Below are 57,671 nucleotides of genomic sequence, written 5' to 3'. Positions count from 1 at the left end.
CTGTTAGGTAAAATCAACCGGGCGAAGGAGCGCGGCTTTACGCTGACGCTGGCGGACGAGAGCCTGGTGCCGGAAAACCCCAATGCGAAACAGGTCACCGTCCTGGTCACCGTGTTGGGGAATCTTATTGAGAACGCGCTGGATGCGATGAGCAATCAGGTGGAAGGCGAAGTGAGCCTGCTGCTGCATTATCAGGATGGCTGGCTGATTGGAGAAGTCAGTGATGATGGCCCGGGCATTGAACCGGATCACATCGAGGCGATTTTCCGTAAAGGATTCTCCACCAAAGGCGATAACCGGGGTGTGGGGCTGTTTCTGGCCAGCCAACAACTCACCGAACTTGGCGGCACGATTACCGTTGAGTCTGAACCCGGCGTGTTTACTCAATTTTTTGTCCATCTCCCCTGGGATAGTGAAAGGAAGACCGCGTGATAAATGTATTAATTGTTGATGATGATGCCATGGTAGCCGAGCTGAACCGCATGTATGTGGCGCAGATACCCGGTTTTCAGTGCTGCGGCACGGCATCCACGCTACAGCAGGCCGGGGAGATAATTAACGATCCGCTGCGCGGCATCGATCTGGTGTTGCTGGATGTGTATATGCAACAGGATAGCGGTCTCGATCTGCTGCCAATTATTCGCGCTTCCGGCCGCGCTATCGACGTGATCATGATCACCTCTGCCGCCGATGCCAACACCATTCAGACCTCGCTGCACTATGGCGTGGTGGATTATCTGATCAAGCCTTTCCAGTTCCCGCGTTTTGAAGAGGCGCTGACCTCATGGCGGGAGAAGCGCAAACAGATGGATTCACAACCCTATTATGAGCAATCGGATGTTGACCGTTTGCTGCACGGCGGTGCGCCGGAAGTGGCCGATACCCGTAAATTGCCAAAAGGGCTTACCGCACAGACGCTGCGCACCATTTGTCAGTGGATCGACGCCCATCCTGGCATTGAGTTCTCCACCGATGAACTGGCCGCCGCGGTGAATATCTCACGCGTCTCCTGCCGTAAATACCTTATCTGGCTGGCGCAAATTAATATTCTCTATACCACCATTCACTATGGCGCAACGGGACGCCCGGTTTACCGTTACCAGCTGATTGCCGAGCAGTACAGTCTGCTTAAACAGTACAGTCAATAAGACGGTAGCTGTCGTCGCACTGCGTAAAGCGGAACTGGCGTTGTGAAGAGAGGATAATGTCGCGGTTTTTGGTAACAAAGATCGCTTCAATATCCTCATGCTGACGCAGTGCGGCACACCCTTTCTCTACCCCAAGGCCAAAAATCAGCGTTGTCCAGATATCGCCATCTAACGAATCGGCGGAAATAATGGTGACACTGTCGAGTTCGTTATCCAGCGGATAACCGCTGCGCGGATCGAGAATATGGTGCCAGCGTTTACCGTCCTGCTCGAAATAGCGTTCATAGGTGCCGGATGTCACCACCGATTTGTTCGCCACCTCAATCGACCCCACCAGCGCATCTGCGTCGGCAAAGGGTTTTTTCACCCCGATGGTCCACTGCCCTTGCGGATTGCCCAGCGTTTGCACATTACCGCCGAGGTTAATCAACCCGTCGCTGACGCCCTGCTGATGCAGGTAATCCCGTACCCGATCGGCAATAAACCCTTTGGCGATGGCGCCCAGGTCTATCTCCATGCCAGGCTGTGTCAGAAACACGGAATGCGCCGCATCATCCAGCACAACATCCTGCGGCCGGGTAATGCGCAAGCGCGCGGCAATGTCCTGCGCGCCTGGAACGCTGTCACCTTTAAATCCAATGCGCCACAGTTTGACCAGCGGTCCAATCGCAAGATTAAACGCGCTATCACGCACCATGCTGGCGGCTTTGGCGCATTTAATCAGTTCATAGACCGGGCGGCTGACGACAACCGGTTGTTGCCCCGCGGCATGGTTAATCTCCATGACCTGTGACTGCGCACGGTTAACGGTGAAAAGATCTTCGTATTTTTTGATGAGCGAAAACACGCGTGATGCGAGGGCTTCGTCATGGGAAAAGAGTTTCAGCAGGACAGGCGACCCCATCAGAACGGTGGAGTAGCTCCAGACGCGGTTATCAGACATCGCATGCTCCCTGAGAACGGCCTGATGGCGTTTTGCTTGTCAGGCCTGCAAAAATGCAGGCCTGAAGTGTAGCACGATTGTTAACTACGTTTTGCGCGGAGTGCCGCCTGATGACCTGCCAGGGTGCCGAAGATAATGATATCGGCTACGGCATTACCACCGATGCGGTTGCCACCATGAATACCGCCAACCACTTCACCCGCCGCGTATGCTCCCGGGATAACCTGTTGCGCCGCGTTCAGCACTTCGGTCTCGGTGTTAATGGTCACACCGCCCATCGTGTGGTGAACCCCCGGCGCGATTTGGATCGCGTGGAACGGGCCTTCATTGATCGGCGCGCGCAGTGCGGTAGTGCGCCCAAAGTCGTCATCATGCTGTTTTTCAACAAAACCGTTGTAACGCTCCAGCGTCGCGAGAAACGCATGGTGGTCCATACCCAGTTTATCCGCCAGTTCGCGCGGCGAGCTGGCACTGGTGACAAACCCACGACCGATATACTCATCCGCCGCTTTGTTTTTCGCTCTGACATGTTCGTCAAACACAATGTAGGCATAATGTTCCGGTAACGCGATGATGGCCGCCGAGACTTTGTCACGTGTCGACATCTCATTGAAGAAGCGGTTACCCTGCTGGCTGACCAGGATAGCACCGCCGCCACGAATGGATTCCGAAATCAGATAAGAGGTGTTTTGCTCAACCGTTGGGTGGATCTGAATTTCACCCATATCCACGGTGCCCGCGCCAATGCGTTCCAGCAGCGCAATACCACCGCCGGTCGCGCCTTTATGGTTGGTGGTCACAAAACCTTCCAGGTCCGGGCGGTATTTCACCACCATTGCACTGTTGGCGCTGAAACCACCCGTGGCGACAACCACGCTTTTCGCCTGAACGGTCAGGGATTCCTGCTCTTCGGTCAGCAGACGCACGCCACAGACTTCGCCCTGCTCGAACAGAATGTCATCGACGGAGGTGTCCAGCATCACATCGATGCCGCGTTTGTTCACATTACGCACCAGACCGCTGATCAGATAGCCGCCAACAGCCGATCCGTCGCGTGGGCGGTGAGTACGGTCAATGCTCATGCCGCCAGTCGTGGTGATGTCGTTCAGCATAATGCCGCGACGCGCCAGCCATTCGATGGCTTCCGGTGCATTCTCGACAAAGCGATGCAGCAGTTCCGGATTGTTTTTGTTGCCGCCACCTTTCAGGCTCTCCTGGTAGAACAGCTCTTTGCTGTCCTGAATGCCTTTCACACGCTGGAAGCGGGTTTCTGCAGCATTCATCCCGGCGGAAGCCTTAATAGTGTTACCGCCGATGGTCGGCATTTTCTCCACGATCAGCACACTGGCACCTTCATCATGTGCCTGGATTGCCGCCGCCAGACCGGCACCGCCGCTACCAACCACCACCACATCATAGCGTTTCGGGCCAGCAGGCTCGCCACCCTCTTCCGCCACGCGTGCTTTACTGGATTTGAGCATCGCTTTCGAAACGGCCTTTTTCACCGCTTCGCTCTGGCTGGTCGCACCGGAGATGGCATCCACGTGCGGTGTATTCGCATCCAGAATACGGCTGCGGATCTCTTCAAAGCTGCTGGTGAACTCGACGGTTTGCACCGGGCTGGATGCCAGTTCAATGTCAACAATACGATCGGTTTCAAGGCTGACGTTGATCACCAGTTCATTAACGTCATCCTGCACCGTTTCGACAAACAGACCTGGTTTAAATTTCGCTTCGCCCATGCTCATGTCACGGATCATCGCTTCCACCAGTGAGAAACGCCACAGGGGTTCCGGGATCTGCAATGCTTCACGCTGGGTGCTGTCAATGAACAGTTCCAGATTTTCGCCGCTGGCAATACGCGCGGTCCAGTCCGGATAAGCGATGCACGCACGGCCTACGGCAATCAAATCGTAACCGTGTTCCATCCCCTGTACGGCATCGGCAATGTTCACAACGCCGCCCACGCCCATCACCGGAACCTGCGCTAACGCCTCTGAGCGCATCGCGCAATATTTATCGATCAGCGGTGTCGGGTCGCTGGTGTCGTTAATCGACGGACGCAGCGCCGCACCAACGGAGAAGTGAAGGTAGTCCACCCCCCGCGCCGCCAGTTTTTCCAGCAGGAACATGGTGTCATCAAAACGGATACCGGGGACTTCCAACTCTTCCGGCGAGAAACGGTAACCGATAATGAACGCATCGTCGGCATACTGGCGCGCCATCTTGTGGGTGATATCCAGTACCGCCAGTGGGAACTTCGCGCGGTTATCGCGGCTGCCACCCCACTCGTCATCGCGCTGGTTGGAGTTTGGCGAGAAGAATTGTTGGATCAGATAGGTGTTGGCACCGTGAATTTCGACCCCATCAAAGCCTGCCTGGATGGCACGACGTACGGCTTCACCAAACTTCCCTACCATCGCTTCTACTTCCGCGGTGGTCATGGCAACCGGCGTTGCAGCGCCATCTCGCGGCGCAGCGATAGCGCTTGGGCCAATCGGCGTGCGGCCACCAATCAGCTTCGGCTCCACCATCCGGCCGCCGTGGTAAATCTGCAACAGTGCTTTTGAACCTTCGCCTTTAATTGCGGCGGCGATTTTTGCCAGTCCGGCAATTTTCTCGTCGTTATCAATACCGATAGCCCCCGGAAAAGCCAGACCGAGATCATCGACAAAGCAACATTCGACTATAATAGTACCAATGCTACCGGCACGGGCCCGATAGTACTCCACCAGCTCACTGCTGACGGTACCGTCGAAATAGCCAGTGCAGGTGGTCATTGGTGCCATTAACAAACGGTTTTTCAGTTCTGCACCATTTGGCAGTGTGAAAGGGCTGAGAATGCGTTCGCTACTGGTCATATAAAAACTCCAAAGTCTCAAAATTAAAAATCTTAATAGGGTGACGGATTTTATTTTCGTTATGTTTTTCAATCCTTATGTCGTGTATTTAATATACCGTGAATTTTACTTACCAAATTAATTACGTTAGTTAATAAACTATTTAATACCCTGAATAACAGCGCTACCACTACTGTATTATCATTTTTAAATAACACGTTTACACGGCATTAATTACCGGTAACAACATGATTACCATCGATATAAATGAAACGATTTTTTACTATCATACAAAAGCATATATTTCATATAGTTAAAAGAAAAAATAGCGAAAATGAGATTTATTATCAGCACCATTTTTTAACATTTATCGAAATTTTCGCCAAATAACCCCATAACTCTACAGGGGTATTCAACTTATTAAAAAATCAGCTCGCCTTTTCATTTTTTTGATCTCAATCAAGAGTATTATTGGGCGTAAGAGCAATATAGAAATACACACAATTTTTTATTTATCGCTGTAGGAATTGCGTTAAGTAAACGAACCCGGAATAAGAAAAAAGGCGTTTAATAACTAAAGAAACTTTTGTAACTAAATAAATCGCCAGTCTGTTCCGCAACGCCAACGAATTTTTAACTACTCGTAGATGCTCATTATGAAAGAGAAAACAACCACCGCACCATCTGCTAACGCAGCCAGTGCAAAGGACGGAAATAAAAACCGCCTGCTAATGATGGCGCTGCCGATAGTCGTCGCAGTGCTCCTGCTGTTTGTTCCAGTGCCGGAAGGCCTTCCGCCGTATGCATGGCACTACTTCGCTATCTTCGTCGGCGTGATCGTCGGTTTGATTTTTGAACCGCTGCCGGGTGCGGTCATCGGTATGACCGGCGTGGTGGTTATCGCGCTGTGTAGCCAGTGGCTGCTGTTCAGCCCTGAACAACTGGCTGACCCGAAATTCAAAATGGCCTCTCAGTCCTTTAAATGGGCGGTCAGCGGTTTCGGTAACTCCACCGTATGGCTGATCTTCGGTGCCTTTATGTTCGCCGCCGGTTACGATAAAACCCAGTTTGGTCGTCGCCTGGCGCTGATCCTGGTGAAATATCTGGGTCGCCGCAGCCTGACGCTCGGCTACGCCATTACATTCGCCGACCTGCTGCTGGCACCATTTACGCCGTCCAACACCGCACGTAGCGGCGGGACCATCTACCCGATTATCGCTAACCTGCCGCCGCTGTATGGCTCAAAACCGAACGATCCGAGCTCACGCCGCATCGGTTCTTATCTGATGTGGGTTGCCATCACTGCAGCATGTATCACCAGTTCTATGTTCCTGTCTGCGCTTGCACCGAACCTGCTGGCGCTGGCGCTGGTGAAAAGCACCGTCGGGATTAGCATCTCCTGGGGTAACTGGTTTATCGCCTTCCTGCCGTTGGGCGTACTGCTGATTCTGACCATGCCGCTGCTGGCTTACTGGTTCTACCCACCTGAAGTGAAAGTGAATGATGAAGTGCCGCTGTGGGCGAGCCGCGAGCTGGAAAAACTGGGCAAACTGTCCCGTAATGAAATCCTGCTGCTGGTGTTTGTTTGCTGCGCACTGCTGATGTGGATCTTTGCCGCTGACTTTATCGAGCCTGCACTGGCGGCTTTGCTGGTGGTGGTATTGATGCTGTGGACAGGTGTACTGACCTGGAATGACATTACCAGCAACAAACCAGCCTGGAACACGTTTGTCTGGTTTGCCACCCTGGTAGCACTGGCTGACGGCCTCTCTTCCACGGGCTTTATCGCCTGGCTGGGTAAAGAAGGCGGCGTGCTGATGGCCGGTATCTCTCCGGGTATGGCGACTATCGCCCTGCTGCTGGCGTTCTACCTGCTGCACTATCTGTTTGCCAGCACCACCGCACACACCACGGCGCTGCTGCCGGCCATGCTGACCATTGCCGCGACAATCCCGGGTATCAATATGGAAGTTGTGGTACTGGTGCTCTGTACCTCACTCGGTGTGATGGGCATCATCACCCCGTATGGCACCGGCCCGAGCCCGATCTATTACGGTAGCGGTTATCTGCCGACCAAAGATTACTGGCGTCTTGGCACCATCTTTGGCGCCATCTTCCTCGCCGCCCTGCTGTTGATTGGTTATCCGTGGATTTCCATGATGTTCTGATTCATAACCGTCGGGCTTTCCCGGCGGTTTTATTTTATGGAGTAAAGAGCTATGTCGAACAAACCCTTTGTGTATCAGGATCCGTTCCCGCTGGCGAAAGACAATACGGAATATTATCTGCTGAGCCGTGAATATGTTTCGATTGCCGACTTTGACGGCCAGCAAGTACTGAAAGTCGAGCCAGAAGCGCTGACGTTGCTGGCGCAACAGGCCTTTCACGACGCATCATTTTTGCTGCGCCCGTCGCACCAGAAACAAGTCGCCGCGATTCTGAACGATCCGGAAGCCAGCGAAAACGATAAATACGTTGCCCTGCAGTTCCTGCGTAACTCGGAAATCGCTGCGAAAGGCGTACTGCCGACCTGCCAGGATACCGGCACGGCGATCATTATGGGTAAGAAAGGTCAACGCGTATGGACCGGTGGCGGTGATGAAGCCGCTCTGGCGCGCGGCGTGTATAACACCTATACCGAAGATAACCTGCGTTACTCGCAGAACGCCCCGCTGGATATGTATAAAGAAGTGAATACCGGCACCAACCTGCCTGCACAGATCGATCTGTATAGCGTCGATGGCGACGAGTATAAGTTCCTGTGCGTGGCCAAAGGCGGCGGTTCCGCGAACAAAACCTACCTGTACCAGGAAACCAAGGCGCTGATCACGCCAGCGAAACTGAAAAACTATCTGGTCGAAAAAATGCGGACCTTGGGGACAGCGGCCTGCCCTCCTTACCATATCGCATTCGTTATCGGGGGTACGTCGGCGGAATCCACCCTGAAAACCGTGAAGCTGGCTTCTACACGCTATTACGATGGTCTGCCGACCGAAGGTAATGAGCACGGCCAGGCGTTCCGTGATGTGCAACTGGAGCAGGAGCTGATGCAGGAAGCACAGAACCTGGGCCTGGGCGCGCAGTTTGGTGGTAAATACTTCGCACATGATATCCGCGTGATCCGCCTGCCGCGTCACGGTGCATCCTGCCCAATCGGTATGGGCGTATCCTGCTCGGCCGACCGTAATATCAAAGCGAAGATCAACCGTGAAGGGATCTGGATTGAGAAGATGGAGCACAATCCGGGGCAGTATATTCCGGAAGCGCTGCGTCAGCAGGGTGAAGGCAATGTGGCGAAAATCAATCTGAATCAGCCGATGAAAGAGATCCTCGCGCAGCTTTCCGCCTTCCCGGTTTCTACGCGCGTATCGCTGAACGGCACCATTATCGTGGCGCGCGATATTGCTCACGCGAAGCTGAAAGAGCTGATTGACAATGGCCAACCGCTGCCGCAATACGTGAAAGATCATCCGATCTATTACGCAGGCCCGGCGAAAACACCGGAAGGTTATGCGTCGGGTTCGCTCGGCCCAACCACCGCTGGCCGTATGGATTCCTATGTGGATCTGCTGCAATCACATGGCGCGAGCATGATCATGCTGGCAAAAGGCAACCGTAGCCAACAAGTGACCGATGCCTGTGCTAAACACGGTGGGTTCTATCTGGGGAGTATTGGTGGTCCGGCAGCGGTTCTGGCGCAGCAGAGCATTAAGAGCCTGGAGTGCGTTGCCTATCCGGAACTGGGAATGGAAGCAATCTGGAAGATTGAAGTGGAGAATTTCCCGGCGTTTATTCTGGTGGATGATAAAGGAAATGACTTCTTCCAGCAGATCCAGAACAAACAGTGTGCTGGCTGCAGCCAGAAGTAAGTTAAGCGTAACCGGCGGAGAAATCCGCCGGTTTTTTTATGCGTGCAATAAACCGCATTCCGTCAATAACCGCCTGTGCTTTGTACCGGCTAGTGGTGTGGCAAACCGCACCAGCACCGTTGCGTTTATTGCCAGCCATCAAGTCGTTTTTTCCGCGTCGGAAAACGGGACGAAATCCTGAAAAGGCTCTGTGATCGCATACCCAGCCTCAAACGCAGGCGATGTCACGCTGCAAGGGATTAGTCATCATCAAAGTTAATATTGATACTGTCGACTTTACCACCCGCCAGCGAGAAAGCGATGTGTTTGTTTTTAAAGGAATAGCTGATCCATTCACTTCCATCGCTGTTATCTATTTCACCGGGACCATAGTGACTGATAATGGCTTCTTTTGTGCTGCCAGGCCCCACCCCACGTGCGGTATGCAAGGCAGGACTGTGCAAGGTTATCTGCCCGACGATATAACTGTCGACGCTTTTCCCCTGATCATCCCACCACAGGTTGGCACTGTAGATATCAAAGCCATCAAAGTTATGACGGTAAAATTTATAACTGGCATCACCAAAAGGAACTTCCCCTACAAAGCCGTCATAGGTCGTTTCACCCAAAGAGGCGCTGAGCGCGTCATTCCATGCCTGGCCCAGCGCGACGGGATGTTGATTCAGCTGTACGGTAAAGTCGCTGTCACTCAGCGGCGCTTGCGCCCACACACTGGCGGGCGCTGCCAGTAACAGCGAGACAGAAAAGAGGAAACCTTTAGTCATAACCTGCCACCGTTCAAAGTCTGTTGCTGATATACGTGATTATTTAAGCCAGTTTACAGGTTGATTCACCAGAATTTTCTTTATGTACGAGATTACCTGCGCAAAGAATAACCGCATTTACCTTGCTGCATGGTGTACGCACCGGTTCTCTCATCGCCAGCCGGACAGCCAGAGATGTATTCATCCTGTTGAGAGGCGACCCGTTTTTACCGAGGTGGCACCCGGCAAACGTCATTCTCTGTCGCGACGATTTGCAGCAGACATTTCACTGGAAAAATCACGGATAGCAATGTTTTTTAAACATGAGGGTTCCGATTGGGCAAAGCCCAGGCCAATACCGTTGCCGTTTTTATCAATGGGCGCTACCCAGGAAAAGGTCTCGTTGACTGACTCACCGCGTGGCACCCACATCAGTTTTAATCCCGGGAACTGGCGTTTTGCCTCGCTTACCTCAATACACGTATTTACCACATCAAAAGTTACAATGGCGATCTGCTGAGGGTGACCATAAGCCATGCGAATTTCTATGTCGTTAATGCCAGGTCCCCCCGCCAGCGTGAAGGAGCGGGCGGTTAAACGGTCGGCAAAATCAGGATTGATCCGCGTGACGGGCGTTTTAATGATGCCATTCAGCGAATCCGGTGCCGCCCCGATAATCCCCTTCAACTGTTCAGCAAAGCGCCATAACGGTTGAGAATCGGGGTGCGGCGGCTGCGCGAAGCATTTGCTGGCGGCCACCGCCAGCAGTACCGCCGTGAATGTGATTGACAGGTTCATCGTATTCACTGAAACCGCCTACGGTGCCAGCATCAGCACCTTAAACTGGCTCGGCACAATGCGCATGCCGATGGCATTGGTGGAGTTTTGCAGGCTGACACTGGTCAGCCGCGTGGCGGGCGTTCCTTTCAGCAGCACAGTAAATGCCCCGGTTAGATGGCGGGACGGCCCCATCACCGTGCCGGAGGCCACGCCAGTAGCTACGCCGGGGTTATCGCCATTGGTCAATGGCGTGACGGTGGCCATATTATGCGCTGGCATGCCCATAAACAGGATATTCAGCGCGTTGGGAATAGCCGTTGGTCCGAGCGCAATGTCCGGATAGGGGATCGGTGTCGGCGCAGGCATTGGCGTCAGGCAGACATCAGGAAAAGCGAGATCCACGCCCATTAGCTGGCAATTTGCAAACATAATCGTTCCTTACCCCATATGAATCTGTTCGGAATCCACTTTGGTGATCGCTTTAGAGGTGATCACCGTATTGTGCGCATGCATACGCATATAGTCTTCGGCCTTCATGTCCAGTTGCCCGGCGCGTACCTGCTCGGTCTGGCGCGTAGTGCGAAAAAGGTTGTGACTGATCTGCGTGACAGTCTGCCAGACAGATTCTGCGCGTTTGCCTACTACCCGCGACAGAGTCACCCATGCCGATACTTTTTCGCCGCTGTACGTCATTTCGCTGATATGGCAATCACCGGTACTGGCGGTGACATTAAGCGCTTCGCTACAGAGGCGTAATGCGCCACTGCTGGAGATATGCAGATCCCCCGGCACATTCAGTTCGGCACATTGCGGGTTGGCGCGTTCCAATACGGCCAACAACCACATCTGGTTGTCCACACCCGCAATTAATACCGTATCGCCCGCCTGCGGTGCGATCACACAACTAACCGCCCGGCGGCAATGCCAGCCGCGCCCTTCGCTCTCGACCATCAGACTGCCATCGTCAAAACAGTGGGTGACCTGCGCAGAACATTGCCCGGCAGGCATCGCCGCTATTGCCAGTTGGTGGTTGATGTTGTTCATGCTTTATCTCCGTAGATTCTACTCTGACGTTCGGCGCTCCAGGCCTCCGCCGCCAGTAACTCTTCGTCATATTCAAGGATGCCTTTGCGATCGGCAAAACTCGCGCCGTCCTGACGGGCACGATGAAAACGGGTACGGGAAAACGTTGCGCCCCGGTAATCCGCCTCACGCACATCCGCACCGGAAAAATCGCTGTAGGTAAAATCACACAGGGTAAAATCCGCCTGCTGTGCATCCACCTTTTGCAGGATGCTTTGAAAAAAACGGCTCTGCTTGAAATTTGCCTGTCGAAGCACCGCGCCAACAAAAATGGCCTGGTCAAACAGACTGGACTGCGCATGAGCGCCGCTCAGATCGGCATCCATAAATAGCGCTTGCGTCGCGTTAACATTACGTAGCTGCGCCGCTTTGAGCGATGCGCCTTTAAAGTTGCACTGAGTCAGTTGGGCACCGGAAAAGTCCGCGCCATCCAGTTGCGTATCGGTAAACTGGCAACCGGTAAACTTCTGCTGCGTGTAGTTTTTGCCTCGCTGATCGCAGTTGAAAAACACGGACCGTTCAAACTGACTGCCGCTGAGATCGGTCTGCCGTAAATCGATACCGTAAAACGTGGTCATCAAATGATGGCAGTTGTTCAGCATTGCCTCGCCAGACGGGCTTTCAAACAGTGTTGACCGCTCAAACGTCGCTCCGGTAAACAGGCTGTTCGCCAGCGGGCTGCGCATAAACTGGGTGGTGTCAAATGTGCAGTGAGAAAAATTGCCGCCATCCAGCCCGCATTCGTTGAACACGCAGCGGACGAATGCAGAGTTATTTACATCAATGTTCTGCATTTCACACTGATTGAATACCGTCTCTTGTAGTTGCGCCTCACAGAGTACCGCCCGGTTAAACAGACACTCGGTAAAGACGGATTCCGTCAGATTGGCTCCCGCAAGGTTAGCCCCCTGCAAAGAGACCTCCTGAAAGATCCCACCCGATAAATCACATCCCCGCAGATCGCAGCCATCGAGATTAAGCTCTGCAATGGCTTCTCCGCCCTTCACTTTTTGTTGCAGCTCGGCCGCCGTTAATGCGCTCATATTACCTCCCCGTCACGCTTCGGCAGCGTTTTCACCCGCTTACTATATGCACCCTGAAATTGTGTCTGCTGATCGGTGATGGATTGCGAGAGATCGGCACGGAACAGATTGGCATAGCTGAGATCGGCCCCTTCGAGACGACTTTTTTGCAGCATCGCGCCCATCAGATTGGCATCGTTAAAGCGCACACGACGGAAATCCGTTCGCATAAACATGCTGCCGGTCAGGGTTGAGCCGCTGAAATCCGCCGCTTCACACTGCGCTTCACTCAGGTCGCTGTTATCCAGCCTCGCCCTGGAGAATGTGGCGTTGTGCAGCACCGCCTGGCGCAGGTTACTCTGCTTGAGATAGGCACCGTTAAAGTTGGCACCGGCAAGTGTCCCGCCGGACGCTACAGCGCAGGTTATTAGCGTTGCCGCAGCGAAGGATGCGGACTCCAGCTGGCTCTCAACCCACGAACAGCCATCAAGATGGGCGTTAGCGAAAACCGCGCGGTGCAGTTCACATTTAATAAAACTGGTTTTGTTCATCTGCGCATCACTGAAGTCCGGTTGCGGCAATGTCAGTTCCATAAACACGCAGTTATTGAGTTGCGCGTGCCGGAACAAGCATTGACTGAATCCCACTTCACGCAGCAACAGATCGCTTATCCTGGCATGGCTGAAATCGCAGGCGTCAAACAGTGCGCCGGTCATCTCCGTTTCAGCAAATTGCGCACCCTGGAATTGGGTTTCACGACATTGCGCCAGTGCAAGACTGGCTTTATCGAAGCAGCACTCGCGCAGTGATGCCCCCTGCAAGTCGGTACGCGCCAGCATCGCCTGGGTGAAATCTGCGCCATCTAGCTGGCAACCGCGAAGGGTTGCACACTCCAGCAGAGCATTGCGGAAATTCGCCCCGCGCAGATCCATGCCGGAAAAATCTGCCCCGGTAAGATCCAGACCGCTAAAATCGCCACCCTGCGCCATGGTGCGCTCAGCACGCTGACGGATAATTAACGCAATATCGCCGGTCAGTTTGATGGCGGGTGGCTGTTGCGCAACCGACATCAGATAGAGTTTGTGCAGCGCTTCACGGCTTTGCAGCAGTTTTTTCTCACTGAGCTGGTCGCCATTTTTTGCCAGCAACTCCTGCATGCGTAGCATCGATTCCGGCCCGCGAGGGCGATTATCCAGTGCGGCCTCCTCCGGATAGCGCGCCTCCATTTCTGCTTTACGCGCTTCGGCCTGCTGCTGCATCTCCTGCGCTTTGCGCTCCATCTCTTCAATAAACTCAGGGAGATCCTCGAGTTTAGGCAACGCAGGTTCTTCAAAGGCGCTGAGTAAATCGCTGACATCACTGCCCTGCGCTTCCAGCCTGGCGCGGTGCTGCTCACGCAGCTGCAATGCCCGGTTGTTCTGGTTGTCACGCATCGGACTGTGACTTTCCTGCACATCGCTATCGATCCACGGCCCAATGACGTCTTCCGGTAGCAGGTCTTTTTCGCGAAAGGCAAACAGTGCGCCTTTCTCTTTGTCCAGACGCTGATTGAGGACTTTGCGGTAGTGGTTTACCGAACGGGATGCGCCGGTTTTTTCCAACGCAGGCATCAGGTGCAGCACATCGGCGGCATCATCTTCATTGATACGCTGATTGCCCTGCCACATCAGTACCAGCTGTTCCAGATGCGGAAAGAACCACACTGTCGTGGCACGCAGGGCTATCTCTTCAAACAGGGTTTCATCACCGCGCTGGCGCTGGATAAAACAGCGAGCCTGCCACGGCGGCAGTGTCCCTTCTTGCAGATGTTTTTGCGGGTGCATATTCCAGATTCGCCACCTCGCCTGCGGCGGCAGCGTGTCCCTCTCTTCCCACCACTGGTCCGGGCTGGCGGCATTAAACACCCGCCAGTCGATATCCGGTGCGAACCCGGGGAAATCATGTTGTAGCCAGTGCGCGTCATAGTTTTTGCCCATACGGCGGAAACGGCGTGGCCACTGGAGATCCAACGGGCCAAAACTCACCGGTTCCGGTTTTGCACGGGGTGACACAATACGGTGTTGCAGCGCTTCGATATTCGGCAATCGGCGAAATGGCGTACCGTTGTGGTTTTCCACTACCGCACCAATGCCGTGAGGGTTTTCATCAAAACCCTCGCCGCCGTAAGCGCGGCTCCAGTCCAGGCGCATCTGTTCAAACGGCTGCGGCGCTGTCGGGCGTGAACCCGCCCAGTAACGATCGCCAGTGACCGCCAACGTCTTGCTGAGATCCTCCACTTCAATGCGCACCGCGCAGGCAGTTTTATCCTGCTGGTGATGAGTGTATGCGTAACCGGTGGCGAGAAACTCTGCACGGGCTTTCGGCATCGCCATATCCAGCACGCCGCCACTGGTTTGCAGCTCGCTAGCGGCCAGTTGCCAGAGTTCCACTTCAGGCCTCAGTTGCGGCGTGGCACTCATATCGGCGAGCGCCATAACCGAAACCCCCAGATGGTTTTGCCCCTGCAGACGAAACGGGCGATTTAATACGCTCAGTCGCAGTGGTTTAATAATCTTCATGTAACGTCCTTAGGAAGATTAACGATTTTATGCTGTTGCAGTTTACGAAGTGTAATGCGCATTTATATGACACCATGGCATTATCACGAGAAATGAATATGGGTCACGGCAAGTCGGTGGATTAGATAACTGCCGACACAAACCTCAATGGGAAAAATAAACAAGGTCTTTCAGGTAAGGCATATATTCAATGATTATCCCTGTTACTTCTCATTAAAGCGTACTTCTACAACCGCAATTCGTTTGGCATGCAATCCCTGATATTTCACCAGCACTCTGCTTCCTCGTTTCAAAAGTCCAATATCGGCGCTTCTGATAATAAAGGCTGCAGATTTTTGTTGCTTCTGCCGGGCAATTTCAAGGGTAAACGTGAGAATAAAATAGTAATCGGATTGATGCATTATGTCAGTTTGTTGCCATGTCTCCAGTTGCGCTTCCCGTAACGGCCCGTGCCAGCTGCTTTGTGAGATACACTCCGCGATCAGTAATGCCTCCCCTTTTGGCGCAACGTTACGCATGCGGTAGACCAAAAGAGAGATAGCAAGGAGTGTCACAGCCAATAACACCAGAAACCCGGAAATATTAACCATCATGCCCTCTCATCAGTGCCTGTACACACGGGCACGTTACCGACCACCGGGGATCTGCGGTCTGTCGACATTGCTTGTTCGCTTACTGATTATCGTGAGGTGATTTTTCAGCCTCACCCGGCGCTGTGGACGCATTCACGGCAACAACCGCCATCTTTTTTGGGGAGTGTGTACTGTATTTCACCACAATGGGCAGTCCTGTAGTAAGCGTTGCCGCCTCGGAATCGGAAAGAACCGCAGCGGCGCGATAGCGCTTTTTCTGGCGTGCCAACGCGGCGGTAAAGGTCAAAATATAATAGTGATCGTTGCCTTTGATAGCGGAAGTCTTTTTCCAGTCCAGTAATTGGCCTGACACAGCTTTACTGGCAATTTTCGGCCTGGCTAACGCCAGCCAGTTTTTTTGCATCTGGTAGTCGTCACCCTGCGTTTTTACACTTCGCAGGAGAAAATAAAGCAGCACATACGCCAGTAACAGGCACAGAGCAGCGAGGACATACGCAACGATTTCCATAGTTTCCCATCTCAACGTACTGCCAGGAGATCTGTCGGTTTCATGGCATCATGATATCGTATTGACGCTCCGATTCGTCACGCCTGTTCGTTAAACATCAGTACAAATTGTTTATCATCTACGTACATGATTTTTATTGTCATTCCTGGCTGTAACTGTGGTGCATAGAGAGGATTAATCGATTCTTTTCTCTTAAGAACCCGACCTTCAGCATTCAGGACATATTCCACGTTCATATAGCCTGAACCATCGCTGGCGGCAGCGCGTATGCTTTTAATGATCGCCATGATCGGTCGTCCATCGCGGATAATTTTTTCGTGCCGTTTAACGGAAATACTGCAAAAAAAGTAGATAGCGATTAAAGCAACAACTAACGCGATAAATCCCATCATAATTGGCTATCCCTTACATCATTAAAGAGTCTACTGGCATTTTAAAAAGGTAAAAATTGTCATTGCTATTAATGCCGTTTCATTAACTCAAACGTACTGGGTACATCGAGCATATTTTTATGCGGATCAGCAGGCAGATAGCGTAATGGGATTTGTTCACCGGCTTGATATTTCTGTATGGAGAGTGCATCAATCACCGTATCTGCTTTACAGGCAATTTTGCTTCCATCTTCGGTTTCAAAAACCAACTCCAGCGTGGCATTGATATAGCCTGAGTTGCCACCAGAGCGACTAAAGACACGTTTGATGGTCGCCAGCGTCAAAATTCCGTGCTCACGGATCTCTTTTTTTACTTTCTCTTTTTTCGCATCGTTGCGCAGCATCACCACAATAAGGGTGATAAACCCTAAAAGAAAAAACGTGGCAAAGAAGATGCTGATACTCAGCATTACTGTTTCCATTTCAGCCATTCCTGAACGGTAAAATTAAAATCTTTCGCGCATGCAGAAGAGGTTCAGCAATCCGCAACCGCCATGTTTGTCACCGCAATACGTTTTTTGCTGCCTTTCTTAACCTTGATCCTGAGACCTTTTTTAAGCAAATGCATTTGCCAGACCAGAGACGAAGCAATGCTTCGGATTTATACATTCTATTGCGGATCATAAATGACATCGATCACCGCTAACTTGTCCGGTGGGTTACCGGTGTATTTAAACGTCATTGGCAGGCCTTTTTTGAGTTTACTGATGTCAGCGACTTTAACAACCGCAGCAGCGTTATACGTTTTCTTCTTACCTTCAATCTCTGCTTCAAACGTAAAAATAAAATAGTAATCAAAGTTATTCATCGTTGACGTTTGCTTCCAGCTAATCAACGTACCGATTGCCATCTCACCTTTTTTTTGTGGGTGTGATATGGCCGCCCAATTTTTGAGCAAGGTGAAAGTCTCTCCCTTATCCTTAATACCTCTAACACTGGTCATGAAAAAGAAAATAAAAAGAAAAAAACCTAACAGCATCATTGAAATGGCGAGTATTTTCATGGAAATCACTTATTCTAAATAAAAAGGTGGAGTAATCCGACAAATGTGGTTTGCAAACTATCTTCTATCCTGGATAGTGACCTTGTATAACTCATAGGCTTATGTGTGATACTAGTTAACGTCGTAGAGATAGACAACGGAGACCACGTTACACCAGTACCGGTTGCAGAAATACTTAATGCAGTTGCTGCCATTGAGAACCCGGTTACTGAGTTGGAATCGCCAGTGAACGACGAAGATGAACCTGTAAAAGAGACCTGCCACCCCTTCGATGTGATATTTGTCTCAGGCGTTTCAATAACAACTTTTGTATCACTTTTGATATGTAATTCCCCTTTACTCGTGATAGCTACTGAACCCTGATTTACTCTCTGATTCCAATCGCCGCTAAGAATATTAGTGCTTGCGCCACCATCAATAGTGTCTACTCGTCCACCGGATGCGATCGTCGTCATCTGACCACTGTCATATTTTTCTGTCAGCAGCTCAGTCACATGGTGCAATTCCGTCCCTTCAATATCGGTGACACGACCACCTTTAACGCTGACAGCATCCCCACCGCTGGTAATATTCAGTGTTCGTCCATTCTTAATGGTTTCAGTCTGGCTATTGTTAAAAATAGTGGTTTCCGCCTGATCGACCGTTGTGGTGCGTTTGGCTCGATAATAGAACGTACCGTCCCCAGTGACATCATCTCTTTGTTCTTTCAGAATTGTCGTAGTGCGGTTTCCATCCACGTTGACCGTTTTGTCATTCTCAACCGAGACTTTCATATCTTTCTCGGAATGCAATTCAACGGCTTCATTACCCAATCTGTCTTCAAAGAATAAATAGCTAGCGTTGTCTTTGCTGCCATCCTTGCTGCGGGTCATAAACCCCATACGTGTGGCATCATCCGGTAGTGACCACGGCGGCATGCTGGCTTCGTTATACACACGTCCGGTTACCATCGGACGATCCGGATCGCCGTTGATAAAATCGATGACCACTTCATCGCCAACACGCGGGATCTGCACCCCGCCAAATCCCTGTCCTGCCCAGGCGCTCGAAACGCGTACCCAGCAGGAACTGGTATCGTCACCTTTCGCCATCCTGTCCCAATGGAATTTCACCTTGATGCGGCCATAGCGATCGGTCCAGATGCTCTCTCCTTCCGGCCCCACCACCTTCGCCGTTTGCGGGCCGTAAGTTTTCGGCCAGGGTGTAACGACCGCGGGACGGTACACCACCGAAGCAGGTATCACTGTAAAATCGATACGGTGCTCCGTTTCGCTGTCACTGCCGCTGGCGTAGCGGTTTTCCTCAAAGAAGTAATTTGCTTCGGTAGTCAGGTACTCGCCGTTGTCGCTGAAGAACGGCGCGTTATACAGCGCAAAAGTGCTACCCGGCGCCACGCCAATGGCGGTCGCTGTTCCCTGAATCTGCTGGTGTTCCACCTGCCAGCGCTCCTGACGAATGCGCGCGTAATACTCGCCGTGGCCGTGTTCGACAAAGCGCCCCGGCCAGTCGTACACATCGATGCTGCCCGGCTGTGGTGAAGCAGGGTTCTGCCGTGCCTGGAATAACCATGCATTGGGCTTGCGGAAATCGTAGTCATCAAGGCTATAGATCCCCGGCGTTACGCTATCTTCGAGCGCCCACTGACTGATCCCCTCCTCACTGGTGCTGCCACCCGATGGCGTCTGATGGTACGGAATGGTTTCATAACCGCTAAACGGTTTGAGTTCCGTTGCCGCATCCGTGAGTACCAACACATGACGATCTTCTTCGTGACGGAAGTGGTACGTAATCCCCTCCAGTTCCATCAGACGGCTAATAAAATCAAGACTTGATTCCTGATACTGGACACAGTAATCCCACACACGGTAACTGCCCGTCAGCTTGTCTTCCAGGTTCACCTGATATTCACCCAGCAGCGTTTTCACAATCTGCGGTACAGTCTGCCCCTGGAAGATACGCAGGTTGCGGTCGCGCTTCATCGGCCACAAATCCGGTTCTACCGTAAGTTGATACACCGCATAACGGGTGCCTGAAAGTTCAACGGCGCTGACCGCAACTCGTGTGATTTTACCGTTGATATAACGTGTGCCATTGCTGCTCTGCGTCGGGATTGCCACCGTGACGGACTGACCAAGTAATTTGCTGCGATCAACGCGTGCATCGGTGCCTAACACCGTCAGCGACAGCGCGAACGATTCCGACAGCGCCTCGCGACCGGTCAGTTTCCAGAATAGTAAGCCGTCTACCGGCAATTTTACGGTTATTCTGTTCTGCATAGTATTTATTCCATTTCGCCTGGTTCAGCATCAATATATTAAGTCACCCGTAACTCACTTTATTTCGCCCGGTGAAATTTGATGCTTTGAATAATTTCCTGATACTGTTTCTGGTGATATTCACTGAACTCCCCCGGACAGGTGCCCACATAGCTCACCATTTTTTTGCCCACAGAGGGATCCTCCAGCAGAATTAACGTCTGACGTTGATATATAACATGGTTGTCATTTTTGAACTGGTAGTAAAGCTCGACAGCCGGATAACCATCCACTTCCAACATTTGTGACGACTCAAGGTGAAAGTCGGTTAAGGTCATTTCCAGCTCACGTGTTTTTCGGGCGGCGATCGTGTGAACTTTATCATCGGCTTGTGCACTGGCGCGAGACACGACAAACGTAAATTCACTGCCACCATTACCGCTGTGTGTTAATAAATTCATAGTTCTGTCTTTTAATATTTCGGGCTATGCAATCGTTATTTTTTGAAATAAGCAGTCATTGCATTATGGCGCAATGGACAAATGAGAGGCATGGGGGAGAGTATTCTCCCCCATGCATGACCGGGCAGGATAGTGCCCGACAGGCAATGACTATTTCGGTTGCGGATTAATCAACCAGGTGCCGGCTTTGGCAATATTGAAGGACTGGCTACGGGTTTGACCGTTGCCCTGCAATACCAGTTCGTAATGACCTGGTTGCAGTTTCAGCGAGGCAAAGCCATTGGTTGCAGGCGTTACGGACTGAGATTCGCCGTTGAGTGTCAGTTTTTCGCCTTCGTTCATGCGCACAAAGATTTGCGCCACCGCACCTTGGGTCGCCACAGGCGTAGCGCTCTGCGTGGAGGGCTGAGATTGTGCAGGCGTCGCTGAAGTCTGTGAACTGGCACTGTTTTCCGGTGCCGTCTGGTGCGCAGGTTGTGTCACGGAAGCGTCGTTCTGCGTGCTGGCTGTTTGCGCTGCGGCACTGTCATTGGACGATCCACCGCTAAACAGCATGCCGCCCGCCACCAGCCCCACCACAACGCCAGCAGCAACCAGGCCAGGCACTTTATAACGTCGCCAGTCGAGAACCGCCGGTTTCTCTTCCGTCTCTTCAACCGGTACCAGCATGGTGCCCGGTTGTTTCACGCTCAGCACATCATCAAGACCGGCAACCGGCATCTCAATCAGGGCGGCAAACTCATCCACCGTTTGCGGACGGTCTTCCATTTTCAACGCCAGCGCGCGATCAACTGCCTGCAATAACGAGGGTGAATACCCCGGCAGATTGCGCTGGGTCAGCGGCATATAGGTGTCCTGAATACTGCGCACCACGCTAACCGGCGGCGGTGAACCAATAATCAGCGTGTGCAGTACCGCGCCTAACGCATAAATATCGGTCCACGGCCCCTGCTCACTTTCATTATCATCGGTGTACTGTTCGATGGGCGCATAACCCGGACGCAGCATAGTTTCGGTTTCATCAGAGATGGAGCCAATGCTGCGGCGTGCAGAGCCAAAGTCCAGCAGCACCGGTAAGCCATTCTCCTGAATCTGGATATTGTCCAGCGAGATATCACGGTGCAGGTAGCCTTCGTCATGAATCGTTTTGATCGCCCCCAGCAGCATCGGCAGCATGCGGCGGATCCAGGCTTCGTTCAGCAGAGCGGGATTTTTCTCACGCAGACGTGAGAGGGTGGTTCCACTGTAAAACACCGTCCCCATGTAGGCGGTATCGTTTTGCACCCAAAAACGCAGTACATGCAGAAGATTCGGGTGATTAAAACGCGCCAGCAAACGCGCTTCCTGAATAAAGCTGTTTAACCCGGCGGTAAACGCTTTGCTGAAGCGTTCACTGCGTAACACCAGCGTCATGTCATCGTTACGTACGGCCAGCGAAGAAGGCATAAATTCTTTAATCGCGATGGTTCGCTCAAGCTGGTGATCCCAGGCGCGATAGACGATGCCAAAACCACCGCCGCCGATCACTTCTTTAATTTCGAACTCATTGAAGCGATATCCCGGCGGCAGCGCATTCGGTACACTCCGGTTGTTATCGTGATCCGTCATATTGGAAAACTCTCTTGATAATGGCTTTACGCCGCAAACTGACAGTGAAACTCACCCTGCTCGAACGTTACACGTAAGCGCTTATATTGCTCGTCGCGGGCGCTGGCGTCGAGTAATAGCTGGCTCATTAACGGCAGCAGTGTATTGGTAAGGATGGCGTCCACCATTCGGCCGCCGGATTCAACTTCGGTACAGCGCTGAACAATCTGTTCCACCACGCTGTCGTCAACTTCCGACACAATACCGTGGTTCTCTTGCAGGCGCCGTTGAATACGCTTCAGTTGCAGCCGGACAATCATCGCCAGCATCTCATCGCTGAGCGGGAAGTACGGCACCACCAGTAAACGACCAAGCAGTGCAGGCGGGAACACCTGTAGCAACGGCGGGCGCAACGCATCGCGCAGCGCATCCGGTTCCGGCATCAAATCCGGATCGGCGCACATCGCAGTAATCAGTTCCGTCCCCACGTTGGAAGTCAGAATAATAATGGTATTGCGGAAGTCGATATGACGCCCTTCACCGTCTTCCATCCAGCCTTTATCGAAGACCTGGAAGAAAATTTCATGTACGTCAGGATGCGCTTTTTCGATTTCATCCAGCAATACCACGCTGTAGGGGCGACGACGCACGGCTTCCGTTAAGACGCCGCCCTCACCATAGCCCACATATCCCGGAGGCGCACCTTTCAGTGTCGACACCGTGTGCGCTTCCTGGAACTCACTCATATTGATGGTGATAACGTTTTGCTCACCACCGTAGAGCGATTCCGCCAGCGCCAGCGCGGTTTCGGTTTTACCCACACCAGACGGGCCGCACAGCATAAACACACCGACCGGCTTGTTCGGATCGTCAAGGCGAGCGCGCGAGGTACGCACCCGTTTGGCAATCAGTTCCAGACCATGACGCTGACCTATCACACGTTCGTTCAGGGTGTCCGCCAGTTTCAGCACCGCGTCAATTTCGTTTTTCACCATTCGGCCCAGAGGAATGCCGGTCCAGTCGGAGACGACAGCCGCCACCACGTTGGCATCCACCGACGTAAACAGCAACGGCGCATCGCCCTGCAAGGCTCGTAATGTACTCTGCTGTTGCGCCAACGTTTCACGCAACCCGGCCAGTTCCTCTTCCTGCGCAGTATGTAGTTGCGCACGCAGGTCGATGATCGCATCCACCAGCGCCTGTTCCTGTTCCCAGCGCCGGGTCAATTCATCACGCTGTTCGCTAAGTTTGTCGAGATCGGATTGCAGACCCACTACGCGACCACTGTCACCCGCCGCCATTTTGGCTTCACGGGTGGCGATGTCAATTTCCACCTCCAGCGCAGCCATACGGTGCAGGCAATCTTCCAGTTGCGGCGGCGGTGAACTTTGGCTCACCGCGACACGCGCACAGGCCGTATCCAGCAGCGCCACGGCTTTGTCCGGTAACTGACGTGCCGGAATATAACGGTGCGACAATTTCACCGCGGCGACGACGGCCTCATCCAGCAGCAATACGCGATGGTGTTTCTCCAGCGCCGACACGGTGCTGCGCAACATCAGCACGGCTTTCTCTTCATCAGGCTCGGCGACCTGTACCGTCTGGAAACGGCGAGTCAGCGCCGGATCTTTCTCAATGTATTTTTTGTATTCCGCCCAGGTGGTTGCACCGATGGTACGCAACTGACCACGCGCCAGCGCCGGTTTCAGCAGGTTTGCGGCATCGCCCGTCCCTTGTTGGCCACCTGCACCAATCAGTGTATGGATCTCATCGATAAACAGAATAATTGGCGTCGGGCTGGACTGAACTTCGTTGATCAGCGATTGCAGGCGGGCTTCAAATTCACCTTTCATGCCAGCACCGGCCTGTAACATGCCGATATCCAGCAACCAGAGCTGCACATTGGTCAGTGGTTCCGGCACATCCCCTGCGGCAATCCGCAACGCAAGGCCTTCCACCACGGCAGTTTTACCCACCCCGGCTTCACCGGTCAGCAGCGGGTTATTCTGGCGGCGACGCATCAGAATATCCACCATCTGGCGGATCTCTTCGTCACGCCCGACCACCGGGTCAATTTTTCCGTCACGCGCCCGCGCGGTCAGATCCTGACCATACTGTGCCAGCGTACCCTGCTGCTGCGGTACCGCCGCGCTGCTGTCATCCAGCGCCGCAACCGACTGCTGCGTCTCTTTGCTGGCGGCAAAGATGCTGTCGAAATTATCCAGTAAAGCGTCGGCGCTGATGCGTTCAAACTGCGGGGAGATGCCTTTCAATACCGTCGCCAGGCTCCAGGTTTTCAGGATACCTGCCAGCAGATGCCCGCCGCGAATGCGGTTAACACCGAACTTCAGAGAACCGTAAACCCATGCGCGCTCCACAGCGGTATCAATATGTTCAGACAAATCAGAGACTGAACTGGCGCCGCGTGGCAATTTGTCCAGCGCCGCGACGATATCACGGGTTAATGCTTGCTCATCCAGCGAGAAGTGGCGGATAGCCTGTTGCAGATCGCCGCCGGATTGCTGCATCAATTGATGTAACCAGTGAACCAGCTCTACATAAGGGTTGCCACGCAGTTTGCAAAACGCGGTGGCGCTTTCCAGCGAGGTAAATAACAGCGTATCGAGTTTGCCGAACAAAACGGCGCGGCTGATTTCTGACATGAGTTCATCCGTTAGTTGTACGTCAGATTAAAAACAGGAAGGGTTACCCCTCCGGGCTGAAAACCAAATCTCCACGCGCTTCTGGCTGCGGTTGTGCTCCCAGCCAGGCGCTGTACCCCAGGCGGCCTGAGCCGCCCAGCGCTGCGCCAGCAACATCTTCGCTGCGCAAAATCACTTTCACCGCCCACTGATACTCAATGCCCAGATACTGGCGCACCCAGTCACGTAACGCGGTGACATACTGTTCACCCGGCAAAAACCGACGATAGGTATCGACAGGTAAAGGACCAATTTCGATGCGAAATTTATGGCACACATCGCGTACGGCTTCCCCAAGAAATGCCGACTGTCCCAGACGTGGCGCATGTCGCCCCCCCTGTAAACGCGCGCGCTCGCGTTCGCTGAGCGGCATCCACTGAGGGACGTTTTCAACAATCCTCACCGGCACATTAAAATAGCTACGCAGGATCTTCTCCAGCCCTTCCGGATCGCGTCCATTACGGGTCAAATGCCCGGCCAGCGCAAAACGGGCATGAGAACTGAGGCTGCCTTTTTCCAGTTGTCCTGGTTGCCCCATCCCCACCAGCGAAGCGATATACTGCTCAAACCGTTTATTGTCTTGCCTGTCGAGCGACACCGTGGGCTGCGCATCAGCCCAGGCGCGGTAAAACAGCAGCGCCAGGCGGTGATGAAACACATCGGCAAAGGCGCTCAGGCTGGCATCCTGGTGATGATCAATACGCTCGCTGGCATATTCTGTCAGATGTACTGGCAACGGCCCATTGGGGCCGAACAACCCAAAGCTTAAGATTGAGATGTCGTACAGCGGCGAGTCTTTGCGTTTGCTGACGCCCGCCAGCGTAGATGGCGCAAAGCCCAGCGACGGCTTCTGTCCAATGCGCAGCGATTCAAATCGCGGTAGCGGCGCACGCCCCAACGGATAGCGCTCCCCTCCCCGTGCATCCACACGGCGCAACAAGGTAAAGAGATCGTAACGCCACGGGGTTGCCATCACGTTTTGCCAGAAGGACTCCGGTAGCGCATTTGCGCGGGTGATGACCGGTGGACCAGCAAGCGTATCGCTCATATCAGCGCCCTCTTGCCCATCCGCGGTGGCCAGTAGCCAATTTCACCGCGCTGCTGAGTTTTCAGCGTAAACTCGGTGAAGCTGTTCATTCCCACCAGTCTGGCGAATACGCGCTCCAGCACGCTACCAAACAGATAGGGGCTGAAACCGGAAAATGCCTGCTCATCAACAGTCAGCGTGATACCAGTACCGCGGGCAAAAACAATCGGCCCCGGCTCAGGGACCCGGCGATGCACCGGCTCCAGCACGCAGTGGCGTACACCTTCAATCTGGCGCGCGACGGGCGCTTCCGCCAACCGGGTATACAGTCCTAAGAGCTGGCGCAGCGCGGCCGCCCCTTCACCCTCATCACCGTCCATCAGGCTGAGATAATTCATCTGTAACTGGCTGATCAACCGCCAGGTACTCAACCCTTCCGCCAGTGCCGGACGTGGTGGTGTCGGACCTTTGCGTAACTGTAAGGATTTCACTGGCAGGGAGTCTGGCATGACAAAATTGCCGATTTCCTGTTGCAGCATCAGCGGCAGATCACGGCTGGTACAGAGCACTTCGGCGGTGATATAGCGTAAATCCTCACGCCATGGCGCATGTTGCTCATCGACGAGGGAAGCAAATACCTCGGAACCGATATAACCAGTGCGCGTACCGTAGCGCTGAGCATGCTCAGAAAGCGCGCGTTGTTCCCTGCGCAACGAGAAATAAGCGCCATAATTGCCATTATCCTGACTCCAGCTACTCCAGAACGGACGAAAAGTTTGCTCGTCGCGTTGCCCATCCACGCTGGCATGAATTTTGGTAACCGCGTAAATCTCATAATCCAGTGGGCGAATGTTATCCACCACCAAATGGTATTCGTGCAGGTTGTCGCTCAGTTTCTGCCGTTCCGCAATTTTCGGAAACAGATTCACCACTGGCGTACAGTGCAGCGCGAGATGGTTTTTATCGACCACGCGCTCCAGTTGCCCGTCGGCTTTATCCAGCAGAATAATGATATCGAAGGATTTCGCTTCGCCACTTTGCGCCAGCATCGGGCGCAAACCGTGCAGGCTGATAAACAGAAAACGTGCCGGGAAGGCAAAATATTCCTGCAACAAGCGATAGCCATCAAAATTACGCAAATCGTCCGGCAACAGGGCCTGATTTGCACTAAATCCCTCCTGACGCAGGGCGTCGTCGGCCAGAACGAGCGGCGGCGTTTTTTGCCCATTCGCCTGACATAGCATGCCAACCTGATGGCCCATCAGCAGTTCCAGCAGTTTTAGCGCCTGCATATCCGGACCGCTGAGGAACAGTTCAAGGTGATCAAAATCCAGATGACTAAGATTCACCGGGCCATCACAGCTCAGACGAATGCGCAATGCGCTCTGTGCGCCGCGCTGGCTCAATCCCACCTGCGCCAGCGGCAGATCGGCGGGAACGCCCCCCAGCTCAACCTGAGTGATGGTCAGGGGCAGTAGCGTCACATCATGCGCGGTGGTGTAGCTACAGGTGACGCCATTTTTTTTCATCACCTGGCTGTCCATCATGGTGCCGCGTGGTACCACAAATCCGTGGCTTAAATCCCCTTTTGCGCTGTCCGGTTGCAGCTCGGCAATCGCCATAGAGGGCGTTGGCGCAAGGTAATTGGGTGCGATCATCTCCAACAGACGCTGAGAAAAGCGAGGAAACTCCGCGTCCATCTTAAGCTGCACGCGCGAAGTGAGGAACGCAAAACCTTCCATCAGACGCTCGACGTAAGGATCGGCCACATCCATACCGTGCATGCCAAGGCGCCCCGCTACTTTCGGGTAGCGCCCGGCAAACTCCTGCCCCATCTCACGCAGCCAGGCCAGCTCGCGGTTGTAGTATTCGAGTAATTTGCTTTCCATCGTTACCCCGCGTCTTTCAACTCGAAATGCCCGTTTTCCAGGTCCACATCGGTGCGGAACAGAAACTCCAGCGGATAAGGCACGCACCACAGGCGGCCCTTGATTTCAATTGTCAGGACGTTGTGCAGATCCAGTGACTGGGTATCAGAAACACAGCGCACCTGTAATCCCTGCGGCAAAATACGCGGTTCAAAATGCAAAATCGCGTCGGTGAGCTTGCGCTGGATATCCTGCCATTCGATATCAGACATACGCTTGCCCGCCAACGGCGAAACACCGAAATTCACCACCGAGCGGCGCACTTCATCAAAACCGGAGAGATCCTGCTGGGCTTCATTATTGATGGTATTAAATAACCATTGCAGATCACGCAGCACATGACGGCGCAGTGCAGCATGGGAAACCAGATTGCTGTTAACCGGCTCCTGCACTTTGTCCGGCGCATCGTCGGTCAGGCGATCAAGCAACGAGGGCTGCATCTTATCGCGTGCGCCGACCGTCTCTTTGCCACGACGGGAGCGCCAGCCGCTGCGCAGCAGATCGCTGTCATGATCTTGCGCAGAATTACTCATGCATCGGTTCCGCATTGAAACTGATTGTCGCGAGGTCCAGTAAAGAGAACTCCGCGCTGTCGTTCAGCCATACCTTCTGACCGAATCCGACATACTGCGACAGGTCGCCTGGCAAAGTCTGCCACTCTGTGACGCGGGAGAGTTTGAAGCGATCCTCGGCATCATGACTCAGCGGATAGCGCACGGGAATCTGGCACACCTGCTCGCTACCGTCCTGCAAACGCACCAGTGTATGCCGCCATACCAGATCGGTTACGCTTGCGGGCGGCTGGAACTGCATGGCAGAAATGGCACTGAACGGTAACCAGAAATAACGCCCATTGACGATAGCTTCACATACCGGGCCAAAACGGCAATCGCCATCCATCAACCAGTCAAAAGCGATTGTCTGCCCATCCTGAGTGGTCAGTTGACCAGGATTCGCTTCGGCTACCTCCAGTGCGGCTTCACGTAGTGTGCCAGCCTCAGCGGGTTCCGCCTCCAGCGCCGATATCATCGATGCCAGCCACGGCCACTGACGGTCAGGCGTCACCGGACGAACACGCCCCGCCATCACCTCTGCACGCTGTTGTTCACCGCTGATCGCCTGCTCCAGCAGGGTAACGGTGGGTTGAGCCTGCGGCTTCAGCGCCGCCCAACTTTTTAACTGTGCCAGTGCGCGAGGCCAGTTGCCATCAAGACACAGCAACTGCGCAAACGCGGCGCGTAAGTCCGCATCGCCCGGTTGTGTGCGGATGCGACTTTCCAGTTTAGCCAGACTCTCGTGCAGTGATTCACCCGCAAGTTGGTGTAACAGAGTGTTCATGACCGCTCCTTTAGTTCAGGGTTTTGTAGGTCCCGACCGCAGGGTCGCGTAACTGTGGGTGCAACGAATCAATCAGCAGGATATTCAGGCGAGTGCCTGGTTCAAACCACGGGGTCCAGACTTTACGCACTTCCTCAAGACGCGCGCGCAGACGGGTTTCATCGCTGGCGACATCGCGGGAGATTTCGACTGCAACGGTGCCATTGGCCTTCCAGCCATTCAGACCGTGAACATAGGGCAGAATCATCCAGCTCTGTGCCAGCGTACCTTCACTGACGACCATCCGCTCGTTATTAACGGTGGTGATCAGCAGGCGATCGGCGTCGACGTTCTCACTCAACCCGCTCACCGGGAAGCCATGCACAAAGGTCATGGTGGTTTTCTTTTCCACACCGTCACTAAGCGACGTGACTTCACTGCGGCCATTCAGCCAGCCGCCTTTCTCGCATTTGCCATCTTCTTTTGCCGGAATAAATAGCGCCGGTGCGCTGGCGTCTCCCTGCCAGAAGGTACGCAGATGGCAACCATCCTGCAAGGTGAACTCCTGCCATGGTGCACGGTTCGCCTGCGGAGAAAGATCTTCCGCACGCCCGGTCGGCGGTGTCAGCACCGTCGAGGTAGCCGCAGAAGTGGACGAGCCGGTAGAGGTAACAACAGGAGCCCACTCTTTCGCTTTATCTGCGGTTCCTTCTGCGAGTGTCGCGCCCTGCGGATCGGTCAGTTTCCAGCGAACCTGAGTCAGGGTGCCGCACTGGTTTTCCAGCAACGAACCCACGCGCGGTAAAAAGCTATTCAACACCGAGGTTTTTTTATCACCGTTGGCGACAATACGCAGAGGCAGCTCACGGGCGCACCAGCTTTTGGGCGTGTTATCCGCGATGTTGTCGATCCAGACATCCAGTTTTTGCGAAGGCGATTGCACGATGCGGTAGTTTTCTGCATGGACGCTGGCACACACAGTGAGCAGCGCCAAACCCGGTAGCCAAAGTTTCATAAAAGTCCTTGTAAGCTGTATCAATCACGAAGAGGGAAAAACTGGGCGGCTTCAGAGAGCGAATGCAGCAACGTTGTCTCTTGAGGCGTGCCCATCCACACCGCTACGGCGCTATAGTTGTCCTGCTGGGTTTGCGCCCCGACACTGTTTTTCAGCAGGATTTGATTCATTAACGTCAGCCATTCGTCCGGCGTATTAACCATGTGCAGGGATTGCTGCATCTGTTCTTCCGTCACGCCGTGCCAAAAGCCATCGGTGCACAGTAGAAAGGCGTCGCCATCTTCAATCGGCACCACATCGCTATAGCTGGGTTCCCGCTCGTCTTCGCCAAGACCCAGCGCGAAGTAAAGCAAGTTACCGTTAATCCCTTCAACCTGATGACCCGCATCTTTCATTTGCTGCACCAGACTGTGGTCCGTGGTGACATGGTACAACCAGCCGCGGCGAAACAGGTACAAACGGCTGTCGCCTGCGTGCGCCCAGTAGGCCAGCTTGTAATCCCTGTCGATAAACAAACTGACCAGGGTCGTCCCCATTCGATGATAATCCTGCACCGCTTTCTGCTCTTCGCGGATAGCGCGGTTAGCGTCGTTCACATACCGACGAATGTACTGAGCATTCAGGTGTGCATCACCGTCAAACTGCGCGATGATTGCGTTACGCGCCAGCGCTGCCGCCACGTCACCGCCGGGCAAGCCGGCGATACCGTCACAGACCACAAAGCACGCGGCGCGCTCACCGATGGTTTCGCCGGTCTGATCCTGATTACTGGCACGTTCGCCTTGTCGGGATATTGAGGCGGTGCTGATATTCATTCTTCCGATCCGCTTTGTGAGTCTTTGTATTGGTTGACCTCCATGTCGTAAGCGTGCAGGAACGCTTCACCAAACAGCGTGTGGAAGTCATCGTCAATCTCACCGGCGGTTTGCGCGTATGTCCGCACAAAGTAGTCCCACAGCGCAGCTTTCCGGTTCGATAACACACCGAGCCGCGCTGTCGCGCCGTCACGTTTGGCATCTTCTTCGAGTTGCTCCGGGTTAAACGACTGCAGCATCGCCGCGATAATGGCGCGGATACCGGAGATCATCCCTAGCTGGTGCGCCTGCAGGTCAATCAGCGCATCGCGAACGGATTTTTTCGGTGGCATAAAACCCGGCATGCGCGTACCAAACATCTGCATCAGTACCGTTTTCCCGGATGGCAGCAGTTTGAACGGGTTGTTGGCATCATCCAGCACCATCGTCATGTCCGCTTTCACGCCACGTTTCAGGATGGAGCGTGAAGATAACAGCGCAACGGTGCCCTGCGAAAACATACTCAGCATCTGACCAAACTGGCGCATATTTTCTTTATCGAACTGCGGGATCGGTTGCATATCACTGAGCCCCATCCCTTCGAGCAAGGCATCCAGCAATTCGCCTTTCAGTACATCGCCACTATCACCGCTGCTGCTGGTCGACGGCGTACTTTGCGCGGCATAGCTTTGAACCGGATCAATACGCAAGCGTCCTCTTGGCGTTTGTGCAGCACTACGCTGCACTGCCTGCGGCGTCGGCAACGTGATCCCCGCATAGTCCTGCGGTTCGGTGTTCTCTTCCGTTGCAACAACGGGCTCATCGTCAGCGAAGAGTGGCGTGCCGGTGAGATCGCCAGCGCTCAGATCGGTAATGATCGGTTGCGGGTTTGCCGGGGTCTCACTGATAGCCGGCTCAGTAATGATCGCGCGCGGTGCGGGCGGCTCTGAGGGTGTCGGTTTTATCGGCGCAATATCGTCCACGCTGGCTAACGGTGCCGCGCCACTCAGTAAGCCCAACGGATCGTCACTACGTGCTTGCGGGGCACTGCTGCTGCCCCCACCGAACAGTGCCAACGGATCCAGTTCATCCTGATCGGCGGCTTGCGGTTTTGACGTATGTTCAACCGGAGGGACCAGCGCAGACGGCGTGGCGTCATTGAAAATACTGTCATTTTTAAACAACGGCTCGTCATTGAATAACTGGTCGGAAGCCAGCGATTTTGGTGTGACCAGCGGTTCGTTGTTATTCAGTAATGAGAGCGGATCTTCCGGGTTGCGTTCCGGCTCTTTTGGTGCCGCAAACGGATTAAGATTCTGCGGCTCTTGCGGCTTGGTACGGCTGCTGGAGATGCTGTCGGAGATGGAGAACTCCTGCATCAGGCTGTCCCAGATCTCTGTCGGTACTGATGCTGGCGCATTTTCCGACGAAGTGCCACGCGCAGCCGCCGGTGCACGGGCCGGTGCGGGCTTCGCTGTCTGAACCGGCGGCGGGAACATTTCCGCTTGCATGCTAGCGGCCATACGGCTCACCGGTTGCGTATCCTGGATAAGATCGGTGACTTCAATGCGATAGTCATCAATGCCAAGAATATCGCCATCCTGAAGCTCAACCTGGCGTCCGCGCTCCAACGGAATATCATTCAGCACTACGCGGGTTACGTTACCACGGTTGGTAATACGGCACTCGCCGTTTCCGGCAATATGGACGATCGCTTGCAGACGTGAGATTGAGCGGTCATTGTCCGGCAACACCAGGTTGTTATCAGTGCCGCGGCCAATGGTGCCGCCCGGAGGATAAAAGTCACAGCGGCTTTGCGGCGGCTGATGACCGGGCTTACTGGTAATAATAGTGAATCGCATCGCGTATTCCTGCTGGAGTTATGTGCACTCAAACGGCGCCGTTTTTTGTCAAAGCGGCTGCGTTTGACAACAACAAGTATTTACGGTGGCGGTGTAACCTGGCACGGATGCGCCAGGTCAAAACCTGTCCTTGTTTTATAGGGCTGCTAATAGACCTTGCTCATGATCTCAGAGACGCGCTCACGCATGGCTTTCGTGATGCAGACCGCATCACTCTGGCACTGATTACGTTTTGCCAGCCAGGCCCGCTGCTCTGATTTCATTTTGTCCATTACCGCCTTATCTGCCGGCTGGATCTCTTCCTGTTCCGACTGCCAGGTCTGGTATGCATCAGTAACACTGCGATCCCAGGCAGAGAGTTCATCACTGTCACAAATGGTTTTTTCAACGGTGCTTAGCTTAGCGTTACATAAAAAACTCGGCGCGGTTTTTTCGCCGGGTTTTACCCGTTGCAACATTAAATAACCATTTTCTGACCAGTTTGTGATCAACCTGTCAGCGGCGATCAACGCAACCCAGTTTTTCATCACCACGCCGTCCGGCCCCAGATGCCCCTGCTTACAGCTGACCAGCTGCGGCGTAATTTTTTGATCACCGGGAATATTTAACTCGTAATCCTCCGCCACTGGGGTAACCGGTGCATCATTATGCTCCCCGGACGTTTGTTGAATGACGGCATTCAGCGTCATCTCTGGCTGGGAGTTGTAGGTCGGTTGCTGGCAGTCAATACCGCCATCCACATCACCACGAATGGCATCCTGGCCGAAGTTGAGAACTCGCCCCACCAGTCGTGGGTCGTTATATTTGGTAGCGGGATAGGTCATGGCACGCTGATCGGTATTGACACTAATAATGCGCCATTGTCCGCTAATCCCTTCTCCTGGTGTCGCTGCAACGGCGTTTGCCGCTGCGAAAAGCGCGGCTACAGTGAAAAGCTGTGTGTAGTGCTGTCTAAGTGTGTCTGTGCATCCGGGCATTTTTATTACTTTTCCTCGGCTGTCAATTGTCTTCAGGCGTAACGCAGTACCTTAATTGATCGGCTGTAACGTGTCTAAACGCAGGTAACCCTGTGGTTCACCGATAAGATCGTTTTTACTTTGGTCGACCACAGCAGCGCGGATCCAATTACTGTCAATAGTCTCAATTTTAATCAGCGGTTGCTCCGGAGGAACAGGCTGTAAATCTTTTGCCGTTGCCTCGGGTTGCTGCTTGAAATGTTGGCCCTCGAGGCCCGCTTTCAGTGTATAAGTCACAGCCCACGGATACGCTTCACACCCTGCCGATAACTCAAGATTTTTCGCCACGGAAAGTTGCCCGGCAATCGGAGTGAACGTCACGCCTTTTGCGCTGTAGAGAGAACGATCGCACTCCGGTTGCACCTTCAATCCTTCGATGATTAACTGACCCGCCTGCTCTGCGTGCCCTTCCGAATATTTCAGAAATGAAGGAGGTAAATGCGAAAACGCACGGTTGATGATGGCGTCGTTATCAGCAAAGGTCACATTGATCACTTTATCGATCTTGCCGGAAGTATTGAGTACAAAGTAACGGTACTTTAACTCGGCGGTGCTCTTCGTCCCCTCGTTATTCCACACCGGCAACCAATACGCCTGCAACACGCCATTTTTCAGCGTCTGAGACGCTATGGCAGGCAGGACGCAAAGCACGCACAACATCAGCATAATGATTCGTTTTAACATAACCCTAACCGTTCTGGTTGTTGCAGGTGACATAGCAGGAAGTGATCATCAGCGTAAAGTTTTCAATCCCGTGCTCCGTGAGAAATGTTTTTAACTCAGTCAGTTTCGGCACGCTGCCACCAACAAAATCTGTACCCTTCGAGCCGCCGATTAACAAACATCCCTCGGTGTTATAGGGATAGTTACCGTTGTGGATAAGGATGTAACGAGATTGCGGCACATCGGCGTTGTAAAGAAGTGGCACAGGATTGTGAGCCTGTACGGATGAGATATTCGAGTTATGCCATTTGAGGCGATAAGAGCCTTCAGGTATACGTTTTAGCTGACCCGAAACCGTGGTATCAGGGCCGGGGCGCTCAAGAAAATAACCTTTGATTGTGCTTCCGGATATTTCGTATGTCGAAATGGTAGAATTGTTGGTCTCCCAGAGGCGTTTTACAGAAATAAGATAATTAGCCATACCCAATCCCGAAAAGAGTAGCGATCCCTTGCGGGATCGCCATGAGCGCTTACGCCTCTTTGTTTTCCTTGATGTTCCAGCCTGCGGTGGTTTCTGCACCTTTACCGCCGGAAGAAGACTGCTCCCAGTACTGCTGTTTCACTTTCGCAGCCTGGAATGCGTAGGTAACACCCACGGTGTCGCCATTGTCTGCGCCGGTGTACTGAACAGATGTTACCAGCACATCTTCCAGAGTAATGCGTGCATATTCAACCTGTTGACCGCCTGCTTTGCAAACAGACAGTTCAACTTTGCTCAGGTGTTTACCGCTAGCGCAGTGTTTCAGGATAGCGGTAGTCGATTTATCAATGAGTGCGTTAACATGCAGGTCGTTGAAATTGACTTTACCGGCACCGCCGCCACCGCCAACGCTCATATTTCCAGGTTGTGATGCACCCCAGGAAAAAGATGTGATATCAGTCCAGCCGGTGTGGTTAGAGTCTTTCGATTCACCCGTAACTCCATCGACCTTCAGAAACATATCAATAGCCATAATATTTACTCTTCGTTAATGATAAATATTGCTTTCGAAAAAGCGCTTATATGGCAAACGGGTAAGCATGGGGCCGAATAAAACCGTCCATATTTTACCTCTGCCTCTATTATTCCCGAATAGATGATATATCCATTCAGAAATACTCATTCCCTCGACATGAGAGGAATAATTCATCAATTCTGTGTGTAGCTAAATGTATCCGCACTTTATTAAAGAAAATGGCGCAATTCTGAAATCAGATAATTCTGACGTATCATCTGTTTCGCGATTATTTTCTTTTATTGCATTTACCGTTTTGAGTCATTGCTTCAAGAATAAGCGTGGTGGCGCGTTCATGCTGTAAACGCGCAGCCGGCTGCGCAGTAAAATACGAATAAACCACTTCGTGTATCGAAATCGCTTTTAGTCGGTTATAACCGCACCAAGCTTTTCCTTCCGTGGTATCCAGTACTCCTAACAGATAGAGATCCGCTTTGATGCGTTCACGCTCGTTGGTTCTGGATGTCCACGCAGTGAAAAAGCGTTCTCCACTCATATGAAGATCCTGATGGGTAAGCAGTGCAGGATCTCGTGGGAAAACCGAGCTATCATCTTCCGGCAACGATTCGCTTCTGGGATATTCATAATATTGAGTCTGCGCGCTGGTCATCGCCGATAAAATCAGCAGACTGCTTGCTATCACTGTATGAATTTTCATTCCCTGTCCTCGATCCCTGACAAAATCCTTCAGGCCGTAAACAATCATGGCTTACGGCCTGTTTTACTTACGCTTCCTTGGTTTTCAGCGACGGCAGTTTAGATACCAGACGCAGAGAAACTGTCAGGCCTTCCAGTTGATAATGCGGGCGCAGGAAGAACTTAGCAGCATAGTAGCCCGGGTTATCTTCGATCTCCTGCACCTGCACTTCTGCTGCTGCCAGCGGTTTGCGGGCTTTGGTTTCCTGAGATGAGTTCGCCGGATCACCGTCGACGTAGTTCATCACCCAGTCGTTCAGCCAGCGCTCCATTTCGTCGCGCTCACGGAAAGAACCAATTTTGTCACGCACGATGCACTTCAGGTAGTGCGCAAAACGGCAGCAAGCGAACAGATACGGCAAACGCGAAGCCAACCGCGCGTTAGCCGTCGCATCGGCATCATGATATTCCATCGGTTTCTGCAACGACTGTGCACCGATAAAGGCAGCAAAGTCGGAGTTTTTGCGATGGATCAACGGCATAAAGCCGTTTTTCGCCAGTTCTGCTTCGCGACGGTCGCTGATAGCAATCTCGGTTGGACACTTCATGTCCACGCCACCATCATCGCTCGGGAAGGTATGACACGGCAGGTTTTCCACCGCACCACCTGATTCCACACCGCGGATCGAGGTGCACCAACCGTACTCTTTGAAAGAGCGGTTGATGTTGGTTGCCATCGCATAGGCGGCGTTAGCCCATGAATAGTTATTGTGGTTTGCACCATCGGTTTCTTCTTCAAAGTCGAAGCTGTCCACCGGATTGGTGCGAATACCGTACGGCAGACGCGACAGGAAGCGCGGCATAACCAGACCGAGGTAGCGCGCATCTTCTGATTCACGCAACGAACGCCAGGCAGCGTATTCGGTGTTCTGGAATATTTTGGTCAGATCGCGCGGGTTCGCCAGCTCTTGCCAGGACTCCATTTGCATGACGCTTGGCGCTGTACCGGTAATAAACGGACAGTGTGCCGCCGCGCCGATGCGCGCCATTTCGCCAAGCAGTTCCACATCCTGCGGACTGTGGTCAAAGTAATAGTCGCCTACCAGGCAGCCAAACGGTTCACCACCGAACTGGCCGTACTCTTCTTCATAGATTTTCTTGAACAGCGGGCTCTGATCCCAGCCGACACCTTTAAAGCGCTTCAGGTTGCGCCCCAGTTCCTGCTTGGAGATGCTCATAAAGCGGATTTTCAGCATCTCATCGGTTTCAGTGTTGTTCACCAGGTGGTTCAGCCCACGCCAGGCGCTTTCCAGTTTCTGGAACTCTTCGTGGTGAATGATCTGGTTAATCTGCTGCGACAGTTTTTCATCAATACCGGCAATCAGATTCTGAATGGTACGGTAGGTGTCGTTGGAAAACGTAACGGTGTTTTCCAGTGCCTGCTGGGCCAGGGTTTTCACCGCGCTTTCGACTGCGGAGCGCGCCTGGTCCGTTTTCGGACGGAACTCTTTACTCAACAACGCGCTAAATTCATCCTGGCTAAAAGCCTGCGCGCCCTGCTGTTGTTCTTGCAGTTGAGAAGGATTGCTCATGGTTTACTCCTCTTTACCTTGCGCGGCTTCGTCACTATTGGGTAACTGGCTGAGAGATTTCAGCAGTGTTGGATCCTGCAACACTTTGGCGATCAACTCTTCCGCACCGTTTTTACCGTCCATATAGGTTAGCAGGTTGGAAAGTTGAGTACGGGCTTCCAGCAGTTTGTTCAGGGGTTCGACTTTGCGGGCGACGGCGTCCGGCAGGAAATCGTCCATGCTGTCGAAGGTCAGATCCACATTCAGGCGACCTTCGCCGGTCAGGGTGTTGTCTACATTAAACGCCACACGCGGTTTCAGCGCTTTCATACGCTCATCGAAGTTGTCGACGTCGATTTCGAGGAATTTACGATCCTCGATAGAGGGTAAGTTTTCCACCGGCTTACCGACCAGGTCCGCCATAACGCCCATTACAAACGGAAGCTGGATTTTGCGCTCCGCGCCGTAGACTTCCACGTCGTACTCAATCTGTACGCGCGGCGCACGGTTACGTGCGATAAATTTCTGACCACTGTTACTTATTGCCATGATGTTCTCCATCGAATATGCGCGGTGAAGGTTAGACGGCAGGCGACACGCCTGCGGTCATAACGCGGTACGCGTCAGTCCTGACGCCCAAAGATGTTTTGCAATTGATTCACGCCATCGGGCGCCAGATCGCGAATAATCTCCATAAAATCCAGTTCGATTAACCGCTGCACGCGGTCAATCATTAACGGCGCGGGGTGACTCGGCTCATGCTGGGTGAAATACTGCTTCACTTTTTCCAGCATCAGTTGCGCATCCGCCCGCGTAGTCACTTGCGCACTACGCCAGTCCGCCATCGCGGGCAGTGGAGTGGCAACAGGGCGCGGCTCACTCTGTGTTTGCGCCGGTTGTTCCTGCGTTTCTTGTAATGCGTCGCTATGGGGGGCACGGCTAACGCCAGCAATGATCCCGACGGTTTTCAGTAATTGCTCCATTTCCGGCACCCCGCTTTCGCCAAGTTGTTCCAGAAGCCATGAACGGATCGTTTGCAAACGCCCTTCGATTTGCCCGATAGCTTCAATGCCCGGTTGACCGCCACGCGTTAGCTCATCAATCAGACGCACCCGGCCGCCCGGATAGCCCGCACATTCGGTTTTGCTTCCGTCCAACAACGCCTGCGCATCACGCACGTTCAGCTCATCACCATTACTGCGCAGCAAAGTGGCCTGTCGCAATGTGGCGGTAAGGTCCGATTTGTCACTCAGCGCCGCCAGCGCGTTAATTCGGTAGAACGGGTCAAATTCGCCGCCATCATTCAGCGAGGGCCACAAATGATCCCAGTATAGCGCCAGTGCCTGGCCCAGCAGCATCAGCCCGTCGGCATACCCCTCCAGACCGCGACGCCGGGTCCATGCATGGGTTAGCGCCAACATCACCCGGATATCTTTTGTCCGCTCCAACAGGCTGGTGGCCAGTTTCTCAACGCGGTTCCAGTCTGCCGGTTCAGCCGGAATGATTGTGCTACCAAACTGTTGCTCGGCCTTTCCCTGACTGGCTTGTTCCATTGCCAGAAAGTCGGCGTCGTATTCCAGGTTTTCACCACAAGGCTGCTCCGGACTGACCGGAGTAAGTAAAGATTCAATCGTCATCCGCAACCTGCTTATTCTTCAAACATGGGGGGGTACAGACCGTGGCGTCCAGGCCTTGCACCCCCAGCCGGATCAAACAACAGCGTAAACAACTGGCCGGTAAAATTGCCGCTATGCACATGGGTGTAAAGCGGGTAACCGTCACTGCGGTTGGTCCACCAAAAACTGATCTGGCGCAGCGGATCAAAACACTCAGCGGCTTGTCGCCAACCAATGGACGTTTCGCCATCGCCTTCGTAACCAATCACGTCCAGAATTTCCGAGCGTGATTCCGGCTCCACCAACTGCACTGGGGGGATCGACAACAACGCCTGATCAAGCTGCTCCGGGGAGTAACCATTGCGTACGGCATGCAATAAGGTCCGCCCAAGTTGCTGATACCAGTCACCCGCCTGCGCCAGATGACGCGGCGACCACTCCAGTGGATTAATCGCCATCAGCGCACAAACCGGATACTGCCGCCCGACGCTGTCGCGTCCTGGTAATAAACAGCCCATTTGCACCTGCTGGCCTCCCAGCATCGGCGGCACAACGAAATTCCAGATCGGTGCATTACCGAACTGCCTGTCGCTTGCGCGTTGTTCCTCTTTTTGCCAGGTCATTAGCCCCACCTGAAACCAGTGGGACCACTGACGCTGCAGCGCGTCCGGAAAACGACGCTGTAAAAAATCGCCCGCACTGGGCAGTTTTCCATACCAGCTAATTGCAGAAGTCGTAGTCATTGGCGTTCCTTTGCAGTTCAAGGACATGCGAAGCGAGGAAGCTGGAACGGGTTGCGGATACTGTTCGGCGCAAACTCCAGCGTGACCTGATGCCCGTCAACCGTAAATGTTGCCTGGCGGCTAAGGCTGCTACTGCCAGGGCTGACGCGCGCTTTATCAAAGAAGCGATTCAGTGCCCAGGCCCCATTCGTGACCAGCGTCGCGGTAGTGCCGTTGGTCAGGCCTAATTGCATACGCACCTGATTGGTTCCGCCAGTACCAGGCCAGCTCACGACCTGAACTGCCTGCGGACCGTGGCTGTAACGCAAGATCTGACCGTCGACATCCAGCGTCATAGTAAGGATAGTGTTATCCATTCGCACCGTACGTACCGTGGTACGGAATGACGGGGTCGCGCTACCGTTGGCAAAGAAAGCATCGCGAATAGATTGCGCCTGCTGGAACGGCACCAGCACCCCTTCGCTACCTGGCAGGGTTTTGCCATCAATACCCGGCATAAAGCGCCAACTGGACTGCGTGGTATCGACTTTATTTGTCAGGTTGTCGCGGAAGAACACATCCATGAGCCCGGTACCTGGTGCAAACATGCGCGCCAAATCGTCGGGCGTGACGTCCGTACTGGCGGAACGTACCAACGGATAGCGCCCGGCAATCGCCTGACGGCAGAAACTGCCAACTTCGACGCTAATGCGCTTACGCACATTTTCCAGATCCCGACGTTGGGTATCGCTGCTCGCACCAACCGCCATATTACTGAACATGGTTTGCAGTCCCCCCGGCAAACGTCCAGCGCTGGCTTGTAACCGGCTGATGGCTTCACCGCCAGGCGGTGGCATACCGCTATTGGCGGCATCCTGGACGGCAGTAAGATAGCGATACAACTCATCCACCTGTTTCAGAAAATCATCAAAGACAATGGTTTTGCCGCCTTTTTCCAGCGGCTGCGCCAGTTCGATGATCGGCGCGAAGTGCTCCGTCACCCGCTGTTCTGGCGTTTGACTTGCCGCAGCGTTGGTCACCGCAGTTGCACCGTCGTGATTACTGAACAAAGTTTCGAGCATCTGCGTACCGCGGTTGCCACTCTCTTGTGCTTTGTCCTTACTGTCGTCAGATTCTTCACGCGTAAGTTTGAGCATCTGGCTCAGGTTCATCACCAGACGGCGCAGCGGTGAGTTATTACCAGAGAGCAGGCGCGCAGTATTAATTCGCTGGTTCAGGTCAGCGCTGTTGTTAAGCTGAATATCGCTTAAGAAGCCATCCCACAATGTGATGAAGTCGCGGGCATACAGCTGTCGGACGGCATTATCGGTCTGCTGCTTATCTTCCGGCTGCGTGGTGGAACCCAGTACCCAGGCATCATCCTCATGTAATGCGGTGGTGACCGGGACGATCTGCGCATTAAAAACATTCCAGTAGCCATCCGGCGTATAGAGACCAGGCATCCCCTCACCGACTGGTTTACCGCTTTTACGTGAGAAAACCAGTTCACTTTGCGGGCCACCCAACGTTGCCAGCGATACCGGTTTAAGGTTGTCGTCACGCTCCAGCAGACGTTTCAGACGGCCATAAACGCGCGTTGACAACGGCTGCTGGTTAATCATCGCCTGTTCACGGGCGATCAGCGCGTCGTCTTTGGCATAAGGCGACGATTGAATTTGCGGCTCCAGCAATTGTCGCAGATGCCATTCAAGCTGATTAATCTGTGCGTTGGTAACGTTTTGCGGCAAGTTGCGCTGCAGATTAAGCATCACCCAGGAGAGCAGGAACTTGCCGTCATAATGCTTCGGCTGATACAGCATCTGGTACGCTTTCAACGCTTCATAGCTGTATTCCACATCGCTACCGTTATCGTTGCGTAGCCAGGTGGTAATGCGCATCGCCACTTCCGGCAGCAACATCTGCTGTAAGGCTTTCTGGTAGAGCGTTTGCGAGGCATCAGCGACATCATTACCGCGATACAGCCCCATACGGCGGGTGACGGGTGGGTTATTGATATCAAAGGCTTCACTTTGCGGTAGTTCAGACAGACCATTGAGCAATGGTAACAACGCAAACAGATCGCCCTGCTGACGATTACGCAACGCCTTGATTTGCTGATCCAGCGCCGGGACTTTCGCCTGAACTTCATCAAGATAATCCCGGTTGTTGCCGTAACTGGTAAACCACAGCACGCTGATAATAATCAGCAGCGCCAGCAAGGCTGCATAACCGGACCAGATGACGGCACGACTGCGCAACTCCCACCAGCGATTTTGCCCGGCAATTCCCGCTTCCTGAAAAATCACATTTTGCAGCAGGTGCTTGATAAAGAAACTCTGCCCTTTTCCGCCAGGCACCGGCTCATCTTTGCTGACTGAATCCCAGTTATCGCCGGATTTACCCTGCGGCAGTGACAGCGCGCGGTTCAGTTCACCCATGACCCGGTCAAATGGCAGACCTTCCTGTGTTCCGCTGGCAAAGTAGATACCGCGCGGCGAGAATTCGGTCTCAAAATTGGAACGGGCGAAAATAGCGTTCAGATAATCAGACAGCAATGGACGCAGAGCGGCAAACTCCTGCGGGAACAGAAAACATTCCGCACGCGCCTGTGCATCGCTTTCACGTAACAGCGTATCGGGCAATGCAGCATCAAGACGCTGCTGCAGCAGGGCGAATTCCTGAATAAAACTCCCTTGCAGATCAAAATCCGCCAGCTTTGCTTTCTCCCAAGGGAAAGTGAAGCCCCAGATTTGGTCGCGTTGCGCTTTATCAAAACCAGCAAAATAGGCACGGAAACCTTTTAACAAGTCGGCCTTAGTGACCAGCACATATACCGGGAAGCGAATACCCAGTTGTTCATGTAGCTCGGTCAGACGCTGGCGCAAATTCAGCGCCTGCTCGCGGGAAGCTTCTGCCGACTGCGTCAACAGGTCGGCGATGCTGATGGTGACAATGACACCATTAATTGGCTGGCGACGGCGATATTTTTGCAGCAACCCCAAAAACCTGAGCCATTCACCTGCGTCCTGCGCCTGCTCACTCTCCTGGGTGGTATAACGCCCTGCGGTATCAAGCAACACGGCTTCATTGGTAAACCACCAGTCACAGTTGCGCGTACCACCGATACCACGGAGCGCGGTTTTACCGAAACGATCCGCCAGCGGGAACTGTAAACCGGAGTTAACCAACGCCGTGGTTTTACCTGAACCCGGCGCGCCGATAATGACGTACCACGGCAGTTGATAGAGATATTGCGTGCTGAAGCGTTGAGTCCACAGCCCGCGTTGCCCCGGCTGGTTAAAGTGGGCTTTTTTTAGCACCTGAGCCGCTTCTTCGAAACGCTCATTCAGCACCTGATCTTCGTTAGTCAGGCGTTTGCGCTCGGTGGGATCTTTCGCCTCTTCACTTTTCAGGTTGTCCATCAGCTTGCGGTTGAGCCATGCGTTGTACAAACGCGGCACAATATGGCTGTGCACCCAAATCAGGTACATCACCGCAATGGTAATCATGCGGTTTTGCTCTGACTCCAGCGGTCGGGAATCCACAACGGAGAGCAGCGGGCCAATCATCCAGATGACGGCAGCCAGCCCGGTTACGCCAAGGAAACCCCACAAAATGCGGTTAGTCAGCAATGAAAGCAACATATTCATCCTTAGTTTCCTTGCGGCAGTCCGTTCAGCTCGGCGGCCGTGTTATCCGGCGACACCAGCAAAGTAATTTCCACACGACGGTTGCGAGCGCGGTTTTCTGCACTGTTGTTGGGCGCAACGGGATCCATCTCCCCTCGGCCTTCCGCTTTCACCCGTTCCGGACGCGAAAGATGTTTTTGCAGCAGTGACTGCACCGAGCGCGCACGCTCCAGCGACAATTCATAGTTCGAGGCAAAACGCGCACTGCGGATTGGTACGTTATCGCTGTATCCCACCACCAACACTCTGCCGCTGACGTTATTCATCGCTTGCGCAACCCGGTCAATCACCGGCTCATAGCTATCGCGGGCAACGGTCGAACCTGAAGCGAAGAGGCCATCCCCTTTTAAGGTCACGACACTGCGATCCGCTTCGTCACGAACCGCGACCAACCCTGCCTGAATTTCCGGGCGCAGGAATGCACGCAAGTTCAGCACTGGCGGCACACTCTGCGCTGGCTGCTGGATGGAGGCTTCCGGCAACGCGGTCTGATAGATCTTCGCCAGTACCGGATTGGTGCTGTCACCCAAGCGCCAGTTCAGTACGATGTAGAACAAGCAAGCAAGGAAGCCCGCCAGTCCGGCGCATGCCCATAACGGAATAACAGGACGCCACAGTTTACGCATCACCGGTTGATCTTCCGGATGCGGTGACAGCGCAGGCGGGTAGTTACCGCGGACACCGCGTATCATTTGCCACAGGCGCTGTTTAATGGTTTCCAGTTGCGTGCGGCCATTATCCATCACGCGGTAACGCCCTTCGAAACCGAGTAGCAGGCAGAAGTTAATCAACTCCAGCAGAGCGATATGTTCGCGGGGGTTTTGCGACAATCTCGCCAGCAACTGGAAAAACTTCTCGCCGCCCCATGTTTCGTTATGGAACGTCACCAGCAAGCCGCTGCCTGACCAGACTCCACGGCTGCCCCACGGCGTAAGCGCTGCAGCTTCGTCCAAGGCGGTGCATAAACAGTAGCGCGCACCAACGATCACCTCGTAAGCCAGACCAGATTGCTGGCAGCGCACTTCAAAACGGCGGATCTCATCAATCAAATGTTGACGCAGACCCGCCTGATCATCATGAGAAACCGAATGGCGGATTTGCGGTATCGCATTGAGCAGCGGGTTCGCCGCTGCGACCAGAGGATTATTCCCGCTGGCTCCTGCCAGAGCGGCATCACTGCCGGAGGCTTGTTGTTCCTGCATATTGTATGCTCGCTGTATTATTCAGTCGGGCTACGGATGGCCCAAAACTCCATATCAAGACCCGGGAATTCACCTGCAAGATGCAATGCGAAAGCCCCGGATTTCTCCATTTCGTTCCAGAGTTCGCCGCCTTTTTCCAGCTCGAAATAGTTATAACCGGCATGCCACGGGATTTGCGGCGGCGCAACAGGCATGGTGCGCAGTTTCATACCAGGTAGCTGAAGCTGGACCAAATCACGGATCTTCGTCACCGGTGCCACTTTCATCTGCGCAGGGAAATGGGTTTGTAGAATTTCGCCAGGCACGCTGGCTTTTACCGCCAGAACAAAACCGAACTCCCGCGCCATGGTAGTTGTGGGCAGCGTAGCGATATTCAACCCGTGTGTACGCTCGGTCAAAGGCAGTTGGATCGCATGCTCTTCCATCACCAACGAGAGCCCCTGACGAAGCATCAACTGCAATTTACTAAAGCAGCCTGCAAGGTCATCATGGTCATATACTGGCAACGTCTCATCCGGCGAGCGTGAGGCCGTCCAGGTCGTCAACTCGGTGGCAAACGCCAACCAGCTGCGCCATAACTCTTCCGGGTGGATTGACGGGAGCGTTTTCAGATGCGCAACCAGCCCAACGTGGTGGTTGATCAACGCCAGCAGCGTGAATTCCACCATTTCAGAGGTATTAAAGCGGCCCGGCTGACGCAGACGCTGACCGATCTGCTGACTACGTTGGGTCAGCAGGCTCTGCAAGTCATTAATCATGGCGAAGAGCGGCGCATTATTTACTGCGTTCAGCATCGGCGGAATGTAGCGGGTGTCGAGGCGAATGTGGTTATCATTGCGTTTTTCAAGCACATGCGCCACGCCGATGGCTGTCCATTCGGCGCTGAGATCTTTTTCCAGCATCAGTTTCAGGCGTAAACGTCCGAACTGCACGGCCGCCGGCCCCACCGAAAGGGCGTTATCGTCATCCACTTCGCTTTCCCAGGTGACATAACGCGCCAGCGAGTCTTTTTCCTCGCTGAAAATGACTTCATCACGACCGCCGCGACGAGCTGGTAGCGCAAGCACCACACGTTCATTGCTGATGTTGTCAGGGATGGCAAGCGGTGTGGGCGCCTGGCGGGCATCATGGAAAGAGAAGAATGTACCATCCGGCAGCAAACCGCTGGCGTAGCTCAGTGCAATACAGCCCTGGCGAAGCATTGCATCATCCAGTTCGATATCAAGGTAGCCCCAAAGGTACGGGCGTTGCAGTGTCCCCCACTCACGAATATGGTGTTGCAAGTAGCTTTCCGCACGCTGAAAGTGATGAGGACGCAGAAACATACCTTCGGTCCACACGACCTTTTCTGCTTTATTCATACTGTTTTCCTGTTAAGGCTGGCGCTATCTGGTAATCACGCGGATCCCATTGACGTCGAGGAAGATATTGGCTTCCAGCTCATCCGACGACGATTTCCAGAATTCGTAGAAGCGAGTATCTCCCTGGACAGGAAGAGGTAAGGACATCCGCCATTTTTTGCCGTCAAGCGACTGATATTCCGCCATCACGCCGATGTAGCGAGCTTCCGGCGCGCTTTTCCCGCTCAGCGTTTTTGAAAGCTGACCGGGCATCAGGAAGAATTCATCACTGTTCAGCAGGTTGGCGCCAAGTACGCTATCTGCGTTGTTTTGCAGCGACCAGAAATCGGCGGACATAAAGGTCGCATCCGATTTCAACAGCAACACCCTGACTTTAAGAGGGGCGGACTCATTGATTTGCGGATGAGCCCTGAACTGAAGGTTATAGCTGGTAGGCACGCTGTGTGAAGAAGAACCACAACCGCTGGCCAGGGTGGCCAGCACAAAGAAAAATACCAGGGCAATCTGGCGTACAACAAAGTTATTATTCATAGCTTGGCGCTCGTCACAGCTGGATTAGTCGATGATCCAGGTTCCAGAGTTCGCGTTTTTGCAGGCCTTGCTGCTGCCATCGACAGAGACGCAAGTTTGTTTTTTCGGAATCACACGGCGTTTTTTATCTTTACGCAGCGTTTCGTCGTACAGTTCACTTTTCACGACCGCACGCATCGGGACATAACCGATCAGCTCTTCCTGCCCTTCATCGGCCAGCGCTAACCAGAAGTGTTCAACCTGCCCCAGAACGACATAGGTTTTTCCGGCGGTCAGCTGACGGATAACTTTACCGCCGAAATCTGGCGTACTCATCAGCGACGCGGGATATAACGCGCGATAGTCTTGTTTAACGGGTTCGAACTCTTTTGGCGGGAGAACCGCATAACGGTGAGTCAGGGTCACACCGTTCACTTCGCTGGTGACAATAGTGTCATCGGTAGGAGCGGGTTTAGGAGGTGCTTTACAGGCAGAAACGCTGAAGACAAAAAGAAGAGCCAATACCATTCGCATGTTCATAGAGTTTTTTCCATTGCAAATATATTACTGTGTTAAACAAGAGCGTTTTGGAAAGACTCATTCGGATGGCTCCGAATCACCCTTATCCTTGTCCAGCTAAACGCTCTGATAATGAATAAAAAGGCATAGCTACCGCACGAGTCTTGTCAGAGACAAGGCTGCAATAATATTACTTTTCATTGACTATCGTGACACGATTTTACAGAACAGATAATTCTATTCAATACGAAATCCGATCTGTCGAAATGGTATTATTTAATTTTTCAAGAAAATAGGATTATTCCCAAGAAGGAGTTTAGCTTAAGTTCATCACACTAAAGCAAACTTCCTGGATGAATTCACCATGTATAGAAAGCAACTTATAACATTATGATAATTAATAGATATTTCTAATGAGTTAACGGTAGTGGATAGCGTGAATTTTGAGATAGGATGAATCCTAAAAAACAGCGGAGCGCCAAAAAACTACAATATCTGGTAGTCCATTCCCCTGATTAATAGTATGGATTAGTCACATAACTGGATTATTACAGTTATTTTCTGGATACTTTTTGAAATATATTTACCTAAAGGAAAGCCATTTCCTCCATAGATAGTCCCCTGCGTGACTGTTCCTCATTGAAACATTCTTTATACACAGACAAAGGTTGCAATTACCGCCAAATGGTTAAGTCACGCTACATCCAAATAAAGAAATAATAAACGAATCCATTCAGCCATATTGACCTGACACAGGCTTCAGCCTGTTTTGGAGCAGCAATTAAGATTGACTGTGGACAATATATCCAAACGAATTGCCTATGAATGACCATTATTGCGGCACTTGTTGGGCAAAAAGACGCCGCCTTTCATGTGTGCGGCTTTTTTCTGTTCATAACCAGACGGGTAAATTATCTGGAAGAGCGCAAAATGCCAAACGCGACACGCTATACATCTGATATTCGACTAAGGTTTTCTGCAAGGCTGATGACAGCGGCACCGCTGTACCATTAAGGAGAATAATCGATGACAAGACCTGTATTGCGACATCCGCGCTCCCTGTTGCTGGCGATGCAACTCGCGTTTGGTGCGGCATTGCTTATTGCCATACCTCAGGCGATGGCAGAGCAAACACAAAACCCCCCGCAGCCGCCGGATGTTCTACTTGGACCTCTGTTCAGCGACGTGCAAAGCGCAAAACTGTTTCCGGATCAAAAAACCTTCGCTGATGCCGTACCTAATGGCGATCCGCTGATGATCCTCGCGGATTATCGCATGCAGCGAAATCAAACCAGTTTTGATTTACGCCATTTTGTAGATGTGAACTTTACACTGCCCAAAGACGGTGAAGAGTATGTCCCGCCAGCCGGCCAGACCCTGCGTGAACATATTGACGGATTATGGCCCGTCCTAACGCGTACAACCAACAGCGCAGGTAAATGGGACTCGCTGCTGCCACTGCCGAAGCCCTATGTGGTTCCAGGCGGGCGATTCCGTGAGGTCTATTATTGGGATAGTTACTTCACCATGCTAGGCCTTGCGGAAAGCGGTCATTGGGACAAAATCGAAGATATGGTGACCAACTTCGCCTACGAAATCGATACGTGGGGACATATTCCGAACGGCAACCGAAGTTACTATCTAAGCCGGTCACAACCCCCTTTCTTTGCCCTGATGGTTGAGTTGCTCGCTACCCATGACGGCGATGAAGCATTTAAAACCTACCTGCCTCAGATGGAAAAAGAGTATCGCTACTGGATGGACGGCGTCGATAATCTGCAAGCAGGTCAGGCCAATAAACGCGTAGTAAAACTGAGCGATGGCTCGATACTGAATCGCTATTGGGACGATCGGGACACACCACGTCCTGAGTCATGGCTTGATGATGTTACCACCGCAAAAAATAACCCTAACCGCCCTGCTACTGACATCTACCGTGATTTACGCTCTGCGGCCGCGTCCGGCTGGGATTTCAGCTCTCGCTGGATGGACAATCCCAACCAGCTCGGGACTATCCGCACCACCAGCATCGTGCCCGTCGATCTGAATGCTCTGATGTTTAAAATGGAAAAACTACTGGCCCGCGGCTGGCAACTCTCTGGCGATGCGGCAAAAGCAAGTCAGTATGAAGCGCTGGCAACAGCACGGCAGAAAGCCATTGAAGCCAATCTGTGGAACGATAAAGACGGCTGGTATGCAGACTACGATCTGAAGAGCAAAAAAGTGCGTAATCAGTTAACGGCAGCCACGCTCTACCCGTTGTTTGTCAATGCTGCAGCCAAGGACAGAGCGGATAAAGTCGCCGCAGCTACGCAGGCGCGTTTGTTAAAACCAGGCGGTGTTTCCACCACCACTGTCAGTAGCGGGCAGCAATGGGATGCCCCGAATGGCTGGGCGCCGCTCCAATGGATAGCCACAGCGGGCCTGCAAAACTACGATCATCAGAAACTGGCGATGGACGTGAGTTGGCGTTTTCTCACCAATGTGCAGCACACCTACGATCGCGAGAAGAAACTGGTCGAGAAATATGATGTCAGCAGCACCGGAACCGGCGGTGGTGGTGGCGAATATCCGTTGCAGGACGGTTTTGGCTGGACCAATGGCGTCACACTGAAAATGCTTGATTTAGTGTGCCCTAAAGAAAAACCGTGTGACAACGTACCGCAAACGCAACCCACTCAACAACCGGCGCAGGCCGCGCCTGCTCCCCAAAAAGTGGCGCAATAAATAAGCCCTGATCTCTTCCTGAGCTGCGTACCGATTTCAGGAAGAGATCACATCTCCTCGTCATGAAACAGTGTGGTTAAAACCATACTCAACTGAGCGAGAACGTCATTCGCTGGCCTGCCCATTTGCATATGCATAATGGCACCATCGAACGCCATAACACTGGCTGCAAGCCGCGCCGGATCGGCACAATTCCAGTGAACACCTAATGCCTGCTCAACCGAAAGCTTATGCATGCGGGTCATCTGTACAACATCAGGTAACGCTTCACCCATTTCTGATGTGGCATTCAGAAATGCACACCCGCGAAAATCAGGCGCATCCGCCCATGATTGCAATGTGGCAAGTAGCGCACGGATATTGCCCTTACCTGCCTGCATATGCCTGGCCATCGTCGTGTTAAACCAGTCCATCCAAAGCGTGTGTCGATATTCCAGATAAGTCAGGATCAGGGCATTTTTGCTGGGGAAATGACGATAAAACGTCACTTTCGTTACCTGCGCGCACTCGATGATTTTATCGATGCCAGTGGCCCGTATTCCGTACTGATAAAAGAGTTCGTGCGCGGTTTGCACGATTTTCTCTTTCGCACTGCGTTTTTCCGGTATGTCTGTTTTAACGTTCATCGTGAGTGACTGTTGACAAGTTTATGTTGGAGGTCCAGATTAACACTGGTAGACAGATCTGTCTACATACCATCCAAAAGGAGCTCGCTATGAATAATCGCCCGCCATTGCCCCCATTTACGCGTGAAACTGCCATTCAAAAAGTCCGTCTGGCTGAAGATGGCTGGAACAGCCGCGATGCGGAACGTGTCGCCCTTGCCTATTCGCTGGATACCCAATGGCGCAATCGCGTTGAATTTGCTCAAAACCGCGACGAAGCCAAAGCATTTCTGCAACGTAAATGGAAAAAAGAGCAGGAATACAGGCTGATAAAAGAGCTCTGGGCTTTTGAGGGAAACAGAATTGCTGTTCGTTACGCCTATGAATGGCATGATGATTCCGGCAACTGGTTTCGTTCTTACGGTAATGAGAACTGGGAATTTGCCGCTGATGGCTTAATGCAACGCCGTTACGCCTGTATCAATGACTTGCCAATTAACGAATCTGAACGTCTCTTCCACTGGCCTCTGGGACCTCGCCCTGCCGACCACCCAGGTCTGAGTGAACTGGGTTTGTAGAACATCTCGCCAGTGTCTCAATTTAATCGTTATTACAGTAGCGCTATTTTACGTTAGTCAGTAAACGCAGCTTTCCCTCTGCCAAAGGTGAGTGGAAGGCTGGCGTCTCCTCTTTTCCGTCCGGCAAACAGCCGACAGTCGTTATGAGGCTTCAGGAGGTGATTGCAAAGTTTCCCGTTTTTCTGCCCATTTCAGCATGGAATCGAGCGCAGGGCACAGCGCTTGCCCCCACTCCGTGAGGCGATATTCGACCTTAGGTGGCACTTGCGGATACAGCTTTCGCGATACGATCCCGTCAGCTTCCAGTTGCCGAAGCTGCTGACTCAGCATTTTTTGAGAAATACCAGGGATGAGCCTGCCAAAATCGGAGTAGCGCTGCACCTTTCCGTCGAAGAGATGAAACAAAATGACCAATTTCCACCGCCCCTCCAGAAGCCGAAGTACCTGTTCTACGCCAAGTGCAGCTGTGTCGGGGGTATAAATCTTACTCATTAGGCCGTTACTCACTTTTTCGTGCGTTCTTGATGATTTCACACTATATGGCGAAGATGACCGCATCACAAACCAAAGGGTAAATAACCTTGCCCGGAGAGATCATCTGATGACCATGAATCTGGAATTACAAGGAAAGCGCGTGCTGGTGACAGCGGGCACCAAAGGTGTCGGCAAAGCGGTGGTTGGCCTGCTCCACGAACAAGGGGCGAAGGTGTTAACCACTGCACGAACGCAACCTGATGACACCTTAGCGGATCACTTCGTCACCGCAGACCTGACAACCGTCGAAGGTTGCCGCCAGGTGGCTGAAGCGGTAAAGGCCAGATTGGGCGGCGTTGACATCATTGTTCATGTGCTTGGCGGTTCAACAGCGCCAGGTGGCGGATTCGCAGTGCTGGGGGAAGAAGAGTGGCAGCAGGAACTGAATCTCAATCTCCTGCCAGCCGTCCGGTTGGATCGCGCATTGCTGCCTGGCATGCTCGATCAAGGGGCCGGTGTCATTATTCATATCACATCAATCCAGCGCGTGCTGCCTTTACCCGAATCGACTACAGGATATGCGGCGGCGAAAGCAGCACTGTCGACTTACAGTAAAAGTCTGTCGAAAGAAGTCTCGCCAAAAGGTATTCGCGTGCTGCGTGTGGCGCCCGGATGGATCGAAACAGAAGCATCAGTAGCCCTGGCCGAGCGGCTCGCTCAGCAGGCAGGAACCGATTATGAAGGTGGGAAAAAGATCATCATGAACTCGCTCGGAGGTATACCGATAGGGCGTCCATCAAAACCCATTGAGGTCGCCAATCTCATCCTGTTCCTCTGTTCACCCCGTGCAGCAACGATCACAGGGACGGAGTACATCATTGATGGCGGCACGGTTCCAACCGTGTAAGCAGAAAGGACGCTGCGGCCAGAGCTGCAGCGTTTAAATCATCATGGAAAATTGGCCAGGTGGATACCCATGCGGCGCTAACCACACGAATATCGCTGGCCAGGACTCGTCTTTAGCGAAAGACTACCGCTATGGTTGAATGTTCAGACAAGACATGGCGGGTTGTGAAACGGGCGTTACACTATCTGCGCAACAATCTGAACACCGCCAGCACCACGATGGCACCGACTACGGCAACAATAAAACTGTGTAAGTTAAACCCCGTGATATCTCCGCCATAGCCAAGCCGGGTGGCAAGCCAGCCGCCCACCACAGCGCCAACGATCCCCAGAATACAGGTCAAAATAAACCCACCGCCATCCCGCCCAGGCATAATGAATTTGGCAATAACGCCTGCAATCAGACCAAAGATAATCCACGCGAGAATACCCATATTATTCAACTCCTTTTACTCGTCTCGTTTAAGCGCACTAGCCACAATGGTGATGCGTTGACTACAGTATAGTTGGCGATGGTAAAAGCATTTTCTTCTCACGGACTTAATCTAAATCTGACTTAAAAAAAATTGTCTTGGTTTGTATTAAGTTCTCCGATGAAATGCCGATATAACAACGAAGGTGTGTCAGTCATCAAGGAGCCATTCGGCGTGAGCAATTACAGTGAGCAGTTCCTGAAACAAAATCCGCTGGCCGTGCTGGGGGTATTGCGCGATTTGCAGAAAAACCAGGTGCCTGTCTGCATCACTTGGGGCGGTGGTCAGTTCATCAGTAAAATACTGGACGCGAATCCGGAAGAACTGATCATGGATTTTGGTAGTCAGGATTACGAAAATAATGCGGTACAGCGCGCCGGGAAAGTCACCGTGACAGCCGAAACGCAGGGTGCAAAAGTCGAATTTACGCTGGGTTCGCTTTCGGCAGGAGATTATCAGGCCTTACCGGCCTTTCTTACCCCATTGCCAGAGACATTATGGTTTATCCAGCGCCGGGAATATTTCCGCATCATCGCCCCTTTGCATCCGGCTTACTTCTGTAAGGCGCAACTGCCCGATAAATCAGAGATTCGCTTTCGCCTCTACGATCTTTCCCTGGGCGGGATGGGCGCATTACTGGAAGGCCCGGTACCTGAAATACTGGCACCGGGGATGCGCTTTACAAAGATTGAACTGGATATGGCATCCTGGGGACAGTTCTATTTTGATGCACAACTGATCGCCATCGGCGAGCGTAAAGTGGTGGACGGCAAAAACGAAACAATCAGCACTCCACGTCTCAGTTTTCGCTTTTTAAATGTCAGTCCGGGCGTGGAACGCGAACTCCAGCGCATCATTTTTGCCCTGGAGCGTGAGGCGCGCGAACGCGCCAGCCGGGTGCGATAATTACATCGCGTCCATCGCTTTTTGCACTTTCCAGATATAGCGCGGCGCCTGTGGCGCGGGGTGGTTATCCACCACATGTTTTAAGAAGGCGTCTGCGCTCAAATCATTAATTTCCTCAATTGCTTCGCTTCTGTCGGAAGAGAACGTTCGCAGTAGCGCACCAGCGCCATTCACGTAGGAAACGACCAGTGCATACTGCATCACTTTCTCATCACGGATGCCAGCCAGCGCCCCATGTTCGAGAATACTGAGGTAGGCTGCTCCCATCGAGATATTGCGCTCCGGGTTTTTCAGTTCGCTGGTAGACGGTTGCCCACTCCATCCCATATGGCGATACACTTCACGCCCTGCGGTAGAGGGTTTTAACTGCATCAGGCCAACGGCGTTGGATTTACTCACCAGATCCGGGTTGCCGCCTGACTCGACCGCGATCATGGCGGTGATGAGCCGCGGGCTTACGCCCCATGCCGCGCCGGCTTTTTCGGTTATCGGCATCCACTGCATCGCGCGTTTCACCGGGACTTCCGGGTTCCAGTCCGGCTTACGGTAATCCTGCTTTGAGCTACATCCGGCCAGTAAGACCACTAAAAAAACAAACCATCTCAATTTCACACCAGCAATCCTTATTCGGGGTATTCATCACTGCGGATGACAACGACACAGGTAAGCGGCATGATAACTGTTTCGCTATAGATGTCAGCAAGGAAATGCCATGTCCACCTTCCACCTGATCGCCCCTTCCGGGTATTGCATCAATCAGCAGGCAGCCGCCTCCGCCATTAAACAGCTTGAACAACAGGGACATCATGTCCGTAATCAGCAGGTGATTACTCGCCGTTGCGAGCGCTTTGCCGGAAGCGACGAACAACGACTTGCCGATCTCAATGGGCTGGCGCAATTGTCCGGCGAGAATGTGATTGTTATGCCAGTACGTGGCGGTTATGGTGCCAGCCGCTTGCTGAGCGAGGTTAACTGGCAGGCGATAGCGGGACGACAGCAGCAACAGCCACTGCTGATTTGCGGTCACAGTGACTTCACAGCTTTTCAGTTAGGCCTGCTGGCCACGGGCAATGTGATTACCTTCAGTGGGCCAATGCTGGCGGGTAACTTTGGCGCAGAGCCGCAGGACGCATTCACCGTTGAACACTTTTGGCGGGCATTGCGCAATAAAACCTATACCGTGGAGTGGCAAGGTGAAGGTCCGCATTGTCATACTGAAGGCCAGCTTTGGGGGGGAAACCTGGCCATGCTAACGTCGCTCGTGGGTACGCCCTGGCTGCCCTCAATCGAAGGTGGCATTCTGGTGGTAGAAGATATTAATGAACACCCCTACCGCGTGGAGCGGATGTTATTGCAACTGTTGCAGGCTGGCATTCTGGCGCGACAAAACGCGCTGGTGCTCGGCAGTTTCTCCCATGCACAACCCAACGAGTACGATGCAGGCTACAATCTTACTACGATGGTTGAATATCTGCGTTCGCGGCTGGACATTCCGCTGATCACCGGACTGGCGTTTGGACATGAGCCGCAAACCGTTACATTACCGTTAGGCGCCCACGCTGTTTTGCAACATGCTGAAAAATCTCAACTGACCCTGTCGGGTCATCCCGTGATGTCGGTATAAAAAAAGCGCTTAATGCCCTTATTAAAACGTTGTTTCTGCCGTTATTATAAATGCATTGAATGAATCCAGGCTGCCGGACGCAGCCCGGGTTTCTGATTTGTCATGACGGGATAAGGAGAGGCATAACATTGGACGCTGAGGCGATAATCAGTCTGTTTATTCTGGGTTCAGTTCTTGTAACCTGCAGTATTTTATTAAGTTCCTTCTCATCACGCCTCGGTATCCCGATTCTGGTCATTTTTCTGGCGATTGGTATGTTGGCCGGCGTAGACGGCATTGGTGGCATACCGTTCGATAATTATCCGTTCGCCTATATGGTCAGTAACCTCGCGCTGGCGATCATACTGCTCGATGGCGGTATGCGTACCCGCGCCAGCTCCTTTCGCGTTGCCCTTGGCCCGGCCCTTTCCCTCGCCACTGTTGGGGTACTCGTGACCTCCAGCCTGACCGGCATGATGGCGGCCTGGTTGTTCAAACTTAACATCATGGAAGGGTTGTTAATCGGCGCCATTGTCGGCTCCACCGATGCAGCCGCGGTGTTTTCACTGCTTGGCGGAAAAGGGCTGAATGAACGCGTGGGCTCAACCCTTGAAATTGAATCCGGCAGCAACGATCCAATGGCGGTATTTCTGACCATTACGCTGATTGAGATGATTCAGAAGCATAAAGCCGATCTCGATCTGATGTTCCTGGTGCATATCGTACAGGAGTTTGGCCTTGGTATTCTGCTTGGCGGCGCGGGCGGTTACCTGCTGCAGCAGATGATCAATCGCATTGTCCTGCCGCAAGGGCTCTATCCGTTGCTGGCGCTGAGCGGTGGTATCCTGGTGTTCGCCCTGACCACTGCCTTACACGGCAGCGGGATCCTGGCGGTGTATCTGTGTGGTTTTGTACTTGGGAATCGCCCGATCCGCAACCGGTTCGGCATCTTGCAAAATTTTGACGGGCTGGCCTGGTTGGCGCAAATTGCGATGTTTCTCGTGCTGGGCTTACTGGTTACACCTTCTGATTTGTGGCCGATCGCCCTCTCCGCACTCATTCTCTCAGCATGGATGATTTTTGTTGCGCGCCCCCTGTCGGTGTTCGCCAGTCTGTTGCCGTTTCGCGGTTTTAACCTGCGCGAGCGCGTTTTTATCAGTTGGGTGGGGCTCCGTGGCGCAGTACCGATTATTCTTGCTACTTTCCCAATGATGGCCGGTCTGGATAATGCTCGTCTGTTCTTCAACGTGGCATTTTTCGTGGTGCTGATTTCGCTGCTCTTTCAGGGGACCTCACTCTCCTGGGCGGCAAAAAAAGCCAAAGTGGTGGTGCCACCAGTGGGCTGGCCAGTTTCGCGCGTAGGTCTGGATATTCATCCGGATAATCCGTGGGAGCAGTTTGTTTATCAGTTGAGCGCCGATAAATGGTGTGTGGGCGCAGCACTTCGCGATTTGCATATGCCGGAAGAGACACGCATTGCCGCGCTGTTCCGCGGTAATAGCCTGCTGCATCCGACGGGCAGTACCCGGCTACGTGAAGGCGATGTTCTGTGCGTCATCGGCCGTGAGCGTGACCTGCCCGCGCTGGGCAAACTGTTCAGCCAGTCGCCACCGGTGGCGCTGGATCAACGCTTTTTCGGCGATTTTATTCTTGAAGCGAATGCGAAATTTGCCGACGTGGCGCTGATTTACGGTCTGGAAGACGGGCTTGAGTACCGTGATAAACAGCAGACATTGGGCGATATCGTGCAACAGTTGCTGGGTGCTGCACCAGTAGTTGGCGACCAGGTGGAGTTTGCCGGGATGATCTGGACCGTGGCAGAGAAAGCGGACAACGCCGTGCTGAAAGTCGGTGTTCGGGTCGCGGAAGAAGAGGCGGAATAACCGCCTCAGCTTGTTTTACACCGTCACTACCGGGACGCGCGGCGCTAATGCGCACATCAATTCATACCCGACCGTGCCGGAGGCTGCAGCCACTTCATCAATTTTAATCGCCTTGCCCCACAGCTCGACCGGCGTACCAATGCCAGCCTGCGGGCAAGGGGTTAAATCCACCGTCAGCATATCCATCGAGATCGCGCCCACGGTGGTTGTGCGGATGCCATCCACCAGTATGGGTGTCCCTGTCGGTGCCAGTCGCGGATAACCATCGGCATAGCCACAAGCGACCACGCCAATGCGCTGCTCTGAACCGGCGCGGTAGCGTGCGCCATACCCCACGGTATCGCCAGCCTTTAGCGTTTGTACGGCAATAATTTCACTGCTCAGCGTCATTACCGGACGAATACCACTGGTGGCGACATCCTGCCAGTCGCCCGAGGGTGACGCGCCATAAAGCACAATACCGGGTCGCACCCAGTCGTAATGCGCC

General features: G+C 53.1%; 52 protein-coding genes and 2 pseudogenes (2 of these 54 cut by a window edge). 10 read left to right on the top strand and 44 right to left on the bottom strand.

What is annotated here, in order from left to right; translation table 11 throughout:
• Both O9K67_RS10940 and dcuR read left to right on the top strand, forming a co-directional pair.
• A protein-coding gene (locus O9K67_RS10940; RefSeq protein ID WP_061496452.1) for a sensor histidine kinase crosses the window boundary here: on the top strand, positions 1-432 show its end. It extends 1,185 nt beyond the left edge of the window; 432 of the gene's 1,617 nt are visible here — the last part of the coding sequence; the start codon falls outside the window, past its left edge; the stop codon is at positions 430-432.
• Positions 429-1,148: a two-component system response regulator DcuR gene (gene dcuR, locus O9K67_RS10935; RefSeq protein ID WP_061496454.1), complete on the top strand. Its 720-nt coding sequence runs from the start codon at positions 429-431 to the stop codon at positions 1,146-1,148. The genes O9K67_RS10940 and dcuR overlap by 4 nt, the downstream gene beginning before the upstream one ends.
• On the opposite strand, the gene O9K67_RS10930 is transcribed toward dcuR, so the two are convergent.
• Together O9K67_RS10930 and O9K67_RS10925 are read right to left on the bottom strand one after the other, a co-directional pair.
• Positions 1,129-2,091, bottom strand: a complete 963-nt coding sequence (locus O9K67_RS10930) for an FAD:protein FMN transferase (RefSeq protein WP_061496456.1) — start codon at positions 2,089-2,091, stop codon at positions 1,129-1,131. The two genes, dcuR and O9K67_RS10930, sit on opposite strands and share 20 nt — an antisense overlap.
• A gap of 80 nt (positions 2,092-2,171) precedes the next feature.
• Positions 2,172-4,952, bottom strand: coding sequence for a flavocytochrome c (locus O9K67_RS10925; protein WP_061496458.1), 2,781 nt, complete (start codon positions 4,950-4,952; stop codon positions 2,172-2,174).
• A 635-nt stretch (positions 4,953-5,587) separates the two neighbouring features.
• Between O9K67_RS10925 and O9K67_RS10920 the strand changes: the two genes are divergently transcribed.
• Both O9K67_RS10920 and fumA read left to right on the top strand, forming a co-directional pair.
• Complete coding sequence (locus O9K67_RS10920) at positions 5,588-7,099, top strand: anion permease (RefSeq protein ID WP_061500076.1); 1,512 nt, start codon at positions 5,588-5,590, stop codon at positions 7,097-7,099.
• Positions 7,100-7,150: 51 nt separating this feature from the next.
• Positions 7,151-8,800, top strand: coding sequence for a class I fumarate hydratase FumA (gene fumA, locus O9K67_RS10915; RefSeq protein ID WP_061496460.1), 1,650 nt, complete (start codon positions 7,151-7,153; stop codon positions 8,798-8,800).
• 239 nt (positions 8,801-9,039) lie between these two features.
• On the opposite strand, the gene O9K67_RS10910 is transcribed toward fumA, so the two are convergent.
• From O9K67_RS10910 to O9K67_RS10735, 36 genes are all read right to left on the bottom strand, one after another.
• Positions 9,040-9,564 (bottom strand): hypothetical protein, encoded by a 525-nt coding sequence (locus O9K67_RS10910; RefSeq protein ID WP_061496464.1) that lies wholly within the window; start codon positions 9,562-9,564, stop codon positions 9,040-9,042.
• 231 nt (positions 9,565-9,795) lie between these two features.
• Complete coding sequence (locus O9K67_RS10905; protein ID WP_148654714.1) at positions 9,796-10,350, bottom strand: hypothetical protein; 555 nt, start codon at positions 10,348-10,350, stop codon at positions 9,796-9,798.
• A gap of 9 nt (positions 10,351-10,359) precedes the next feature.
• Positions 10,360-10,752, bottom strand: a complete 393-nt coding sequence (locus O9K67_RS10900) for a DUF4150 domain-containing protein (protein ID WP_007371701.1) — start codon at positions 10,750-10,752, stop codon at positions 10,360-10,362.
• A 9-nt stretch (positions 10,753-10,761) separates the two neighbouring features.
• Entirely contained in the window at positions 10,762-11,367 is a 606-nt protein-coding gene (locus O9K67_RS10895; RefSeq protein WP_061496469.1) for a DUF3540 domain-containing protein, read from the bottom strand.
• Positions 11,364-12,449 carry a pentapeptide repeat-containing protein gene (locus tag O9K67_RS10890; protein WP_061496470.1) on the bottom strand — a complete coding sequence of 362 codons (1,086 nt, stop codon included), beginning with the start codon at positions 12,447-12,449 and terminating at the stop codon, positions 11,364-11,366. The genes O9K67_RS10895 and O9K67_RS10890 overlap by 4 nt, the downstream gene beginning before the upstream one ends.
• A complete protein-coding gene (locus O9K67_RS10885) occupies positions 12,446-14,986 on the bottom strand; it encodes a DUF2169 family type VI secretion system accessory protein (protein WP_061496471.1) in 2,541 nt (846 codons plus the stop codon). The genes O9K67_RS10890 and O9K67_RS10885 overlap by 4 nt, the downstream gene beginning before the upstream one ends.
• A gap of 203 nt (positions 14,987-15,189) precedes the next feature.
• A complete protein-coding gene (locus O9K67_RS10880) occupies positions 15,190-15,579 on the bottom strand; it encodes a hypothetical protein (RefSeq protein ID WP_061496473.1) in 390 nt (129 codons plus the stop codon).
• A 79-nt stretch (positions 15,580-15,658) separates the two neighbouring features.
• Entirely contained in the window at positions 15,659-16,087 is a 429-nt protein-coding gene (locus O9K67_RS10875) for a hypothetical protein (protein ID WP_061496475.1), read from the bottom strand.
• 77 nt (positions 16,088-16,164) lie between these two features.
• Positions 16,165-16,479 (bottom strand): hypothetical protein, encoded by a 315-nt coding sequence (locus O9K67_RS10870; RefSeq protein WP_061496477.1) that lies wholly within the window; start codon positions 16,477-16,479, stop codon positions 16,165-16,167.
• Between the two features lie 68 nt (positions 16,480-16,547).
• The gene (locus O9K67_RS10865; RefSeq protein WP_148654715.1) at positions 16,548-16,949 is read right to left on the bottom strand and encodes a DUF3592 domain-containing protein; all 402 of its coding nucleotides are present in this window, start codon (positions 16,947-16,949) and stop codon (positions 16,548-16,550) included.
• A 179-nt stretch (positions 16,950-17,128) separates the two neighbouring features.
• Positions 17,129-17,521 (bottom strand): hypothetical protein, encoded by a 393-nt coding sequence (locus O9K67_RS10860; protein WP_071890034.1) that lies wholly within the window; start codon positions 17,519-17,521, stop codon positions 17,129-17,131.
• A gap of 14 nt (positions 17,522-17,535) precedes the next feature.
• A complete protein-coding gene (locus O9K67_RS10855; RefSeq protein WP_061496483.1) occupies positions 17,536-19,797 on the bottom strand; it encodes a type VI secretion system Vgr family protein in 2,262 nt (753 codons plus the stop codon).
• Positions 19,798-19,856: 59 nt separating this feature from the next.
• Entirely contained in the window at positions 19,857-20,237 is a 381-nt protein-coding gene (locus O9K67_RS10850) for a DcrB-related protein (protein WP_061496485.1), read from the bottom strand.
• A gap of 150 nt (positions 20,238-20,387) precedes the next feature.
• On the bottom strand, positions 20,388-21,845 hold the full coding sequence (locus O9K67_RS10845; protein WP_061496486.1) for a serine/threonine protein kinase: 1,458 nt from the start codon (positions 21,843-21,845) through the stop codon (positions 20,388-20,390).
• A 26-nt stretch (positions 21,846-21,871) separates the two neighbouring features.
• Positions 21,872-24,487: a type VI secretion system ATPase TssH gene (gene tssH, locus O9K67_RS10840; protein WP_061496488.1), complete on the bottom strand. Its 2,616-nt coding sequence runs from the start codon at positions 24,485-24,487 to the stop codon at positions 21,872-21,874.
• A gap of 43 nt (positions 24,488-24,530) precedes the next feature.
• Positions 24,531-25,574: a type VI secretion system baseplate subunit TssG gene (gene tssG / locus O9K67_RS10835; protein WP_061496489.1), complete on the bottom strand. Its 1,044-nt coding sequence runs from the start codon at positions 25,572-25,574 to the stop codon at positions 24,531-24,533.
• The gene (gene tssF, locus O9K67_RS10830) at positions 25,571-27,442 is read right to left on the bottom strand and encodes a type VI secretion system baseplate subunit TssF (RefSeq protein WP_061496491.1); all 1,872 of its coding nucleotides are present in this window, start codon (positions 27,440-27,442) and stop codon (positions 25,571-25,573) included. The genes tssG and tssF overlap by 4 nt, the downstream gene beginning before the upstream one ends.
• Positions 27,443-27,444: 2 nt before the next feature.
• Positions 27,445-28,014 (bottom strand): type VI secretion system baseplate subunit TssE, encoded by a 570-nt coding sequence (gene tssE / locus O9K67_RS10825; RefSeq protein WP_061496492.1) that lies wholly within the window; start codon positions 28,012-28,014, stop codon positions 27,445-27,447.
• Positions 28,007-28,819: a type VI secretion system accessory protein TagJ gene (locus O9K67_RS10820; RefSeq protein ID WP_061496494.1), complete on the bottom strand. Its 813-nt coding sequence runs from the start codon at positions 28,817-28,819 to the stop codon at positions 28,007-28,009. Before O9K67_RS10820 ends, tssE begins: the two co-directional genes overlap by 8 nt.
• Positions 28,820-28,829: 10 nt before the next feature.
• Positions 28,830-29,813: a hypothetical protein gene (locus tag O9K67_RS10815; protein WP_061496496.1), complete on the bottom strand. Its 984-nt coding sequence runs from the start codon at positions 29,811-29,813 to the stop codon at positions 28,830-28,832.
• A 20-nt stretch (positions 29,814-29,833) separates the two neighbouring features.
• Positions 29,834-30,628 carry a PP2C family protein-serine/threonine phosphatase gene (locus O9K67_RS10810; RefSeq protein WP_061496498.1) on the bottom strand — a complete coding sequence of 265 codons (795 nt, stop codon included), beginning with the start codon at positions 30,626-30,628 and terminating at the stop codon, positions 29,834-29,836.
• A complete protein-coding gene (tagH, locus tag O9K67_RS10805; protein WP_061496500.1) occupies positions 30,625-32,469 on the bottom strand; it encodes a type VI secretion system-associated FHA domain protein TagH in 1,845 nt (614 codons plus the stop codon). The genes O9K67_RS10810 and tagH overlap by 4 nt, the downstream gene beginning before the upstream one ends.
• Before the next feature lie 146 nt (positions 32,470-32,615).
• A complete protein-coding gene (locus O9K67_RS10800; RefSeq protein WP_082794176.1) occupies positions 32,616-33,446 on the bottom strand; it encodes a lysozyme inhibitor LprI family protein in 831 nt (276 codons plus the stop codon).
• Between the two features lie 51 nt (positions 33,447-33,497).
• Positions 33,498-34,169, bottom strand: a complete 672-nt coding sequence (locus O9K67_RS10795) for a hypothetical protein (protein WP_061496504.1) — start codon at positions 34,167-34,169, stop codon at positions 33,498-33,500.
• Between the two features lie 4 nt (positions 34,170-34,173).
• Entirely contained in the window at positions 34,174-34,629 is a 456-nt protein-coding gene (locus O9K67_RS10790) for a DUF5675 family protein (protein ID WP_061496506.1), read from the bottom strand.
• Positions 34,630-34,678: 49 nt separating this feature from the next.
• On the bottom strand, positions 34,679-35,161 hold the full coding sequence (locus tag O9K67_RS10785) for an Hcp family type VI secretion system effector (RefSeq protein WP_061496507.1): 483 nt from the start codon (positions 35,159-35,161) through the stop codon (positions 34,679-34,681).
• 271 nt (positions 35,162-35,432) lie between these two features.
• Positions 35,433-35,909, bottom strand: a complete 477-nt coding sequence (locus O9K67_RS10780) for a Rap1a/Tai family immunity protein (protein ID WP_271044655.1) — start codon at positions 35,907-35,909, stop codon at positions 35,433-35,435.
• 19 nt (positions 35,910-35,928) lie between these two features.
• Positions 35,929-37,431, bottom strand: coding sequence for a type VI secretion system contractile sheath large subunit (tssC, locus tag O9K67_RS10775; protein ID WP_061496511.1), 1,503 nt, complete (start codon positions 37,429-37,431; stop codon positions 35,929-35,931).
• A 3-nt stretch (positions 37,432-37,434) separates the two neighbouring features.
• Positions 37,435-37,959, bottom strand: coding sequence for a type VI secretion system contractile sheath small subunit (tssB, locus tag O9K67_RS10770; protein WP_061496513.1), 525 nt, complete (start codon positions 37,957-37,959; stop codon positions 37,435-37,437).
• Positions 37,960-38,033: 74 nt separating this feature from the next.
• Positions 38,034-39,047: a type VI secretion system protein TssA gene (gene tssA, locus O9K67_RS10765; protein WP_061496515.1), complete on the bottom strand. Its 1,014-nt coding sequence runs from the start codon at positions 39,045-39,047 to the stop codon at positions 38,034-38,036.
• 11 nt (positions 39,048-39,058) lie between these two features.
• Entirely contained in the window at positions 39,059-39,769 is a 711-nt protein-coding gene (gene tagF / locus O9K67_RS10760) for a type VI secretion system-associated protein TagF (RefSeq protein WP_061496516.1), read from the bottom strand.
• 17 nt (positions 39,770-39,786) lie between these two features.
• The gene (gene tssM, locus O9K67_RS10755; RefSeq protein WP_061496518.1) at positions 39,787-43,398 is read right to left on the bottom strand and encodes a type VI secretion system membrane subunit TssM; all 3,612 of its coding nucleotides are present in this window, start codon (positions 43,396-43,398) and stop codon (positions 39,787-39,789) included.
• A 2-nt stretch (positions 43,399-43,400) separates the two neighbouring features.
• Complete coding sequence (locus tag O9K67_RS10750; protein WP_061496520.1) at positions 43,401-44,639, bottom strand: DotU family type VI secretion system protein; 1,239 nt, start codon at positions 44,637-44,639, stop codon at positions 43,401-43,403.
• 17 nt (positions 44,640-44,656) lie between these two features.
• Positions 44,657-46,000, bottom strand: coding sequence for a type VI secretion system baseplate subunit TssK (gene tssK, locus O9K67_RS10745; RefSeq protein ID WP_061496522.1), 1,344 nt, complete (start codon positions 45,998-46,000; stop codon positions 44,657-44,659).
• 24 nt (positions 46,001-46,024) lie between these two features.
• Positions 46,025-46,531: a type VI secretion system lipoprotein TssJ gene (tssJ, locus tag O9K67_RS10740; RefSeq protein WP_061496524.1), complete on the bottom strand. Its 507-nt coding sequence runs from the start codon at positions 46,529-46,531 to the stop codon at positions 46,025-46,027.
• Positions 46,532-46,555: 24 nt separating this feature from the next.
• The gene (locus tag O9K67_RS10735; RefSeq protein WP_061496527.1) at positions 46,556-47,050 is read right to left on the bottom strand and encodes a hypothetical protein; all 495 of its coding nucleotides are present in this window, start codon (positions 47,048-47,050) and stop codon (positions 46,556-46,558) included.
• A 1,005-nt stretch (positions 47,051-48,055) separates the two neighbouring features.
• Here O9K67_RS10735 and O9K67_RS10730 point away from each other — a divergent pair.
• On the top strand, positions 48,056-49,756 hold the full coding sequence (locus O9K67_RS10730; protein ID WP_061496529.1) for an alpha,alpha-trehalase: 1,701 nt from the start codon (positions 48,056-48,058) through the stop codon (positions 49,754-49,756).
• Positions 49,757-49,803: 47 nt separating this feature from the next.
• Here the strand turns inward: O9K67_RS10730 and O9K67_RS10725 are convergent, their stop codons facing one another.
• Positions 49,804-50,382, bottom strand: coding sequence for a TetR/AcrR family transcriptional regulator (locus tag O9K67_RS10725; protein WP_061496530.1), 579 nt, complete (start codon positions 50,380-50,382; stop codon positions 49,804-49,806).
• A gap of 89 nt (positions 50,383-50,471) precedes the next feature.
• Between O9K67_RS10725 and O9K67_RS10720 the strand changes: the two genes are divergently transcribed.
• Positions 50,472-50,939 carry a nuclear transport factor 2 family protein gene (locus O9K67_RS10720; RefSeq protein WP_061496532.1) on the top strand — a complete coding sequence of 156 codons (468 nt, stop codon included), beginning with the start codon at positions 50,472-50,474 and terminating at the stop codon, positions 50,937-50,939.
• Positions 50,940-51,080: 141 nt separating this feature from the next.
• Here the strand turns inward: O9K67_RS10720 and O9K67_RS10715 are convergent, their stop codons facing one another.
• Positions 51,081-51,431, bottom strand: a complete 351-nt coding sequence (locus tag O9K67_RS10715; RefSeq protein ID WP_061496534.1) for a winged helix-turn-helix transcriptional regulator — start codon at positions 51,429-51,431, stop codon at positions 51,081-51,083.
• 109 nt (positions 51,432-51,540) lie between these two features.
• On the opposite strand from O9K67_RS10715, the gene O9K67_RS10710 reads away from it, so the two are divergent.
• The gene (locus tag O9K67_RS10710) at positions 51,541-52,320 is read left to right on the top strand and encodes an SDR family oxidoreductase (protein ID WP_061496536.1); all 780 of its coding nucleotides are present in this window, start codon (positions 51,541-51,543) and stop codon (positions 52,318-52,320) included.
• Positions 52,321-52,501: 181 nt separating this feature from the next.
• Here the strand turns inward: O9K67_RS10710 and O9K67_RS10705 are convergent, their stop codons facing one another.
• Positions 52,502-52,753, bottom strand: coding sequence for a GlsB/YeaQ/YmgE family stress response membrane protein (locus O9K67_RS10705; RefSeq protein ID WP_061496538.1), 252 nt, complete (start codon positions 52,751-52,753; stop codon positions 52,502-52,504).
• A gap of 213 nt (positions 52,754-52,966) precedes the next feature.
• Here O9K67_RS10705 and ycgR point away from each other — a divergent pair, with 213 nt between their 5' ends.
• On the top strand, positions 52,967-53,698 hold the full coding sequence (ycgR, locus tag O9K67_RS10700; RefSeq protein WP_061496540.1) for a flagellar brake protein YcgR: 732 nt from the start codon (positions 52,967-52,969) through the stop codon (positions 53,696-53,698).
• On the opposite strand, the gene emtA is transcribed toward ycgR, so the two are convergent.
• Positions 53,699-54,310 carry a membrane-bound lytic murein transglycosylase EmtA gene (emtA, locus tag O9K67_RS10695; RefSeq protein WP_061496542.1) on the bottom strand — a complete coding sequence of 204 codons (612 nt, stop codon included), beginning with the start codon at positions 54,308-54,310 and terminating at the stop codon, positions 53,699-53,701.
• A 100-nt stretch (positions 54,311-54,410) separates the two neighbouring features.
• On the opposite strand from emtA, the gene ldcA reads away from it, so the two are divergent.
• Together ldcA and O9K67_RS10685 are read left to right on the top strand one after the other, a co-directional pair.
• On the top strand, positions 54,411-55,322 hold the full coding sequence (gene ldcA, locus O9K67_RS10690; protein WP_061496544.1) for a muramoyltetrapeptide carboxypeptidase: 912 nt from the start codon (positions 54,411-54,413) through the stop codon (positions 55,320-55,322).
• A gap of 59 nt (positions 55,323-55,381) precedes the next feature.
• Positions 55,382-57,118 (top strand): annotated as a pseudogene (locus O9K67_RS10685) (potassium/proton antiporter); the annotation flags it as partial.
• 3 nt (positions 57,119-57,121) lie between these two features.
• Here the strand turns inward: O9K67_RS10685 and O9K67_RS24825 are convergent.
• Both O9K67_RS24825 and dadX read right to left on the bottom strand, forming a co-directional pair.
• A pseudogene (locus O9K67_RS24825) lies at positions 57,122-57,193 on the bottom strand (hypothetical protein); the annotation flags it as partial.
• 6 nt (positions 57,194-57,199) lie between these two features.
• A protein-coding gene (dadX, locus tag O9K67_RS10680) for a catabolic alanine racemase DadX (protein WP_061496548.1) crosses the window boundary here: on the bottom strand, positions 57,200-57,671 show its 3' end. The gene runs 599 nt beyond the window's last position; the window shows 472 of its 1,071 coding nt (coding positions 600-1,071); its start codon lies off the right edge, out of view; its stop codon occupies positions 57,200-57,202.

It is taken from the genome of Kosakonia oryzendophytica (assembly GCF_027886705.1).
Classification (GTDB): Bacteria; Pseudomonadota; Gammaproteobacteria; order Enterobacterales; family Enterobacteriaceae; genus Kosakonia; species Kosakonia oryzendophytica.
The sequence above is the reverse complement of the archived record's forward strand: the minus strand, read 5'-3'. Positions and strand labels throughout refer to the sequence as shown.

Bases quoted from the DNA above. Each gene is read 5' to 3' on its own strand.
- O9K67_RS10930 (WP_061496456.1), bottom strand. From the start codon at position 2,091: ATGTCTGATAACCGCGTCTGGAGCTACTCCACCGTTCTGATGGGGTCG.
- O9K67_RS10925 (WP_061496458.1), bottom strand. From the start codon at position 4,952: ATGACCAGTAGCGAACGCATTCTCAGCCCTTTCACACTGCCAAATGGT.
- O9K67_RS10920 (WP_061500076.1), top strand. From the start codon at position 5,588: ATGAAAGAGAAAACAACCACCGCACCATCTGCTAACGCAGCCAGTGCA.
- fumA (WP_061496460.1), top strand. From the start codon at position 7,151: ATGTCGAACAAACCCTTTGTGTATCAGGATCCGTTCCCGCTGGCGAAA.
- O9K67_RS10910 (WP_061496464.1), bottom strand. From the start codon at position 9,564: ATGACTAAAGGTTTCCTCTTTTCTGTCTCGCTGTTACTGGCAGCGCCC.
- O9K67_RS10900 (WP_007371701.1), bottom strand. From the start codon at position 10,752: ATGTTTGCAAATTGCCAGCTAATGGGCGTGGATCTCGCTTTTCCTGAT.
- O9K67_RS10895 (WP_061496469.1), bottom strand. From the start codon at position 11,367: ATGAACAACATCAACCACCAACTGGCAATAGCGGCGATGCCTGCCGGG.
- O9K67_RS10890 (WP_061496470.1), bottom strand. From the start codon at position 12,449: ATGAGCGCATTAACGGCGGCCGAGCTGCAACAAAAAGTGAAGGGCGGA.
- O9K67_RS10885 (WP_061496471.1), bottom strand. From the start codon at position 14,986: ATGAAGATTATTAAACCACTGCGACTGAGCGTATTAAATCGCCCGTTT.
- O9K67_RS10880 (WP_061496473.1), bottom strand. From the start codon at position 15,579: ATGATGGTTAATATTTCCGGGTTTCTGGTGTTATTGGCTGTGACACTC.
- O9K67_RS10875 (WP_061496475.1), bottom strand. From the start codon at position 16,087: ATGGAAATCGTTGCGTATGTCCTCGCTGCTCTGTGCCTGTTACTGGCG.
- O9K67_RS10870 (WP_061496477.1), bottom strand. From the start codon at position 16,479: ATGATGGGATTTATCGCGTTAGTTGTTGCTTTAATCGCTATCTACTTT.
- O9K67_RS10865 (WP_148654715.1), bottom strand. From the start codon at position 16,949: ATGGCTGAAATGGAAACAGTAATGCTGAGTATCAGCATCTTCTTTGCC.
- O9K67_RS10860 (WP_071890034.1), bottom strand. From the start codon at position 17,521: ATGAAAATACTCGCCATTTCAATGATGCTGTTAGGTTTTTTTCTTTTT.
- O9K67_RS10855 (WP_061496483.1), bottom strand. From the start codon at position 19,797: ATGCAGAACAGAATAACCGTAAAATTGCCGGTAGACGGCTTACTATTC.
- O9K67_RS10850 (WP_061496485.1), bottom strand. From the start codon at position 20,237: ATGAATTTATTAACACACAGCGGTAATGGTGGCAGTGAATTTACGTTT.
- O9K67_RS10845 (WP_061496486.1), bottom strand. From the start codon at position 21,845: ATGACGGATCACGATAACAACCGGAGTGTACCGAATGCGCTGCCGCCG.
- tssH (WP_061496488.1), bottom strand. From the start codon at position 24,487: ATGTCAGAAATCAGCCGCGCCGTTTTGTTCGGCAAACTCGATACGCTG.
- tssG (WP_061496489.1), bottom strand. From the start codon at position 25,574: ATGAGCGATACGCTTGCTGGTCCACCGGTCATCACCCGCGCAAATGCG.
- tssF (WP_061496491.1), bottom strand. From the start codon at position 27,442: ATGGAAAGCAAATTACTCGAATACTACAACCGCGAGCTGGCCTGGCTG.
- tssE (WP_061496492.1), bottom strand. From the start codon at position 28,014: ATGAGTAATTCTGCGCAAGATCATGACAGCGATCTGCTGCGCAGCGGC.
- O9K67_RS10820 (WP_061496494.1), bottom strand. From the start codon at position 28,819: ATGAACACTCTGTTACACCAACTTGCGGGTGAATCACTGCACGAGAGT.
- O9K67_RS10815 (WP_061496496.1), bottom strand. From the start codon at position 29,813: ATGAAACTTTGGCTACCGGGTTTGGCGCTGCTCACTGTGTGTGCCAGC.
- O9K67_RS10810 (WP_061496498.1), bottom strand. From the start codon at position 30,628: ATGAATATCAGCACCGCCTCAATATCCCGACAAGGCGAACGTGCCAGT.
- tagH (WP_061496500.1), bottom strand. From the start codon at position 32,469: ATGCGATTCACTATTATTACCAGTAAGCCCGGTCATCAGCCGCCGCAA.
- O9K67_RS10800 (WP_082794176.1), bottom strand. From the start codon at position 33,446: ATGCCCGGATGCACAGACACACTTAGACAGCACTACACACAGCTTTTC.
- O9K67_RS10795 (WP_061496504.1), bottom strand. From the start codon at position 34,169: ATGTTAAAACGAATCATTATGCTGATGTTGTGCGTGCTTTGCGTCCTG.
- O9K67_RS10790 (WP_061496506.1), bottom strand. From the start codon at position 34,629: ATGGCTAATTATCTTATTTCTGTAAAACGCCTCTGGGAGACCAACAAT.
- O9K67_RS10785 (WP_061496507.1), bottom strand. From the start codon at position 35,161: ATGGCTATTGATATGTTTCTGAAGGTCGATGGAGTTACGGGTGAATCG.
- O9K67_RS10780 (WP_271044655.1), bottom strand. From the start codon at position 35,909: ATGATTGTTTACGGCCTGAAGGATTTTGTCAGGGATCGAGGACAGGGA.
- tssC (WP_061496511.1), bottom strand. From the start codon at position 37,431: ATGAGCAATCCTTCTCAACTGCAAGAACAACAGCAGGGCGCGCAGGCT.
- tssB (WP_061496513.1), bottom strand. From the start codon at position 37,959: ATGGCAATAAGTAACAGTGGTCAGAAATTTATCGCACGTAACCGTGCG.
- tssA (WP_061496515.1), bottom strand. From the start codon at position 39,047: ATGACGATTGAATCTTTACTTACTCCGGTCAGTCCGGAGCAGCCTTGT.
- tagF (WP_061496516.1), bottom strand. From the start codon at position 39,769: ATGACTACGACTTCTGCAATTAGCTGGTATGGAAAACTGCCCAGTGCG.
- tssM (WP_061496518.1), bottom strand. From the start codon at position 43,398: ATGAATATGTTGCTTTCATTGCTGACTAACCGCATTTTGTGGGGTTTC.
- O9K67_RS10750 (WP_061496520.1), bottom strand. From the start codon at position 44,639: ATGCAGGAACAACAAGCCTCCGGCAGTGATGCCGCTCTGGCAGGAGCC.
- tssK (WP_061496522.1), bottom strand. From the start codon at position 46,000: ATGAATAAAGCAGAAAAGGTCGTGTGGACCGAAGGTATGTTTCTGCGT.
- tssJ (WP_061496524.1), bottom strand. From the start codon at position 46,531: ATGAATAATAACTTTGTTGTACGCCAGATTGCCCTGGTATTTTTCTTT.
- O9K67_RS10735 (WP_061496527.1), bottom strand. From the start codon at position 47,050: ATGAACATGCGAATGGTATTGGCTCTTCTTTTTGTCTTCAGCGTTTCT.
- O9K67_RS10730 (WP_061496529.1), top strand. From the start codon at position 48,056: ATGACAAGACCTGTATTGCGACATCCGCGCTCCCTGTTGCTGGCGATG.
- O9K67_RS10725 (WP_061496530.1), bottom strand. From the start codon at position 50,382: ATGAACGTTAAAACAGACATACCGGAAAAACGCAGTGCGAAAGAGAAA.
- O9K67_RS10720 (WP_061496532.1), top strand. From the start codon at position 50,472: ATGAATAATCGCCCGCCATTGCCCCCATTTACGCGTGAAACTGCCATT.
- O9K67_RS10715 (WP_061496534.1), bottom strand. From the start codon at position 51,431: ATGAGTAAGATTTATACCCCCGACACAGCTGCACTTGGCGTAGAACAG.
- O9K67_RS10710 (WP_061496536.1), top strand. From the start codon at position 51,541: ATGACCATGAATCTGGAATTACAAGGAAAGCGCGTGCTGGTGACAGCG.
- O9K67_RS10705 (WP_061496538.1), bottom strand. From the start codon at position 52,753: ATGGGTATTCTCGCGTGGATTATCTTTGGTCTGATTGCAGGCGTTATT.
- ldcA (WP_061496544.1), top strand. From the start codon at position 54,411: ATGTCCACCTTCCACCTGATCGCCCCTTCCGGGTATTGCATCAATCAG.